The sequence below is a fragment of the Actinocrinis sp. genome, assembly GCF_035938995.1.
GTDB lineage: Bacteria > Actinomycetota > Actinomycetes > Streptomycetales > Catenulisporaceae > DASZGI01.
On the sequence record NZ_DASZGI010000128.1, the window covers coordinates 1 to 57,351 of the forward strand.

At 65.3% G+C, this 57,351-nt stretch carries 52 protein-coding genes and 1 pseudogene (1 of these 53 only partly in view); 25 read left to right on the forward strand and 28 right to left on the reverse strand.

Annotated features, from left to right (window positions below; translation table 11 throughout):
• The 4 genes and pseudogenes from VGZ32_RS08445 to VGZ32_RS08460 all read left to right on the forward strand — a co-directional run.
• Positions 1-904, forward strand: a pseudogene (locus VGZ32_RS08445) (hypothetical protein); the annotation flags it as partial.
• Positions 905-1,034: 130 nt separating this feature from the next.
• A complete protein-coding gene (locus VGZ32_RS08450) occupies positions 1,035-1,820 on the forward strand; it encodes an electron transfer flavoprotein subunit beta/FixA family protein (RefSeq protein WP_326885317.1) in 786 nt (261 codons plus the stop codon).
• A 100-nt stretch (positions 1,821-1,920) separates the two neighbouring features.
• Complete coding sequence (locus VGZ32_RS08455; RefSeq protein ID WP_326885319.1) at positions 1,921-3,252, forward strand: electron transfer flavoprotein subunit alpha/FixB family protein; 1,332 nt, start codon at positions 1,921-1,923, stop codon at positions 3,250-3,252.
• A gap of 24 nt (positions 3,253-3,276) precedes the next feature.
• On the forward strand, positions 3,277-5,412 hold the full coding sequence (locus VGZ32_RS08460) for a (Fe-S)-binding protein (protein WP_326885320.1): 2,136 nt from the start codon (positions 3,277-3,279) through the stop codon (positions 5,410-5,412).
• On the opposite strand, the gene VGZ32_RS08465 is transcribed toward VGZ32_RS08460, so the two are convergent.
• Positions 5,318-6,169 carry an IucA/IucC family C-terminal-domain containing protein gene (locus VGZ32_RS08465; RefSeq protein WP_326885321.1) on the reverse strand — a complete coding sequence of 284 codons (852 nt, stop codon included), beginning with the start codon at positions 6,167-6,169 and terminating at the stop codon, positions 5,318-5,320. The genes VGZ32_RS08460 and VGZ32_RS08465 overlap by 95 nt on opposite strands.
• Positions 6,170-6,833: 664 nt before the next feature.
• On the opposite strand from VGZ32_RS08465, the gene VGZ32_RS08470 reads away from it, so the two are divergent.
• From VGZ32_RS08470 to VGZ32_RS08480, 3 genes are all read left to right on the forward strand, one after another.
• Complete coding sequence (locus VGZ32_RS08470; RefSeq protein ID WP_414642516.1) at positions 6,834-7,688, forward strand: VIT1/CCC1 transporter family protein; 855 nt, start codon at positions 6,834-6,836, stop codon at positions 7,686-7,688.
• A 172-nt stretch (positions 7,689-7,860) separates the two neighbouring features.
• A complete protein-coding gene (locus tag VGZ32_RS08475; RefSeq protein WP_326885323.1) occupies positions 7,861-9,747 on the forward strand; it encodes an IucA/IucC family protein in 1,887 nt (628 codons plus the stop codon).
• A gap of 3 nt (positions 9,748-9,750) precedes the next feature.
• Positions 9,751-11,538, forward strand: a complete 1,788-nt coding sequence (locus tag VGZ32_RS08480; RefSeq protein ID WP_326885324.1) for an IucA/IucC family siderophore biosynthesis protein — start codon at positions 9,751-9,753, stop codon at positions 11,536-11,538.
• A gap of 48 nt (positions 11,539-11,586) precedes the next feature.
• Here the strand turns inward: VGZ32_RS08480 and VGZ32_RS08485 are convergent, their stop codons facing one another.
• Together VGZ32_RS08485 and VGZ32_RS08490 are read right to left on the reverse strand one after the other, a co-directional pair.
• On the reverse strand, positions 11,587-12,114 hold the full coding sequence (locus VGZ32_RS08485; protein ID WP_326885325.1) for a flavin reductase family protein: 528 nt from the start codon (positions 12,112-12,114) through the stop codon (positions 11,587-11,589).
• A gap of 133 nt (positions 12,115-12,247) precedes the next feature.
• On the reverse strand, positions 12,248-12,376 hold the full coding sequence (locus tag VGZ32_RS08490; RefSeq protein WP_326885326.1) for a hypothetical protein: 129 nt from the start codon (positions 12,374-12,376) through the stop codon (positions 12,248-12,250).
• A 25-nt stretch (positions 12,377-12,401) separates the two neighbouring features.
• Here VGZ32_RS08490 and VGZ32_RS08495 point away from each other — a divergent pair, with 25 nt between their 5' ends.
• Together VGZ32_RS08495 and VGZ32_RS08500 are read left to right on the forward strand one after the other, a co-directional pair.
• On the forward strand, positions 12,402-13,820 hold the full coding sequence (locus VGZ32_RS08495) for a recombinase family protein (protein WP_326885327.1): 1,419 nt from the start codon (positions 12,402-12,404) through the stop codon (positions 13,818-13,820).
• Positions 13,821-14,205: 385 nt separating this feature from the next.
• Entirely contained in the window at positions 14,206-14,526 is a 321-nt protein-coding gene (locus VGZ32_RS08500) for a hypothetical protein (protein ID WP_326885328.1), read from the forward strand.
• Positions 14,527-14,757: 231 nt separating this feature from the next.
• On the opposite strand, the gene VGZ32_RS08505 is transcribed toward VGZ32_RS08500, so the two are convergent.
• Positions 14,758-15,537, reverse strand: coding sequence for a hypothetical protein (locus VGZ32_RS08505; protein ID WP_326885329.1), 780 nt, complete (start codon positions 15,535-15,537; stop codon positions 14,758-14,760).
• A 200-nt stretch (positions 15,538-15,737) separates the two neighbouring features.
• Between VGZ32_RS08505 and VGZ32_RS08510 the strand changes: the two genes are divergently transcribed.
• The 5 genes from VGZ32_RS08510 (at position 15,738) to VGZ32_RS08530 (ending at position 22,874) form a co-directional block, all read left to right on the forward strand.
• Entirely contained in the window at positions 15,738-17,456 is a 1,719-nt protein-coding gene (locus VGZ32_RS08510) for a hypothetical protein (RefSeq protein ID WP_326885330.1), read from the forward strand.
• Between the two features lie 1,042 nt (positions 17,457-18,498).
• Positions 18,499-20,229 (forward strand): type IV secretory system conjugative DNA transfer family protein, encoded by a 1,731-nt coding sequence (locus VGZ32_RS08515; protein ID WP_326885331.1) that lies wholly within the window; start codon positions 18,499-18,501, stop codon positions 20,227-20,229.
• 118 nt (positions 20,230-20,347) lie between these two features.
• Complete coding sequence (locus tag VGZ32_RS08520; RefSeq protein ID WP_326885332.1) at positions 20,348-21,166, forward strand: replication-relaxation family protein; 819 nt, start codon at positions 20,348-20,350, stop codon at positions 21,164-21,166.
• Between the two features lie 80 nt (positions 21,167-21,246).
• Complete coding sequence (locus tag VGZ32_RS08525) at positions 21,247-21,474, forward strand: helix-turn-helix domain-containing protein (RefSeq protein ID WP_326885333.1); 228 nt, start codon at positions 21,247-21,249, stop codon at positions 21,472-21,474.
• Complete coding sequence (locus tag VGZ32_RS08530; protein WP_326885334.1) at positions 21,474-22,874, forward strand: site-specific integrase; 1,401 nt, start codon at positions 21,474-21,476, stop codon at positions 22,872-22,874. Before VGZ32_RS08525 ends, VGZ32_RS08530 begins: the two co-directional genes overlap by 1 nt.
• Before the next feature lie 119 nt (positions 22,875-22,993).
• Here the strand turns inward: VGZ32_RS08530 and VGZ32_RS08535 are convergent, their stop codons facing one another.
• The 4 genes from VGZ32_RS08535 to VGZ32_RS08550 all read right to left on the reverse strand — a co-directional run bounded on the left by VGZ32_RS08535 (position 22,994) and on the right by VGZ32_RS08550 (position 26,666).
• Entirely contained in the window at positions 22,994-23,998 is a 1,005-nt protein-coding gene (locus tag VGZ32_RS08535) for a Shedu anti-phage system protein SduA domain-containing protein (RefSeq protein ID WP_326885335.1), read from the reverse strand.
• A gap of 84 nt (positions 23,999-24,082) precedes the next feature.
• Positions 24,083-25,189 carry a hypothetical protein gene (locus VGZ32_RS08540; RefSeq protein ID WP_326885336.1) on the reverse strand — a complete coding sequence of 369 codons (1,107 nt, stop codon included), beginning with the start codon at positions 25,187-25,189 and terminating at the stop codon, positions 24,083-24,085.
• 179 nt (positions 25,190-25,368) lie between these two features.
• Entirely contained in the window at positions 25,369-25,707 is a 339-nt protein-coding gene (locus tag VGZ32_RS08545; RefSeq protein WP_326885337.1) for a hypothetical protein, read from the reverse strand.
• A gap of 62 nt (positions 25,708-25,769) precedes the next feature.
• Positions 25,770-26,666: a Shedu anti-phage system protein SduA domain-containing protein gene (locus VGZ32_RS08550; protein ID WP_326885338.1), complete on the reverse strand. Its 897-nt coding sequence runs from the start codon at positions 26,664-26,666 to the stop codon at positions 25,770-25,772.
• Between the two features lie 198 nt (positions 26,667-26,864).
• Here VGZ32_RS08550 and VGZ32_RS08555 point away from each other — a divergent pair, with 198 nt between their 5' ends.
• Positions 26,865-27,734, forward strand: a complete 870-nt coding sequence (locus VGZ32_RS08555) for a hypothetical protein (protein ID WP_326885339.1) — start codon at positions 26,865-26,867, stop codon at positions 27,732-27,734.
• 23 nt (positions 27,735-27,757) lie between these two features.
• On the opposite strand, the gene VGZ32_RS08560 is transcribed toward VGZ32_RS08555, so the two are convergent.
• Positions 27,758-28,435, reverse strand: coding sequence for a replication-relaxation family protein (locus VGZ32_RS08560; protein ID WP_326885340.1), 678 nt, complete (start codon positions 28,433-28,435; stop codon positions 27,758-27,760).
• Between the two features lie 238 nt (positions 28,436-28,673).
• Between VGZ32_RS08560 and VGZ32_RS08565 the strand changes: the two genes are divergently transcribed.
• The gene (locus VGZ32_RS08565; RefSeq protein WP_326885341.1) at positions 28,674-29,477 is read left to right on the forward strand and encodes a hypothetical protein; all 804 of its coding nucleotides are present in this window, start codon (positions 28,674-28,676) and stop codon (positions 29,475-29,477) included.
• Positions 29,478-29,526: 49 nt separating this feature from the next.
• On the opposite strand, the gene VGZ32_RS08570 is transcribed toward VGZ32_RS08565, so the two are convergent.
• From VGZ32_RS08570 to VGZ32_RS08590, 5 genes are all read right to left on the reverse strand, one after another.
• Positions 29,527-31,653 (reverse strand): hypothetical protein, encoded by a 2,127-nt coding sequence (locus tag VGZ32_RS08570; protein ID WP_326885342.1) that lies wholly within the window; start codon positions 31,651-31,653, stop codon positions 29,527-29,529.
• Between the two features lie 116 nt (positions 31,654-31,769).
• Complete coding sequence (locus tag VGZ32_RS08575; RefSeq protein WP_326885343.1) at positions 31,770-31,910, reverse strand: hypothetical protein; 141 nt, start codon at positions 31,908-31,910, stop codon at positions 31,770-31,772.
• A 239-nt stretch (positions 31,911-32,149) separates the two neighbouring features.
• Positions 32,150-32,347: a hypothetical protein gene (locus VGZ32_RS08580; protein WP_326885344.1), complete on the reverse strand. Its 198-nt coding sequence runs from the start codon at positions 32,345-32,347 to the stop codon at positions 32,150-32,152.
• 152 nt (positions 32,348-32,499) lie between these two features.
• Positions 32,500-32,694, reverse strand: coding sequence for a hypothetical protein (locus tag VGZ32_RS08585; protein WP_326885345.1), 195 nt, complete (start codon positions 32,692-32,694; stop codon positions 32,500-32,502).
• Positions 32,695-32,947: 253 nt separating this feature from the next.
• Positions 32,948-33,289 (reverse strand): hypothetical protein, encoded by a 342-nt coding sequence (locus VGZ32_RS08590; protein WP_326885346.1) that lies wholly within the window; start codon positions 33,287-33,289, stop codon positions 32,948-32,950.
• Positions 33,290-33,468: 179 nt separating this feature from the next.
• Here VGZ32_RS08590 and VGZ32_RS08595 point away from each other — a divergent pair, with 179 nt between their 5' ends.
• The 3 genes from VGZ32_RS08595 (at position 33,469) to VGZ32_RS08605 (ending at position 36,135) form a co-directional block, all read left to right on the forward strand.
• Complete coding sequence (locus tag VGZ32_RS08595) at positions 33,469-35,031, forward strand: hypothetical protein (RefSeq protein WP_326885347.1); 1,563 nt, start codon at positions 33,469-33,471, stop codon at positions 35,029-35,031.
• A 222-nt stretch (positions 35,032-35,253) separates the two neighbouring features.
• Positions 35,254-35,634 (forward strand): hypothetical protein, encoded by a 381-nt coding sequence (locus VGZ32_RS08600; protein ID WP_326885348.1) that lies wholly within the window; start codon positions 35,254-35,256, stop codon positions 35,632-35,634.
• Between the two features lie 168 nt (positions 35,635-35,802).
• Positions 35,803-36,135: an Lsr2 family protein gene (locus tag VGZ32_RS08605; protein WP_326885349.1), complete on the forward strand. Its 333-nt coding sequence runs from the start codon at positions 35,803-35,805 to the stop codon at positions 36,133-36,135.
• Positions 36,136-36,195: 60 nt separating this feature from the next.
• Here the strand turns inward: VGZ32_RS08605 and VGZ32_RS08610 are convergent, their stop codons facing one another.
• The 5 genes from VGZ32_RS08610 to VGZ32_RS08630 form a co-directional block, all read right to left on the reverse strand.
• Entirely contained in the window at positions 36,196-36,780 is a 585-nt protein-coding gene (locus VGZ32_RS08610) for an ATP-binding protein (RefSeq protein WP_326885350.1), read from the reverse strand.
• 208 nt (positions 36,781-36,988) lie between these two features.
• Entirely contained in the window at positions 36,989-37,159 is a 171-nt protein-coding gene (locus VGZ32_RS08615) for a hypothetical protein (RefSeq protein WP_326885351.1), read from the reverse strand.
• A 6-nt stretch (positions 37,160-37,165) separates the two neighbouring features.
• Entirely contained in the window at positions 37,166-37,807 is a 642-nt protein-coding gene (gene tmk / locus VGZ32_RS08620) for a dTMP kinase (RefSeq protein WP_326885352.1), read from the reverse strand.
• Positions 37,785-38,366: a 3'-5' exonuclease gene (locus VGZ32_RS08625; protein ID WP_326885353.1), complete on the reverse strand. Its 582-nt coding sequence runs from the start codon at positions 38,364-38,366 to the stop codon at positions 37,785-37,787. Before VGZ32_RS08625 ends, tmk begins: the two co-directional genes overlap by 23 nt.
• On the reverse strand, positions 38,359-39,327 hold the full coding sequence (locus VGZ32_RS08630; RefSeq protein ID WP_326885355.1) for a hypothetical protein: 969 nt from the start codon (positions 39,325-39,327) through the stop codon (positions 38,359-38,361). Before VGZ32_RS08630 ends, VGZ32_RS08625 begins: the two co-directional genes overlap by 8 nt.
• A 371-nt stretch (positions 39,328-39,698) precedes the next feature.
• On the opposite strand from VGZ32_RS08630, the gene VGZ32_RS08635 reads away from it, so the two are divergent.
• The gene (locus VGZ32_RS08635; protein ID WP_326885356.1) at positions 39,699-40,106 is read left to right on the forward strand and encodes a hypothetical protein; all 408 of its coding nucleotides are present in this window, start codon (positions 39,699-39,701) and stop codon (positions 40,104-40,106) included.
• A gap of 12 nt (positions 40,107-40,118) precedes the next feature.
• Here VGZ32_RS08635 and VGZ32_RS08640 read toward each other — a convergent pair whose 3' ends face one another.
• The 4 genes from VGZ32_RS08640 to mug form a co-directional block, all read right to left on the reverse strand.
• Positions 40,119-40,994, reverse strand: coding sequence for a helix-turn-helix transcriptional regulator (locus VGZ32_RS08640; RefSeq protein WP_326885357.1), 876 nt, complete (start codon positions 40,992-40,994; stop codon positions 40,119-40,121).
• Positions 40,975-41,427: a DUF6879 family protein gene (locus VGZ32_RS08645; RefSeq protein ID WP_326885358.1), complete on the reverse strand. Its 453-nt coding sequence runs from the start codon at positions 41,425-41,427 to the stop codon at positions 40,975-40,977. The genes VGZ32_RS08640 and VGZ32_RS08645 overlap by 20 nt, the downstream gene beginning before the upstream one ends.
• Positions 41,428-41,495: 68 nt before the next feature.
• Positions 41,496-41,726: a hypothetical protein gene (locus VGZ32_RS08650; RefSeq protein ID WP_326885359.1), complete on the reverse strand. Its 231-nt coding sequence runs from the start codon at positions 41,724-41,726 to the stop codon at positions 41,496-41,498.
• A 167-nt stretch (positions 41,727-41,893) separates the two neighbouring features.
• Entirely contained in the window at positions 41,894-42,511 is a 618-nt protein-coding gene (gene mug / locus VGZ32_RS08655) for a G/U mismatch-specific DNA glycosylase (RefSeq protein WP_326885360.1), read from the reverse strand.
• A 128-nt stretch (positions 42,512-42,639) separates the two neighbouring features.
• Between mug and VGZ32_RS08660 the strand changes: the two genes are divergently transcribed.
• From VGZ32_RS08660 to VGZ32_RS08670, 3 genes are all read left to right on the forward strand, one after another.
• Positions 42,640-43,932 carry an aminotransferase class I/II-fold pyridoxal phosphate-dependent enzyme gene (locus VGZ32_RS08660; RefSeq protein WP_326885361.1) on the forward strand — a complete coding sequence of 431 codons (1,293 nt, stop codon included), beginning with the start codon at positions 42,640-42,642 and terminating at the stop codon, positions 43,930-43,932.
• Between the two features lie 264 nt (positions 43,933-44,196).
• On the forward strand, positions 44,197-45,666 hold the full coding sequence (locus VGZ32_RS08665; protein WP_326885362.1) for an FAD-binding oxidoreductase: 1,470 nt from the start codon (positions 44,197-44,199) through the stop codon (positions 45,664-45,666).
• 18 nt (positions 45,667-45,684) lie between these two features.
• Complete coding sequence (locus VGZ32_RS08670) at positions 45,685-46,473, forward strand: DUF2071 domain-containing protein (RefSeq protein WP_349263536.1); 789 nt, start codon at positions 45,685-45,687, stop codon at positions 46,471-46,473.
• 42 nt (positions 46,474-46,515) lie between these two features.
• Here the strand turns inward: VGZ32_RS08670 and VGZ32_RS08675 are convergent, their stop codons facing one another.
• A complete protein-coding gene (locus VGZ32_RS08675; protein WP_349263537.1) occupies positions 46,516-48,369 on the reverse strand; it encodes a glycoside hydrolase family 15 protein in 1,854 nt (617 codons plus the stop codon).
• A 390-nt stretch (positions 48,370-48,759) separates the two neighbouring features.
• On the reverse strand, positions 48,760-49,488 hold the full coding sequence (locus VGZ32_RS08680) for an HAD family hydrolase (RefSeq protein WP_326885366.1): 729 nt from the start codon (positions 49,486-49,488) through the stop codon (positions 48,760-48,762).
• A gap of 87 nt (positions 49,489-49,575) precedes the next feature.
• Here VGZ32_RS08680 and VGZ32_RS08685 point away from each other — a divergent pair, with 87 nt between their 5' ends.
• A complete protein-coding gene (locus tag VGZ32_RS08685; protein WP_326885367.1) occupies positions 49,576-50,316 on the forward strand; it encodes a rhomboid-like protein in 741 nt (246 codons plus the stop codon).
• On the opposite strand, the gene VGZ32_RS08690 is transcribed toward VGZ32_RS08685, so the two are convergent.
• From VGZ32_RS08690 to VGZ32_RS08700, 3 genes are all read right to left on the reverse strand, one after another.
• The gene (locus VGZ32_RS08690) at positions 50,220-51,494 is read right to left on the reverse strand and encodes an MFS transporter (RefSeq protein ID WP_326885368.1); all 1,275 of its coding nucleotides are present in this window, start codon (positions 51,492-51,494) and stop codon (positions 50,220-50,222) included. The genes VGZ32_RS08685 and VGZ32_RS08690 overlap by 97 nt on opposite strands.
• Before the next feature lie 547 nt (positions 51,495-52,041).
• Complete coding sequence (locus tag VGZ32_RS08695; protein WP_326885369.1) at positions 52,042-54,903, reverse strand: RICIN domain-containing protein; 2,862 nt, start codon at positions 54,901-54,903, stop codon at positions 52,042-52,044.
• 279 nt (positions 54,904-55,182) lie between these two features.
• Positions 55,183-56,313, reverse strand: coding sequence for a helix-turn-helix domain-containing protein (locus VGZ32_RS08700; RefSeq protein ID WP_326885370.1), 1,131 nt, complete (start codon positions 56,311-56,313; stop codon positions 55,183-55,185).
• A 171-nt stretch (positions 56,314-56,484) separates the two neighbouring features.
• Between VGZ32_RS08700 and VGZ32_RS08705 the strand changes: the two genes are divergently transcribed.
• Positions 56,485-57,351 carry the 5' portion of a proline dehydrogenase family protein gene (locus tag VGZ32_RS08705; protein WP_326885371.1) on the forward strand. 96 nt of this gene lie beyond the right edge of the window, so 867 of the gene's 963 nt are visible here — the first part of the coding sequence; it begins with the start codon at positions 56,485-56,487; the stop codon falls past the right edge of the window.

Genomic DNA, 57,351 nt, shown 5'->3' on the forward strand with positions numbered 1-57,351 from the left:
GAGCTTGCATGAGCGGTCAGGCATTTCGGTCACGCTACGCGCGGCTTTACGGTCCGATAAGAGCGGATGGTGGCGCTACGGCCATACGGCACAGCATGCTGGGGGCGTGGTGAAGCCGCTTAGACGCGACGGTGCCGACGACGACGAGTCGCCGGCACCGCTGTATTTCGATTTCGAGGACGACGACGAGCCGCTCGAGCACGCCGACGATGGCGGCGGCGGGCGTGATGGCGATGGCGGCGATTGGCGCGGCGGCGGTTCCGGCGGCCGCGCGCCGAGTGTCGGCGGCGCCGTGGGACTAGCGGCGGGCGACACACTCGCGCACGCTCCGGCGGGAGCCGAGAGCGCCGTGGGCGTGGTGGATCACGGGCCCGGACTCGTGCGGTGGTGGTCGCGCGTCGTGCTCCCGCGCCGGCGCTTGGCGCTCGGGTCGGTGGTGCTGGTAGTGGCCACCACGCTGGCCGTGAGCGGCACCGTGGCGCAGGCCGAGCAGCGCGCCCGGGACCGGATAGCGATGAGCGCGCTGGCCGGAGCCTACGTGCCGAGCGCGGACGGCGAGGGCCTCGACCTCGTCGTGACCCTGCGCGACGACGGACCGGCCGTCGCGACCGTGATCTGGGTGGGCGTGGACCAACCCGGCCTTGCGCTCGGCTACCCGCCGCTGCCGCTCCCCGTCGACGTCGGCCACAGCTTGAGCATCAAGCTGGGCGGCCGCTACACCTGCAACGATGCGGCCGCCACGGACGCCCGGACGTTGACGGCGATGGTCCGCAGCCCTCGCGGCGCGGTCACCGCAATCACGTTGCCGATGCCTTCGGGGGCGGTGTTGCCGACCGGTTGGCGTGACGCACGCACGGCGTTCTGCGCTGGCATGGCCCTCTTCGGGCAGCGGCCGGTGTCATAGGGCGCGCGAATGCAATAGGCGTGACGCAATGAAAAGGGTGCGTCATGCCGACAATCTTCCTCTTTGCGCAGGGCATCCGCGCCAATACACTCACCCGCGGCATGAGATCCGCAACGAGGCGGAGGTGCGGATGAAGATTGTGGTGTTGGTCAAGCACGTGCCCGACACGGCTGCCGACCGCCACTTCGCCGCGGACCTGACCCTCGACCGGGCGGCAGCACCCGGTCGGCTCAACGAACCCGACGAATACGCCCTCGATCAGGCGCTGCGGATCGCGAAACTCCGGCCCGGCGTGCTGATCACCGCGCTGACGATGGGGCCGCGCGACGCCCAGGCGGCCCTGCGCCGGGCGCTGGCCCTCGGTGCCCACCGGGGCGTGCACGTCGTCGATGACGCGCTTCACGGCTCCGACGCCCTGGCCACGTCCCGGGTGCTCGCCGCCGCCGTCGACCGGCTCGGGTTCGACCTGGTCCTGTGCGGTACCGCCTCGACCGACGCGGCGACGTCCATGGTGCCTCCGATGCTTGCCGAGCGTTTGGGTCTGCCGGCGCTGTGCTTCGCCGACACGCTGCGGATCGAGGGCGGCGAGGCGATCGGACGCCGGGAGAGCGAAACCGCGGTGGAGGAGGTCGCGGTGCCGCTCCCAGCGGTGGTGTCGGTGACGGACCAGTCCGGGCGCCCCCGGCACCCGTCGGTGCGGGCGCTGGCGCAGGCGCGGCAGGCGCCGCTGCGTATCTGGACGCTGGCCGACCTGGGCATCGCGGCGGACGAAGTGGGACTGGCGGCAGCGGCGACCATGGTGCGGATGGTGATCCCGCACACCAGGCGGGCGGCGGGCGGAGTCATCCGGGACGACGAGCAGGGTGGGGCCGCCGTCGGCCTGGCGGACTTCCTGACCGAGCGTCATTTCATCTGATCGGCCGGTTCGTCTGATGCCCCGTGATCCTTTCAGGCATAGTGATCGTTCAGTGGCCGGTGTTGGTGCGGAGAACAGCAGGCAGAGGAGGGAGGTTGGCGTGGGACCGGTGCTGGCTCTCGTCGCGCGCGACGACGACGGCGAGATCCTGCGATCCAGCCTCGCTGTGGTGGCGATGGCCCGGCGGCTGGGCACGCCGGTGGCCGTGCTGTGCGGCGGCGACCCGGACCTCGTGATCACGGGCATCCTGGGCTACTACGGTGTGACGCGAGTGATCATCGCCGAGGACGACGAGGACTCTGGCGACGGCGCGAACGCGCGAGGCGGCGGTGCTGGCGACGCAGATGCGCGAGGCGGCGGTGCTCGCGATATGGATGTGTGGGGCGACGGTGTTCGCGAAGCGCGGGGCAGCGATGCCGGCGACGCGGATGCACGAGGTGTCCGTGGGCGCGACATGGTGAGTCTGGCGACCGCCGCGCTGGTCGAAATCGCCAGCCGCGAGCATCCGACCGCGATCCTCACCTCGTGCGGGCCCGACGCCCGGCAGGTCGCGGCGCGCGTGGCGGTGCGCCTGGACTCGGGCGTGATCACCGACGCGGTCGATCTCATGCCCGGCCCCGGCGGCCCGGTCGCGATCCAGGAAGCGTTCACCGGCTCCTGCCTCGTCGGGTCGGCGGTGCGCCGCGGCGTTCCAGTGATCACCGTGCGCGCCGACGCGGCTGTGCCGGAACCAGCAGCCGTAGGCGAACCTGTGGTGGTGGAGTCAGTTTCCGTGCGGCGGATGCGGCCCGGTGGCGTGCGCGTCCTGTCACGCGCGCCGAAGACCGCCGCCCGCCGCCCCGATCTCACGACCGCCGCCGTGGTCGTGGCCGGGGGCCGGGGGGTGGGCTCGGCCGCCGGATTCGACCTGCTCGGCCAAGTCGCCGACGCCCTCGGCGGCGCGGTCGGCGGCTCCCGCGCGGCGGCCGACCTCGGCTGGTGTCCGCCGCAGGCGCTGGTCGACCAGACCGGCGCCAGCGTGTGCCCGCGCCTGTACGTCGCCTGCGGCATCTCCGGCTCCGTGCGGCACCGCGCCGGGATGCAGGATTCGCGCACAATCGTCGCGATCGACAAGGACCCGGCCGCGCCCATCTTCCGCATCGCCGACTTCGGGGTGGTCGGCGATCTGCGGCGGGTGCTGCCCGCGCTGCTCGCCGAGATCGCGCGCCGTCGCGGCACGGCGATCGGGGCCGCGCCCGCGCTCCGGCACGGCGGCGCTCCGGAGACCCTGACCTCCACCCGAACCTCAACCCGGGTCCCCGATCCAGACCGCGCGGCTCGCCCTCAGGCCGCGCACGCCGAAGCCCGGGACCTGGCCCGGGTCCCCGATCCAGACCGCGCGGCTCGCCCTCAGGCCGCGCACCCCGAAACCCTCGACCACGCGGAGGCGTAAGTGCTGGTGCGGATCATCGTCGGTATGGCCATCACGGCCGCGGCGTTCACCTTGGCGGGACGCCGGGTCCTGATGCTCTACCGGCTCGCCCGCGCCGGGCAGCCCGCCGAGCCCGGCCGCCTGGACGGCGTCGGCGCCCGCGTGCGAGCGCTGATCGTCGAGGTCTTCGGCCAGCGCAAGCTGCTCAAGTGGACCGGCGCCGGCGCCGCCCACTTCGCCGTGTTCTGGGGCTTCGTCATCCTCGGCGTCACCATCGTCGAGGGCTACGGCGCCCTGTTCGACCGCGACTTCCACATCCCGCTGATCGGCACCGACACCTGGCTGGGCGCGATCGAGGACACTTTCATCCTGGCGGTGCTGCTCGGCCTGATCGCCTTCGCCGCGATCCGGCTGCGCCAATCGCCCGAACGCGAGGGGCGCCGCTCCCGCTTCTTCGGCTCGCACCTCGGCGCCGCCTGGTTCACCCTGCTGATGATCTTCAACGTGATGTGGACGCTGCTGCTCTACCGCGGCGCCCAGATCAACACCGGCAACTTCCCGTTCCCGCACGGCGCGTACGCCTCGCAGACCGTCGGGCACTGGCTCCACCCGGCCGGGCGCACCGCGAACGACGTGCTCGAGACCGTCGGCATCCTCGGCTCGCTCGGCGTCGTGCTCGCCTTCCTGGTCTTCGTGGTGCACTCCAAGCACCTGCACATCTTCCTGGCCCCGCTCAACATCGCCGCGTCCCGCCGCCCCCGCGCGCTCGGACCACTGCTGCCGGTCTACTCCGGCGGCAAGGCGGTCGACTTCGAGGACCCGGGCGAGGACGACAAGATCGGCCGCGGCGCGATCGAGGACTTCACCTGGAAGGGTCTGCTCGACTTCGGCACCTGCACCGAGTGCGGACGCTGCCAGTCCCAATGCCCGGCCTGGAACACCGGCAAGCCGCTCAGCCCCAAGCTGCTGATCATGGCCTTGCGCGACCACGCCCTGGAGAAGGCGCCGTACCTGCTCGCCTCCTCCGACGAGGAGCGCGCCGCGCTGCCGGAGAGCGTGCGCGCCGAGGCCGAGCGCCCGCTGGTCGGCGGCGCGGACGTGAACGGCGTGATCGACCCGGACGTGCTGTGGTCCTGCGTGACCTGCGGCGCCTGCGTCGAGCAGTGCCCAGTCGACATCGAGCACGTGGACCACGTCGTCGACATGCGCCGCTATCAGGTGCTGATCGAGTCCGAATTCCCGCGCGAGGCGCAGACGATGCTGCGCAACCTCGAGCGGGCCGGAGACCCGTGGGGACGCGGCGCGCGGGCCCGGATGGAATGGGCCGCCGGGCTGCCGTTCGAGGTGCGGGTCTTCGGCGAGGACGGCGCCGAGCGCCTCCCCGACGACGTCGAGTACCTGTTCTGGGTCGGCTGCGCGGGCGCGCTGGACGACAACGCCAAGCGGACCTCGCGCGCCGTCGCCGAGCTGCTGCACGAGGCAGGGGTCGGATTCATGGTCCTCGGCTCCGGGGAGACCTGCACCGGCGACCCGGCCCGCCGGCTCGGCCAGGAGCTGCTGTTCCAGGAGCTGGCGACGCAGAACGTGGAGACGCTGAACTCCGCCGGGGCCAAGAAGATCGTGGTCACCTGCGCGCACTGCTTCAACGCGATCGGCAACGAGTACCCGCAGCTCGGCGGTAACTACGAGGTCGTCCACCACACCCAGCTGCTGGCCCGGCTGGTGGCCGAGGGCAAGCTCGTACCGGCGGGCGAGGTCGACGCCGCCGTCACCTACCACGACCCCTGCTACCTCGGTCGGCACAACCGGGTGTTCAGCCCGCCGCGCGAGATCCTCGGCAGCGTGCCCGGCGTGCGGCTGACCGAGATGCCGCGCAACCGGGAGCGGTCGTTCTGCTGCGGCGCAGGCGGGGCGCGCATGTGGATGGAGGAGACGATCGGCACGCGGATCAACGAGACCCGCACCGACGAGGCGCTGAGCACGCAGCCCGACCTGGTCACCGCGGCCTGCCCCTACTGCATCGTGATGCTCACCGACGGACTGAACAACCGCAAGCAGAACGGCGCGGCGGCGGATGCGGTGCAGGTCATCGACGTGTCGGATGTCCTGTTGCGCTCGGTGCGCGCGAAGAACGGGCGGAGCAGTCAGACCGAGAGCGAGTCAGCGCCCGCAGAGAGCTGAAGAGCCCTGATCCGGACGCGCGGGTCCGGGTGACGGTCACGCAGTCGTTGCACGCGGTGAGGCTGGGGCTGGCGAACGCCAGGCAGCAGGTGGTGCGCCAGACCGCCTCTTCGCCGTCGACACCGGCCAGGCCGTGCACCGGCAGCGCGTCCGTGAACAGCGCCGCGTCCTGCATCGCGGTGGCTGAGACGTCTGCGAAGGCATAGGCGAACGCTGCTGCGGCCTGGCCCCAAAGCGAGCGTTCGCCGACCTTCCGGACCTCCTTGGTGCGCTCAAGGAGCGGCTGGAGGTGCTGCTCGACCAGCGTGTCGCGGAAGAACGCGAGCAGGGCCGCCTCGTCCGCCGCCGGGATCGCCTCGGGCAAGCGGCTCGCCGGATTCGCCGGCAGAACGGCTGAAGCCGACCGGCGCAGGCCCACGGCGAGATACGGCGCCTTCGGCAGCACCCTGACCAGGAGGTTGTCCGGCGACAGAAGCGGAATCTCCCGCGCCAGCGCCCAGCCCGTGGCTAGCGGCTTAGCCAGTTGATATGTGTACGTCTTCCACGCGAGCACGGCTGCCGCGTGCGACGGCGCGTCCCAAAGCCGCTCAGGCAGTTCGAACAGAGCCTCGAGCCGCTCGCCGCTCACCAGCGCGGTGGCGGGGATCCAGCCGTCTGGATCCGCCACGACGAAGGGATCGGCCGCGAAGCGCGGCTGCGTCGGCCGCGGCGGCGCCAGATCCGGTGGGGCGGCAGGGAGCGCGGATGCCGTGAGCACAGCGTCAACTCCGTTGAATCAGGTTTTTCGAAGTCGGCCGGGGCTTTATGGCGGCTGTAGATCGCGTGGCGGAGAGAAAGGCGTCCCTCCACGCGATTTGTCGCCGCCGCCCCGGCCGACATTCGGAGGGCGGACATGTGAGGGTGCTGCGAGAAAGGTCCGTCGACCCGGTGGCTGCGCGCTTGCCCGGTACACGCGCACCGCTTTAGTTCGGTTCAGCGGACAGACGCGGTGCGGCCGCGGTGAACCGATTCGGCGTCGGGCGCGTGCAGGCGGGAAACCGGACAGCCGAAGTGACTCAAGACCCTGGGGAGAATCTGTGGCCACACCGACGTTCGCGTCCGACGGTTCCTACCCCCCGCCCGGATACGACGGTTCTTATCCTCCGCCCGGATACGACGAGCTCATGCGCTCCAGCGGCGGATGGCCGACGATGCCTCCCACGCCGGAAGAACTCATGCGGTCCGGCGCCGGCTGGCCGGGAATGCCGCCGACCGCGCCTCCAATGCAGCAACCCGCACCCCAGATGCCGTATATGCAGGGTATGCCTCCCGGAATGCTACTGCCACCTGCCGCACCCCAGATGCAGCCCTCTATGACCGGCTACCCACCGGGCGCCGTCCCCGGGGCGCAGATGCCACAGATGCCGATGCCGACCCCGGCGATGGCCCCAGGTACTGCCGCCTTCGCCCCGCAGCCGGTCTCCGCCGCCTGGCCCGAGGCGGCCGCACCTCCAGCACCGGCCAACTTCATCAGCCCCGCCACCCAGGCACTGCTCCAGCGGCTGCCCGCCCCGCCGCCCGAGCCGCGCTACTTCGGCCGCAACCGGGCCCCCGCCGACGACCACCGCGACGTGACCGGCGGCTGGCTGCGGGCGGCGGTGTTCGGCGCGATGGACGGCGTGGTCACCAACGCCTCCCTGATCGCCGGGGCCACCGGCGCGCACGCCGCCAACCACACCATCATCCTGACCGGCCTGGCGGGCCTGGTCGCCGGCGCCTTCTCGATGGCCACCGGCGAGTACATCTCCGTCACCTCGCAGAACGAGGTCACCGCCGCCGAGGTCGAGTCCGAGCGCGAGGAACTGGAGCGCAACCCGGGGCGCGAACTGGCCGAGCTGGCCGAGGTATTCATGGGCAAGGGCGTCGAGCCCACGCTTGCCCTCGAAGTCGCCCGCCAGCTGTCCGAAGACCCCGAACAGGCGCTCAACGTGCACGCCCGCGAGGAACTCGGCATCGACCCCGACGACCTGCCGTCCCCGTGGACCGCCGCCACGGCCTCGTTCGCCGCCTTCACCGTCGGCGCGCTCACACCGCTGCTGCCCTACCTGCTCGGGCTCAAGTCCTTCAGCACCGCGCTGATCCTGGCCGGGCTGTTCGCCTTCGGCGGCGGCGGGATCGTGGCGAAGGCGGCCAACCGCCCGGCCCTGGCCGGCGGGATGCGCCAGCTCGCGCTCGGCGCACTGGCCACCGGCATGACCTTCCTCGTCGGACAACTGGTGGGGGCGCAGGTGGGATAGCGGCGGCACGGACCACGTGACGCGGTCCCCGGCGGTCGCACCGGGGTCCGGACCCGCGCCGAGGCGGCTTCCCGTCCTCGCTTCAGCTGGCATTTCCTCGATCACGCGACCACCCCGAGCACCGTAGGCGCCGCGCCGGACGCCGCCACGGCCGGGGGAGAAGGAGCAAAGGGTGTTGCTGGAATCGCCTCGGCCGGCCGCCGGGCACGCATCGTTCGGATCCGGCGCGTGGACGCGCGTGGCCGACCGCCCCGAGCGCTCGGCGGACCCGGTGGCAGACCCCGACCCGGTGCGCGCGGCGAACGCCGCCGCCGTGGCCAACCTGTTGCGCTGCTGGGTACGCGAGACGGCCGTGCCGGAACCCGCGGACGGGATGCTGCGGCTCGACTTCGACGCCGGCGGGGTACGGGTCGAGGCGCCGGTGTACTACTGGTCCGAGGTGGGCTGGCACCGCTTCGGCCAGGCCCGGGTGGTACGCCGGACGCAAGACGGCAGGCGCGCGGACCGCACCGGAGTGGTCGCCGACGCGGCCCTGCTCGCGCTGCTGCTCAAGCGCGAGGCCGCCGCGCTGCCGGGCCGAACCGATCAGGCCCCTGAGACAGACCTGGTCGCGCGGGTCACCGACTCGGTGGCGCACATCGCCCGGTTCGTCGCCGCCCGCCGGGCCGCCCGCTTCGATCCGGCCGGCACGACACCCTTCCTCGGCGCCGAGCAGTCACTGGTCCTCGGCGATCCGCTGCACCCGGCACCGAAGGGCCGCGGACCGCTGACCGAGGCCGAGACCGCGGCGTACTCCCCGGAACTGCGCGGCGCGTTCCCCCTGCACTGGTTCGCCGCCGACCCCTCGATCGTGTCGGCCGACAGCGCGCTGCACCGATCCGCACAGGCCGCGGTCGCCGCCCTGCCCGGGCCCGGCTTGATCGTCCCGGCCGGGATGGCCGCGATCCCGGCCCACCCCTGGCAGGCGCGCGACCTGGTCACCCGGCCCGCCATCGCCGCGCTCCTCGACGAGGGGCTGCTGCGCGATCTGGGACCGGCCGGACCGCTCTGGTACCCGACCTCCTCGCTGCGCACCGTCTACCGGACCGGCGCCCCGGTCATGCTCAAACTCTCCCTCGGCCTGAATATCACCGGCTCGGGACGGGAGCACGATCGCAAAGCACTGCTGCGCGGCATCGAAGCACACCGCCTGCTCGACGCCGGCCTCGGCGCAGAACTGGGCGCCGCGCACCCGAGCTTCCACATCGTGCGCGACCCGGCCTGGCTCGCCGTCGACCTGCCCGGCGCCGAAGCACCCGACAGCGGCCTGGACGCGGCCCTGCGTACCAACGCGTTCGGACCGTCGGACCTGGTGCGCTGCGTCGCGGGCCTGGCCGCCGAGCAGCCGGGGGCCGGCGTGTCCCTGCTCGCCCTGCTGGCCACCGGCCTGGCGATCCGCGGGCACCGCCGGGTCGACGACGTCTCACGCGAGTGGTTCGGCCGCTACCTGGAGACCGTCGCGGCCCCGATCCTCTGGCTGTACGCCCAGCACGGCGTCGCGCTCGCGGCCCACCAGCAGAACACCTTGGTCGAGCTGAACGCCGGCGGCTGGCCGACCGGCGGATACTACCGGGACAGCCAAAGCATCTGCTTCGCCGAGCCCTGTGTCGCCGGGCTGTCCCGGTGGGTGCCCGAAGTCGGCACGGAAAGCGGCGCCGTCGTGCCCTACACAGTGGCCGACGAGCGGCTCGGCTACCACTTCGTGGTGAACAACATCCTGGGCTTGATCGGGGCGTTCGGCGTACAGGGGCTGGCCGATGAAGGGCTGCTGCTGGACGACCTTCGCTGCTTCCTGATCCGATTCGCCACCAACCGGACCGAGGCCGGCCGAAGGGTCCCGAACCTGGTGGTCGCCCTCCTCGACGGCGAGACGCTGCGCTGCGGGGCGAATCTGCTCACCCGGGCGATCGGCCCGGACGAACCGCCCACGGCCGCCGCCGCATATCTGGACATCCCGAATCCGCTCGCACACCGCACCACGATCTGCCCGCCCATCGAGCCCCAGACGCAGGGGAGGTAGCCCATGCCGCTGCACACGCCCGTTGAACTGACCGCCGACACCTGGCGGCGCGCCGGCCGCGCCCTGCTCGCCAAGGCCATCGCCGAACTCTGTCATGAGGAACTGCTCGAACCGGTGGAGCAGGGCGACGGCGAGTATCGGATCGACCTGGACGGCGGCGTCGCCTACCGGTTCACCGGTCGGCGCGGCGCGTACGAGTCCTGGTTCGTAGATCCCGGATCGGTCCGCCGAGACGCGCCCGGCTCGGAACCCGGCGCGGAGGCCGACGATCCGGCGCAGTTCTTCATCGATGCCCGCCAGGCGCTGGGGCTGGCCGGAGACACCGCCGGCCACCTCATCAGGGAACTGAACGCGACGCTCGCCGCCGACGCCAAGCTGCTGTCCGTCGGCGGCCTCGCCGCCGCGGAGCTCGCCGAACTGCCCTATGAACGGCTCGAGGGGTACCAGACCGGCCACCCCGCGATCGTGCTCAACAAGGGGCGCATGGGTTTCTCCTCCTCAGACGCGCAGCTCTACGCGCCCGAAGCCCGCCGGCCGATGGCGCTGCCCTGGATCGCCGTGCACCGCGACCTGGCCGAGTTCCGCGCGGTGCCCGGCCTCGACGCCGACCAGCTGTACGCCGCGGAGCTCGACGAAGACACCGTCGCCGCGTTCCAAGCCGTGCTGCGGCACCGCCGCCTCGACCTGTCGGCGTACTACTGGCTGCCCATCCATCCGTGGCAGTGGGATGAGACGGTCCTGCCCCTGTTCGCCCCGTACGTCGCCGACCGCCGCATCGTGCCGCTCGGCACCGGCCCCGACGCCTACCTTCCCCAGCAGTCCATCCGCACCTTCACCAACGTCAGCGAGCCCGAGCGGTACCACGTCAAACTGCCGCTCTCCGTACTCAATACGCTGACGTGGCGCGGGCTGCCGACCGAGCGCACCCTCGCCGCGCCCGCCGTCACCGCGTGGATGAAGGGCATCACGCGCGCCGATCCCTACCTCGTCGACGAATGCCGGGTGGCGCTGCTCGGCGAGGTGGCGTCGGTCGGCGTCGCACATCCGGGCCTTGACGCGCTGCCGGGCATTCCCTACCAATACCGCGAAATGCTCGGCGCGGTCTGGCGCGAACCGCTCGCCGGAGCGCTGGAGCCGGGGGAGCGGGGCCGCCCGCTCGCCGCGCTGCTGCACGTCGATCCAGCCGGGCGCACGCTGCTCGCGGAACTGGTCGCCCGGTCGGGGCTCGAGCCGCGCGCATGGCTGGGCCACCTGTTCTCTGCGACGCTGCCGCCCCTGCTGCACTACCTCTACAACTACGGCACCGTGTTCTGCCCGCACGGCGAGAACGCCATCGTCGTGTTCGACGAGCAGGACGTACCGGCGCGCCTGGCGATCAAGGACTTCGTCGACGACCTGGCCATCAGCTCCAAAGCACTGCCGGAACTCGCCGACGTCCCGCCGGAGCTCGCCGAGATCCTGCCGCGCGAAGCCCCCGACTACCTGTGCGAGTACCTGCACGCCACTCTGTTCGCAGGCCACTTCCGCTATCTGGCCGACCTGGCCGAGCGCGAGCTGGGGGTGCCGGACCGGGAGTTCTGGCCGATGGTGCGGGCCGAGATCCTCGCGTACCAGGACGCCTTCCCCGGCCTCGCCGAGCGGTTCGCGATCTTCGATCTGCTCACCGCGCGGGTCGAGCGGCTCTGCCTCAACCGCAACCGGCTGCAGCTCGACGGCTACCGGGACCGGCCCGACCGCCCGCTCCCCGCCGTCTACGGCACCGTGTCGAACCCGCTGTCCGAATCGGACTGACCAAGCCCGCCTGATCCCGAACCCGCCACCTCTCCGGCCGGTTCGGGATCAGGCGTGGGTCAACGCCAGCGGCGCGCCCGGCATCAGCCGGCCGCGCAGGAACACCAGCGGCTCGGTCTCGCGCGGCCTCGCGAGCTCGCCGACGTGCCCGACCACGATCGTGTGGTCCCCGGCCGGGTATTCCGCGGCGACGGTGCAGTCGATCCACGCCAGCACGCCGTCGAGGACCGGCGAGCCGGACGCCGAAAGCCGCCAGCCGACACCCCGGAACCGGTCCACGTCGCGGGCGGCGAAGCGGCGGCACAGCCACTGCTGGTCCGCCGCCAGGATGTTGACGCAGAACCGCCCGGCCGCGAGGATCCGCGGCCGGGTCTGCGAGGCGCGCGAGACGGCGAACGAGACCATCGGCGGGTCGAGCGAGAGCGAGGTGAACGACTGGCAGGCGAAGCCGACCGGCGTCGTCTCGTGGACCGCTGTCACCACGGCGACCCCGCTGGGGAAGTTGGACAGCACCGCCCGGACGCGTGCAGGCGCCGCGGCGGTACCGCCTTCGGGAAGGGCTGTGCCGACGGTCATGACGGCTCCTCGAAGGTGGCGGGGACCATAACTCGATACCTGCCTCTCGACGAGGGGACCGCGGCGGCTGGATGCGGGACGGGCAAGGTGAGGCTTACCCCGGCCCGTTTCACGGCGCGCGGCCCGCTCCGGTTCACCTCTCGTCGGCCGCCTCCACGGGGACGGCGTCTGCGGCCAGTCGCAACTTGGCGAACTCCTCGGCCAGGGTCGCCGCCGTCCAGTGGGCGTTGAGGCCGCTCGAAGCTTTGGAAGCTGTACCCAAAGTAGTATAATAAGGGTACAGATATATGAAAGCGGACATATCATCCATACGTATTGCCCCGTACGCCCGTATCTCAGATACGGATGAGGAGCGTGCTCCCGGCCTTGATCGGCAGCTTCGTATTGTCCTGCCGCTCATCTCGAATCATGGCGTAGCCACGCATGAGTACATCGACAACGACAAGTCAGCCTATAAGCCAGAGGTCATCCGTGACGAGGGGTTTGAACCCTGGCTACAAGACTTCGTCGACAACCAGAACGACGGCATCGCTGGTTGGGACCTGGATCGCATCTTTCGCCAGCCGAGCGACCTTGAACGAGTCATCAAGGCGTACTGCCACGCCTACATCAAAGAGGGCCGTATAAAGCCAGTCCTCTTACTTCCCTCTATGAGCATCGACCTTACTGACGAGGATGGTCAGATGGTCGCTCGCATGTTGGTGAACATCGCCAACCATTCGAGCGCCAAAACGGTGAAGCGCGTCACCAACTTCTACCGGGACGAAGCACTGAAGGGGAACGTCTTCAGCAGCTACCCGGCGTTCTACCGCAACCCTGACGGCTCGATCAACGAGGACAAGGCCGTCATCACGCACAAGGCGATCTCGGATGTGTTCGCTGGCATCCGTCCTACCGCCATCGCTGAGGAGTGGCGACAGAAGGGCATCACGACTGCCCGTGGTGGTCGGGTCACTGGTGAGACCGTGCGCCGCATCCTCATCGCTCCCGGCATCGCTGGCTTGGCTGTGTACAAGAGGGAACTTGTGCTCGACAAGGACGGGCACCCGGTCATGCGCGCCGATGGTGGTCTCATCGATGTCGCAACATGGCGCGCACTGTGCGAGACGCTGAAGTCACGTCGTAGGGGCGCCCGGCCGACTAGAGGGTTGCTAAGCCGCACTCTGCGGTGCGGTAAGTGTGGCTCCTATATGGTGCACCAGCGCCGGAGTGACACATTCTTCATGTACAACTGCCGGTCCAAGGACTCAGGTGGTTGTGCTGTGGTCGCCATCTCTGGGCCGAGGCTCGACGCGCAGATTACTGAGCTAGTTCTCGCCTACCTCGACCAGCCAATAGAAGCGCCAAAAGAGCAAGCCGTGCCCGGTGCCGCACGGCTGAAGGAGATTGAACGCCTCGTAACTGAGCTCATGGGTGCATACCGTGCTGGTGAGATGTCAGGCTCGATCGTGTTTCCGTCCATCAAGGAGCTTGAGGACGAACAAAAAAAGCTGCGCTCAGAGGTAGCGCAGCAGGTACGAAAGACGAAGCAAGTCACGTCGGTGGCCGAGGAATGGCCTGAGCTACCGCTCGACCGGAAGCAAGCGATCCTAGAAGAGCTCTTCGAGGCGATCGTTGTTGCGCCAGCGAAGAACGTCCGCGCTAAGGGCGTCCAGACCACCTACGACGAGAACCGTGTGACGGTTGTGTGGCGGTCACCCAAGTAGAAGCTGACGGATCTTAGCCTGGCGACTCTTCGTAAGCTTCGGCGCACGTGCGATCTGAAGCTTAACCCAGCTCTGCACCGCTGTTGGTGTGGAGCTGGGTTCTTTTCGGATAGTTGGAGTTGACTTTATTACCATACTTAAAACTTAAAACTCGGTTATCTATGTTCAATTATAAGGCAACTCGGGAAAATAATCGATGGCCTCACGTTTCATAATGCACCGCGCGAAGCGCAACGCAACGATTGTCACTCTACCCTGTTCTCCCTGTTCGTTTCGGTGTTGTAGATCTGTCAAACTCTATAGAAATGTCCTGGCGGAAGGCGCATAAATGGATGTAGGCCAGGCGAAAATGCTTCGGCTTGCACATGAAACCAGAGGAGCAGAAATGGCTATCGTTAGCCGCAAGGTCTCAGACCTCAGCGGGAAGGACGCCCCAGACAACGAATTCGCCTCCGTCGTCGTGCGCCAGCACCCGGACATCGACCAGCCCAAAGCGCTGGACGTGCTCGTTCCCGAGTTGGAGTCGTTCAAGGACATCGGGGATCTCGTGATCCTCGAAGTCCGGACGCCGGACGGTCACACCAGGGACATCTACGTCAAGGTTGCCGACTTCAACAAGGCCGCGCCCAACATGGGCGAGATCTTGAGGAACGCACGTGGTACCAGGGGACGTGTCCCCGGTACCCGTGTCGGCAACGGCGGATAAGCCCGGAGTCTCCGCTTCCTACCAACGCTCCCGGTAGTTGAGGCGGAAACCCCCGTCCTGGCGACCCTTGCGGGTTGCTGGGGCGGGGGGATTTTTCATTTCTCGCATCAAGCTTTGAAGCACTCGTTCAAGGGCACGCGGCCGGCATCGAGTAGATCGGCTGCTTCATCCGTAACGAAGACTCCCCGCATAGAGCAGGGAGTCTTTCTCAGCTTCGGAACTTGAATGAACCTAGTAGGTCAGTGATTTGATGATCAGGAGGGCATCGTTATACGAGGCGTCGCCTTGGAACGCGCTCACAGGTTTCGAGATCGGGGTGCCGCTGGTACTGCTATAGAACATGCTAATGACATCATAGAGCGGAGTACCTGATTTATCCGTAACATTTTTACTCACCGGCGATGCGGCGGAACTAGTCGGAGTCGTGCCGACGGATCCAGCCGTAGTGACATTCGGGCCAGAAGCACCGCCCGAGCCAAACCCAAGGTAGTAGTTGCCACCCAGCGTCGTTATAGGCGTGGTTGAAAGAATCGTTCCGAAGTACGCTCCACCATTCGCGCCACTATCTCCTGTGTATATCGCTAGCGTGAGGCCGGTGGGGCTCACCAACTTCGCATAGTCGATCCCAGGGGTTGCAGGTATGTTGGACGTCCCGCCTGCCGTACTGGAATTCGTCACCGTCCAAGTGGACGGGTACTTGAAGTTAGCCTTCTCGTACTTCAACGTCGCACTCTGCCAGCCATCATAAGGACTAGGTGCTGGGGTCGGTGTAGGTGTTGGCGTCGGTGTCGTCCTTGTCGCCTGCTTCTTTTGCAAGTCGGCTATCTGACTGTTCTTAGTAGTGATGTCATCTGAGAGCTTGTGGTTCTGCTGATAGGCATACACCGAGTAGGCAACGCCTGCAATGGCGAGCACCGCCAAGATGATGATGGTTGTTATAGTGAGGGTTTTGCGGCGGTTGTTCGCGCCGTCTCCCTTCATTGGGTTGTGGGTTAATGGTGTTTCATTCATGTCTGTTCCACAGCATAGCATAAATCTGCTCAATTTCCATCCCCGAAATGGAAGAGACTGCTTTGATGCACCTTATGCTTTGGATTTGTCGCTCTTTAATTTAAAATGAGCGACCAGACACGTCTCTTTGGTAATACGAAGCGTTTATGGCAATTCCGCCACGTGTTGCCCTACAACATCCAGGGAAGAGGGTGTGAATCATGAAAGCCGAACGGTCAAAGCGAACGATGCTGATACGCCTTCGTTCCATCCTGATCGTCGTGAGCCTCGTGTTCACGGGGATCGTAGGAATGGCGGGAGAAGCATCGGCGGATGTTACGCCGCTCGTGTACGGAACAGCGTGGCTTGGTGGCAGCGGCGTCAACGTCTGCCCATCGAGCACCGACACAACCTGTGGCGGTCAGGCACATGTGGGTGGCTACTCCGGCAACTGGTGGCAGTGTGTCGAGTTGGCTCAGCGCCTTTATAAGGCTGAGACCTGGTTCACTGGCATCTTCCCGGGCGTGAGCGAAGCGCACAACATCTACGACACACTCGCTGCACCCGGCAACACCAACGGTTTCACCCGTCAGAAGAACGGCAGCGTCACATCTGTGGCGCCTGGCGACATGCTGGTGTTCTCTGGTGGCATCGGCGGTACGGGACACGTCGGCATCGTCGATACGATTACCGACAACGGCAATGGGACGAAGACGCTGAGCGTCGTCAACCAGAACGCCTACGAGGTGTCGTCCAACGTAACGTGGACGTTGTCCACCGGAATGGTGAGCAAGTACTCGTACATGGATGGTCACAGTGCTGACACCACCTTCTCCGTCATGGGGATGGTGCACAACACGAATGACACCCTGACGAGCAGCACTGGTTCCACCACCCCCACGTACAACCTCCAAGCTCCCAGTGCCATCACCGACCCCGCCACCGGAAGGAACATCTTCTACGTCGGGGCCGACGGGTACATGTACCAGTGGAGCGTCATCGGTGGCGCCTGGAGCAACGTGAAGCTCCAAGGCTCGGGGAACCCCGAGCAGGTTCAGACGGGCACCAGCCCGAGCGCGGTCCTGGACGGGGCTACGGGCCGCAACGTCTTCTATGTCGGAACGGATAACACGATTTGGCAATGGAGCGTGCAGGGTGGGGCCTGGGTCAACAGCCGCTTGGGCAGCAGCGCCGTCCTAGCCAACACCAGCCCCAGTGCGGTGGTGGATGCGTCGAGTGGGAGGAACATCTTCTACGTCGGCGCCGACCAGTACATCCACCAGCTCTCCGTGCAGAACGGGGCGTGGGTGAACATCAAGCTCACGGTTAACGGCAACGCCATCGCGGCAGCGCCGCAGACAAGTCCCAGCGCCGTGGTTGATCCTACGGCGGGACGTGAAGTGTTCTACGTCGGTGCCGACAACCAGGTCTACCAGTGGTCGGTGCAGAACAACGCCTGGGCCGACATCAAGTTGACCGGCACCGGCGGCAACAGAGCTGCGGCCACGGGCAGTAGCCCGAGCGCCGTGGTCGATCCCTCCACGGGAAGCAATGTCTTCTACGTGGGAGATGACAACCACATCTGGCAGTGGTCGGTGCAGAACGGAGCCTGGAATGACTTCCAGATCTCCGGCACCAACGGTAACCAGACGGTTCTTGCGGGCAGTAGCCCGAGCGCCGTCGCCGATCCAACCACCGGCCGCAACGTGTTCTACGTAGGGCCGGATCACCAGATGTGGCAGTGGTCGGTACAGAACGGCCAGTGGAACAACAACACGCTCACGCGTGCTGGTGGCGCGGTCGCCGTCGAGGCGGGCACCAGTCCGAGTGCCATCACCGATCCGTCGAGTGGGAGGAACATCTTCTACTTCGACGGCCAGAAGATGATCTGGCAGTGGAGCGTGCAGAGCAATGCATGGAACGACTTCAAGCTTCAGTGAAGCGTGGGGACTTCCGTGCAAGTGACACACCACAACATGAAGGAAGCGGCACAAGCTGGCCGGGCGATACGTCGCCTTCCAGCGACGCGACGCCCGGCTAGCTAGCCGTAAGACTTCCTGCTCAAGAAACAGACTCGCTCCCCCAAAGGAGCTTGAGGCTACGAAACAAACCTGCTCGGTGGAGCAGGATTTTTTAATGCCCGGTGAAGTATCTTAGCCTCTCAGTAGTTGAACAGTTCAAGTATGATATGGCACTATAAGTAGGGGGTTATGGTCGATGAGTTGCGCCATCCCGCACGTTTCGTTGGTACTCCACCTCTGTGAGATGCCTTCGTATCGGTGTTGTGGTTAGCGCCAAACTCATTGATCCCCCTGTACTCGTTCCTCATAGTGGAAGTAAGAGCAGACGCCAAAGGCGACCGCTCGACTTCCACTAAGTTGAGTGCACAAATAATGTAAGTCCCAGCGGTACCCATCGCGAGGTTTATTTTGTGTTGCCCAACCTTCGGAAGCTAACGCTTAGACCGAAAGGAGGGGAACGATGACAAAACTACCTCACCATTCAAGGGGAAAGGAGGCAGCCGCCACCGATGACCTAACCTGGTTTGAAATTCACTTTCCGCACGAGCTGAGCTCGGCCGAGGTAACCAAGGTTCTCCAACCGCTTGCCTATCGGCCTCGTATCGGCTGGCGACAGCGAACGCCTGTCGTGGTTTTTGAACTCCGCGCCACGTCCACATCTGTGCGCTGGTTGATCGGGATGGACCAGCTCATCAGCGGCGAGCTGTCTGGACAACTCCAAGCGCAGCTTCCCGGCTTGGTGCTTACTCCTCTGCCTCGAACCTTCCGCCGTACGTCAGTGGCGCGAGCGGCAAGCGTCCGACCAACGAGCCTCGCTCAACCTGTGCGCGTAGACGTGGCGGCCAGCGTCACGGCCGGACTGCTGGAGGTCATGAACGCTCTCGGGCGCGGAGAGTCGGCGGTCTCGCAGTGGGTCATTGGCCCATCGCAGCAGCGCCGATCCCGACCAACTGAGTTCAGCGTGACGCGAGCACTCGGCTTGGTCGCCGTAGCTCAAGAGACAGCCGACGACCGGCAGGCTTGGCGACAGAAGGCGTCCGAACCGCTATTTGCCATCCGGGGCCGGATCGGTGCGCGTGCTGGTTCGCCGGAATACGCCAGCGCCATCGTGCGGATGCTCGGCGAAGCACTTCAGCTTGTCGGAAGCAGTCACGCTGGACTGGATGTCAGTCAACCCTCGGCCCGAGGTGTACGTCAGCTTGATCTCGCAGCGAGAGCTGGCGTGCGGTGGTCCGGCATCCTCAATGCAGCCGAACTGACTGCCGTTCTCGGCTGGCCAGTAGAAGGCACTTCTCATCTCCGCACCGCACACGGCCGACAGTACCCCGCACCTCCATCCCTTCTGACTCCGGTAGAAGGCGTGGTTCATCCGCCCGAACGTGTCCTCGGGGCCGGCCTGCACCCAAGTCAGACCGATCAACTGGTCACGATGTCGACAGAGGCTGCCCTGCATCATCTGCACGTCGTCGGGCCGACTGGGAGCGGCAAGTCAACGCTTCTGGCTCAGCTCATCAAAACGGACGTCGAGGCAGGTCGAAGCGTTCTCGTTCTAGAACCCCGTGGCGACCTCGTAGAAGAGGTGCTGGCCGGCGTGCCCGCGGAGCGCCGTGAAGATGTGGTCATCATCGAGCCCGGTGCAACCGACAAGGTCGTTGGCTTCAACCCGCTGGCCGGTCGTTTGGAGGACGCCGAGCGTCAAGCCGACCACCTCCTGCACCTCTTCAACGAGTTGTACGGCAACAGCATCGGCCCGCGTAGTAGCGACGTACTTCTGCACGCGCTCATCGCCTTGGCACGCAGCGACCAAGGGACGCTCGCCGACCTCCCCGTCCTCTTGACGAACGCTGCTTTCCGTAGACGCCAGCTTGCAGCAGTCAGTGACCCGCTCGTCCTCGCGCCCTTCTTTGCCTGGTACGACGGCCTCTCAGAGGCCGAACGCCACCAAGTCATCAGCCCGGTTCTCAACAAGACCCGGGCTTTTTTGAGCCGCACGGCTATCCGAAGACTGCTCGGCCAACCGCGTCCGCGCTTCTCGCTGGACGAGCTGTTCCAACGGCCGCGGATTGTGCTGGTGAACCTGAACGCGGGCGTCATCGGCGAGGCGACGGCCGAACTCGTCGGCGCCCTGCTCATGACACAGCTCTGGCAGACCATGCAGCGCCGGGCGATGATCCCGGCGCATCAGCGGCGACCGGTCATGGTGGTGATCGACGAGGTTCAGAACTACCTGCGGCTGCCCGTAGACCTCGGCGAAATGTTCGCCCAGGCGCGCGGGCTTGGGGTCTCACTGACGGTGGCACATCAGCACCTCGCCCAGCTCACAGCAAAGATGCGAACCGGACTCCTCGCCAACGCACGGTCTCGTCTGGTGTTCCGGCCAAGCGTCGAGGACGGGTCCGCCTTGGCCGCCGCACTTGGAGGTGGGCTTTCGGCTCAGGACCTAGCGCTCCTCGGCGCGCACGAGGCGTACGCCGAGATTCTCGTCAACCAGAAGCCCAGTGACCCGTTTCTAATTCGGACGCGTCGGCTGGATGGCCCGGTTCTCAGTGATCCGACCGACCTTCGACGTTGGAGTGCGGCAGCGTACGGCGTCGATAGCGCCGCTCTCGATGATGCGCTTCGTCAGCGGTGGAGTGGCAGTGACCACACGCCAGACGGACCGATCGGTCACGCGCCACGGAGGCAAGCGTGATCGCCTCGGCTTACCGTTCGCGTCGGCGTTCGCTTCACGTTGGACGCGGTGGCCGAGCTGCCTCTGTTGCCGGACAACGCGCGCCAGCGAATATCTCACCTGCAAGAGGACTTGCCCGATGAAGACACCATCATCAGCCGTCCGCGTGGACCAGGTGCGTCGTCGTCTCAACGACCGTGACATGGCAGTTCTCACCGTGCTGCATCGGGTTCGTCTTGCTAGTCTTCGCCAACTACAGCGGCTGCTCGTCGTCGATGGGTCGCCAGCTGCACGGACTCGCCGAGCACAACTCTTGCTGACGCGACTCACGAAGCGCGGTGTCGTGACCCGGTTCTCGCGGATCATCGGTGGACTTCGTGCAGGATCGTCCGGCTACATCTACGGACTGTCGGCGTTAGGGCAAGCTGTCCTCGATACTGGCGGCCCGCTCGGTGGTCGGCGTCGCCGAGTCTGGGAAGCAAAGCCGTACTTTCAAGACCACATGCTGGCCGTGAGCGAACTGTACGTGCGTCTTGTCGAGCAGCATCGGCTTGGTCAGGGCGACCTCCTGGACTACGACGCTGAACCGGCCGCCTGGCGTCACTTCACTGGCTCCGGTGGCGAACTGGTGGTGGTCAAGCCTGACGCTTACGTGCGTCTTGGTGCGGGGGCTATCGAGCACAGCAGCTTCATCGAGGTCGATCTGACCACCGAGACACTGCCGACCATCCAGCGCAAATCACAGCGGTACATCGACTACTGGCGCTCCGGCATGGAGCAGCAGTGGCGCGGCGTTTTCCCGAAAGTCGTGTGGTTAGTACAGAACGAGCAGCGGGCGGAACGGATCACGAGCGTTACTCGCAAGCTCGCCTCCGACGCGCAGGCACTCTTTGACGTCGGGCTTCTCGACGCGGCAACGCAGCTCCTAGGTGGTGGGGTTCAGGGAGCTGCCGCATGATGACAAAACCACACTGCCGATCGCCGCCCTAGCGGCTTAACAAAGCTAGCCAAGTGCGTTACAACTAAAGGAGGTGATATATGAATAATGATGAACAACGACAACCAACCCTTCAGGAGGCACCCGATAGAACGGCACTTCTGACGGTCCGTGAGGCGTACCTACGACTCCGGATCAGCAAGTGGAAGCTGTACGACCTGATCCGCACACGTCGCTTGTCGTCGATCCAGATTGGACGGCGGCGGTTCGTGCCGGTGGACGCCCTACGAGCCTATGTACAGCAACGGTCGCAGGAGTCCTTAGTCTGATGGCCCGCCGCAATTCCAACGGCGAAGGCACGATCTACCGGCGCAAGGATGGTCGGTATGAGGGTGCCGTCTACGTCCTCACGACGAGCGGAACACGAAAGCGGGTGCGCCTCTACGGCGCTACCCGCGCCGAGGTGCACGTCAAGCTCACCGAGGCCAAGGCAAAGAACGACCAAGGAATACCAGCGACGGATAAGAGCTGGCTCGTCGGGGACTATCTGGACTACTGGCTAGAATCCGTCATCAAGCCGAACCGGCGGCCAACGACCTACGAGGCGTACGAAGGCAACATACGGCTCTATCTTAAGCCGGGGCTGGGCACCCTAAAGCTCACTCAGGTGACGGTGCCTGTGCTGCAACGTTTCTTGAACCAACAACTCAGCAACGGTCGCTCTGTCCGTAAAGTGGAGATGCTCAAAGAGACGCTCAGTCCGGCGCTCGGCCAGGCAATGTACGAGGAACTGCTCACCCGCAATGTTGCACGACTTGTGAAGCTACCGAGCTACGAGAGCGACGACGTAGAGCCATGGACACCAGCAGAGGTCACGCGGTTCTTTGACGCCGCCAAAGATCATAGGTGGTACCCCGCTTTCTTGCTCGTCGCACTCTACGGGCTACGTCGCGGTGAAGTACTCGGGCTACGCTGGAGTGATATCGACGTGAAAGCGGCTGTCATACGCGTCCGCCAACAGGTAGTCCGTGCAAACGGCACTATCCACATAGGTCCGCTCAAAACTCGTGCCGGGCGACGAGATTTACCGTTACTCTCGGCCGTCGCCGACGAGTTGGTGGAACACCGAGTCCGCCAGGTGAGCACGTCGGACGCTGACCTCGTCTTCACTACCTCTACGGGCCACTCCATCGAGCCGAACAAGCTGACGCAAACCTTCTACGCTATCTGTGCTCAGTACAGCCTCCGAAGGATCAAGCTTCACCACTTGCGTCACACTGCCGCGACGATCCTCAAGGACCTTGGTGTCCCGGCCCGTGATGCGCAGCTCATTCTTGGCCATAGCAACATCGCCATCACGCAGCAGATCTATCAGCACGACACGATGGACTCACGGCGCAGTGCCATGGAGCGTATGGAGACAGCCGTTCTCCCCTCCACCACCATGCTAAGAGCGTCGAAGGCTGGGCTTGACGGCAACGGTAGCCGTCAAAATAGCCGTCAAACACGAAAAAACCCAGTATCTCTACTGGGGTCATTCGATGGTGCGGGTACAGGGACTCTAAGTCGAAACAGGCCAACTTTGGGTGGTGCGCTGGAGCGCGTTACAGAGGTAAACGCCATCTTGCGTGAGAGCCGAAGACAGTGGATGTTGGGGGTCGTTGCCGTCAACTTAGCCGTCAGAAATCAAGAGTTAGTTGCGCCGAACCTCCACAGACTTGCAGCGTAAGACGAAACTATTCATTCGCAGCCGGCCACCGTCATTAGAACGCGGTATTCTAGCTTGCCCGTTCTAGCCCTTGGAGGGCTGACGCACAGTTCGGCCTGGTGCGCTCAGAACCACGTCTTTTAACCACGCAAGTTGGTGAGCAGTTGCTCTGCCTGTGCCAAAAGCTGGTCGTACGTCATCACGCTAATTCCGTGCAAGCGTGCGTTCAGGCCATGCAACGCCCGGAGTCTGGCATCACTCCACCCATCGGAGCGTCCAATGACAATCATAGCGCGCGGGTGATATGCGACGATCTCGCTGTGGTCCCGCAATCCATTTGCAGCAGCTTCGTGAAGTACGTCGAGGTACCGATGGCATTGGCCGATAGCCATGGACGCCTCCCGAGACCAGAAATAGCATTTGTGCGTAGAATCATACTTGATCGGTTCCATGTCGGGGCGCTTAAGTTCGAAGATGTCACGAAGTCCGTTAGCCGTCTGCTTCATCAGGCCGTCGACCGAGTCGCCAATAGCGATAGTCCGAACTTCGTCTTGCATGGCATAGGCATTCCCGAACGCCCACGCATGGCGCTCGCACCATTCTTGATACTCTTGCTCGCTTACAACTCCATCGTCGAGGTATGAGCGAAGCTCGTCGATGGCTACCGATAGTTCGGTGAGGCGCACACTAGATTGCAGCCCCAAAAGAATCTCTGCGCCGTCCTCAGTATCCGCTAGCGCCCGCAAAACCTCCTCATTGGCCACAAGTGGCGCAATGGCTTGCCCCACTGCTGTCGGGTCGCGACCTGCTAGCGGGGTGCCACTACCATCAAGCCGCAGTATGAGGAAATCCCCATCCTCTTTCCCTTCAGCAACTGCGAGCCCCTCTTCAAGCACGCGCTTAAGCTCCTGGGCTTCGTCGTGCGTGAGCGTAAATTCGACTGGAAACCCGGTCAAGAAGATATTTTGTGACTTCTTCCAATAGATGAGCTTTGGGGCAATCTGATCGCCTTCAGATCGCTTAATATACTGAAGAAGTACCTCGAAATGTAGCTTGGCTGTGTCCTTGATCACAATAGGGTTTGTGAACGATACCTGCTCCTGGTTTTGTGACTGCCGACGCGAGACTTGACGTTCCTGGGACATACTTAGCTCCTATACTTCATTATACGATGACCACGTGCCGAACGCTTGATAGTCCGATGACATTTTTGACAACCGACTAGCTTCTTAAGGCATATATCGGTTTTCGAGCGCCGTAAAGAATTTGCGCAGCATGTCTGAAGCTCCGTCTTTCATGAGTTCATCACCCCCAAATCGAAAAACTTCATAGCCGCGTAACCGCAACGCACGGTCCTCAGCCATCATCTCCCCGTAGAGCTGGGGCGAAGGCTTCCCATCACTAGAATAATGCTGCTTCCCATCCACTTCTATGACAATGCGTACCCCACCAGGAAATATGAGCAAGAAATCCATTCGTTCCCGCTTAAGGCGCTCGGGCTTCTTGAGCATCTTACGTTCCCTGTGCGTTAGCGGATCGTATTGCAAGTAGACTTGAGGAAATAGCGCAGGCTTTTTGAAGCCTTCGTCACCACCGTACCGCTCGCAGTAGGTACGGAATAGTTCCTGTTCTGGTGGGCTTCCGAGAGATGCCGACAGCCTCTTGAATAGGTTCTGCCCAGCCTCATAATCGCTCATTGAATCAAGCCGTCGCTCAGCCTTCCACCACGCAGCCAACTCATCCCACATCACGCCAGCGCTGGTTAAGGGCCTGTTGTAGACAAGGCAAGTATCCGCGTGCTTGACCACTTCAATCGTATTGTTGATCGCATCTCGTAAAATAATCTCTGGTTTGTATCCGGTTGAAGCGAAGATTATGTTCTTCAATTCACCATCAACGCCACGAAAGCCAGGTGGACCAGAGACGGCATCCTCTAACTCTTCAAGCTTGGTCAAAACTGGAGTGAAAAGGCTGTTCACGTATCCGCGCCGTACCGCCCATGATCCACCGTGCGTCATGCCTTGTTCACTCCAGTAGCCGTGCCATCCGTCAAAGTCATTAAATGGCGGATCAAACGACACGTCTAGTCTTCGGAGGACAGCTCTTAGTGTGCGTATTGCAAGAGCGCTCTCTTCGTCGTTGAGCTTCTGGCTCTGATCTGTTCCATAAGCGGTTAACTCTGACTTGACCAGCCGCGCAAGAGCATATCCTGCTTCGAGATCTGTATGATCCTTGAGCGTTCCGGCACGAAGCTGGTTCGCAAGCTTTGAATTGAACTCATCACGCATATTCCAGTTGGCGTCTGGCACCTCGTAGAAGAAGTTACTCGGTCTCATAGTCGAATATTACAGTGACTCCCTGTAGTCGGTCAATGGCTCAATGAAATGCCTTTTTTCAAAAAGGTGAAATCACAGGCAGCGCCGTTGAATTCTTGCTCCTACAACCTCCGCAGCGTACCGGTAAAGATTGCCGGTCCAACTGTGAAGTGATGATGACAGCCTCACCACAACGTGGACTACTCGCTCCCGTAACCTCGGACGATCCGCTCCTGCTCGCGCGACAGGACATGAGCGCTCAGCATGATGATTCCCTCCGCATGAGCGCGCCGTATGCGATGCCACCCGTCGATGGGCCATAGCTCATCGGTACGAGGCAGAGGAACAATGATGAGCGGCTTTGCGAGGTCAACAGATGGCCAGTGCTCGTCATTGATCGTGGCCGAAGAAAGCTCAGCAATCCAACCGGTCACATCGACTGGCGTCGGTTCGCAGTCGACAGTCAACTTCTCGGCTGCGGTGACGTTCCAGCTGAACTCGTCGCCGTACCAGAAGACTTGGATAGGATCGGGTAACATGCGGCCTTCTCAACTCTCGCGAATCAGTGACGACTTGAAGACACCATCGAGCACCTTCACATCTACTCCCGCACTCCCAACTCGCCTGAAAAATGGCCTGACAGCGCAACGTTGCGCCAGAATTTCCACCGCTCAAGCAGGTACGATTTTCGCTCCGGACCTACAAGATCTATCTTAGCTAGCGCTTCAGATGGGTTACTTATGGATTCAGCCATTTCCATCATGTACGCGCCAGTACAAAAGGTTGGCGGCACTGCCGAGAGCGTCCAGCCGTCCACGTGGCGTGTGATCGTGGCATAGTCTCGCGCCTCTGACTCTGGCATCAGCTGGTCGTAGGTGAAGAAGTGCTCTCGATCGCGGGCCATGTGGTCGCGCTTTCGCCGTATGTAGTCCGCATCGTCATGCTTGGAAGTTGCCGCCCGGAATTCTGCGTCCCGACCATAGACGAGGACAAACTGTGGCTCGATCGGACGATGCGAGTATCTGGGAGCATACGTCTTCGCAAAGATCAGCTGATTCTCGGGAGAAGAGAACCACACCTTCCACTCGGTCAGCTGATCTATCGCTTGAGTCAGCGGGGCCGTTGGCGTCCTTGATCCCGGGTTGAACCAAGGCTTCAGCGGGCTCTCAATCTCGATACATATAGGGCGTATCGCTGCCGTATCACGCCGAACCCACATGAAGTCGGGCACACGCTTAGGTCCGAGCCCCTGGAGGGGAGGCTGCCGAATCACTGCCTCAAACGAAGGGCCATGGTGCCCTCCCGGACCTACGCTGTCCGTCGCTCCTGGAAGAAGACATGGATGGCGTTCGAGAAACAACTGCATCTCACGTTCACTACTACATGACTCCAGGAACCTCTGCCACTCAGGCACCAGCCAAGTAGAGTACTCATCCCACGACGGCGACCGTGGGCGATCCTCGCAGAGATCAGACTGTACTGAAGCGAACGTGGTCACCTCAGCAGTATGGCCGTCAGTGAACAACGGCGCCCTGGTTCGGGTGAGTACTCAAGCGCGGCAGTCAAGCCCGCGCGCAGTCCGACGCTACGAGTCGGTACAGCAGACTGTTGCTAGATCGAAGGAATCAACCGCGCGCCGGCCGCGGCTGCTTGGTCTACCCGACCTAGCTGCACGGCACGCGCAAGGTGTGCGGTAATGGTTACCGTGGATCACAACTCAATGCGCAAGCTCGTTGAGGGGCAGCTCCTTCGCCTGGAGGGGAAGGCCTTCCAGGACTGTATGGATCGACTAGGGCTCGCGCTGTACCCCGGCGACTACCAGCCCGTGCGTGCTGCTGGTCCCAAAGGCGACACCAAGAACGACGGCTATTGCCCGAAGGCTCGGGTCTTCTTCGCAGCGCACGCAACGCGCGGCGAGCGGATCGACAAGACCAAGCTGAAGATCAGCGGTGACTTGGAGGGCTGCCTCCAGCAGCATCGGGACGTAAGAGTATGGCGCTTCCTGACTAACGACACTGTGCAAGGCGAGGTCGACCAGTTCATCGACAACGAGCTTCGTCCCCGGTACCGAGATGTCACTATCGAGGTGTGGGGACTCAAGACGCTCGCCGACGAAATCTGCAAGCTCGGTCGGCATCAAGTCGAGAAGATCATCGATGTCCTCATCTCGGAGGACGAGCCAGAATTTGAAGTCGTGCCGCTCAACCACATGAAGACAGGACGCGACCTCTGGCCAATCCTCTCTGGTTGCGTCGGGTGGTTTGAACATGCAGAGCCGGACGACTGCACTGACGAAGAGCAAGACCTCATCGACAGCACCATCCAGAGCCTCCGTGATTGGAGCGACATTTCATCCGACATCGAAGACTCTCGTTCTTCGGTGCGCGACGCACAGCGCAGCATCACCGCCATGCTGGAGGAGCTAGCAGAAATGAGACTTGCTCTCTTCGCTGGGATGAAAGACAACCATCCATTTGGGGGCGGCCCATCGCCGCTACTGGGGAGGTTCGCGATATTTAAGGTTGCGCGGTTCGCTAAGGAGCAGCGCGAATCCTCCCGCGATTAACAATCTAATGGAGCCAGTACCTCTCAAAGTTTCATGAGCTCACGGACAAGCTCCGGAAGTAGGAACGCCCGCACCATCTCCTGTCGTTCCTCAGGAAGTCCCCGCACGATGCGCTGGAACTCTGCCACTCTGACGACATGGTTCACGACAAAGACCACGTACGGGAAGTATTCCTCGTTCCAGTGCTGAGCCGCCGTCCAGTATCCTGATAGCTTCTCGACGATTCGTACCGGTCGCTCAGTAGCGAGGTCGATCTCCAGGAAGTAGCTGCTGCTTCGTCCCTGCGCCGGGTAGTCCAAGTGCACGAAGAGGTCAGCCCGAACTGGGGGAACCGAGCGTTCCACCTCCCAGCGTTTCACTGTGAGAAGGCCGCGGTTCTCGGCTCGACGCAGTTCAAGGTAGGTATCCGCGATCATGAGGGCGTGCGTGTTGACGTTTGGTGATGGCCGACTTTCCGTACCGAGCAGAAGTCGACCGTACCTACCGAGCTGGTAGACATAGGCGCCGGCCCCGCCTTTGTCTCCGCTGGCTCTCCGTCCCACCCGCGCGAGGTAGCCGAGCCGGACCAAGCGTCCGAGCACGCGGTCGGGAACAGCGTGCGACCTATCGGCAAGCAGCAGCTCGGTGATGTGGGTTGACGCAAGCTGGGTGAACTGGTCGACCAGGCGCAAGATGTCGAGGTCGCGAGTGCTCAGCTCCATCAATCACTCCTCCTCCGGGATAGTCACACCAAGATAGGTGGCCTTCTCGCTGGTCAGATGAGGTGTCAAGGTAGGGCTACGCCTACGGTTCCCCTATGACTGGCCTAGGTGGTTCTCCTCCTTGGTCACGCACGTCACGAGATGAAAGCCGTTGCCAGAGGTGCGTGGGTGCGAGAGTGTGAGATGCGGTTTCAGGCCAGTCAGCGCGATAGCAGGGAGGTTCACCGTGAGAGGACCGGTGGGCAACCAGGTCATCGCCGCTTCGCACCTCAGCTTGTCCTGGGCCGTCGACGAATTGGTGCGCACGCTCCCTGCCGCACAGCTCAGGAAGCTCAAGGTTTCAGCGGGAGAGCATCTGGCTGCCATCCTGACCACTGCGTTCCTTGGCGCTGCACCAACGACGATCGACACTGATGGAGGCACGGACCTCCAGTTCGATTTCACGGACGACACCACTCGATGGCTCCAACCAAGCAACGTGCGTGCTGCCGACTTCGAGGTGAAGTCCCTTCCTGGAGACTTCCGTCGATTCGATGCGGCCATCAACCAGGCCGAGGCAGCGGGAAGAGAACCAGACCGCGTCTTTAAGACAAAAGTCACATCGGCTAACCACGTCCTTCTGCACCCAGGACGCGGGGTGATCGCCAACGCTATGGCCCAGCTTGCTCGAAAGTCGTCGCCTGGCCACTCCAAGAATGTTTTCCTCATCGTGCATCCTTTCGAGCATTTCACAGTGGAGTGCGTGGACAATGTCTTCATCTCGCATTTGCTCGACCCGCTCAGCGACATCGATGGTGTCGACACCGTATGGATCTTGTGGGCGCCAGATACCATCGTCGTGTACTCGTCGGAGTATCAGCGATGGGCAGATCTCGTATTCGGATACACGGAGGAGGAGCTATCCTCCAGTCCTGACAACGAGTTAGCTTTGCTCCAGCAGGTCGAGATGGATTTCCTGGACCGAACCGGCAACTCCGACGGTTCTCCGTACTTGTTTAGCTTGAGGGCCGATTCACAGCCACCCCGGCTTAGTGACACCTAACAGATTGAGTCCACACCCTGACCACGTTCGAGGGATTGCATCACGCCTCTCATCGGGGTCCGCCGAACTTCGGCCGCGTCGCCTTCCCAGACGTAGGCGCAGCAACACCACGCCTGGTCCTGATTTCCTGCTCTACCTCCGCAACTGGCCGTCCGTACCGTTCGCGAGAGCGGCGGCGTGCTTCCCCGGCGGAGCCCGTTGCCCTGACCGGTGGCAGCGTGACCCCGGTAACGGGCGCACTCACGCCGTCACCGGTAGCGAGTCTCGCAATCACCTCAAACTGACGCAGATTCATGAAGTCGTCTTCGGTCACGGTGCTGCCGAACCCGCGAGCGAAGTACTTGGCCTCGTCGGCAGATGTCTGAAAGACCACCGTCGACCGTGCGTTGTTCTGGGTGGCGTCTTGCAGCTCTCGGCTGAGTTGCCCGATGAACTGATGGGCAACGGTCATAGCGAGGCCCAGGCTGCGGCTCTTTGCAAGCATGTCGCCGGGCGAGATTGGTAGGTTCAAGAAGTCCTGGAACTCATCGAGATAAAGCATCGTCGGGTTGGTCGGATCAGCAATCCCACCCTGCACCGCGCTCCAGATGGCGTTGAGCAGCAGACTGCCGAGGAGTCCAGCCGTATCCTTCCCTTCGGTCGCGCGGCCCAGGTTGATGAGCAGAATCTTCCGGCCCTTGATGATGTCCGTAAGGTTCACCGTGCTCGTGCTCTGCCCGATGATGTTCCGAAGCGACCGCCGAGACGCGAGCTGCCAGATCCGGTCCATGATCGGCCTGAAGTAGAGATCGCGCTGTGCCTTCGGTAGATCGGTGATCTCCTGCCACCACGCAGCCAACTCCTCAATGTGCGAAACGCCGCGAATGAGGCGAGCCGAGAACTCGGCTTGATCCGGCCTCGGTACGGCGAGCGGTTGGAGGTCGGCGAAGGTCATCGCCCCTACCGCCTCGATGCTCATCATGAGCGTGAGGATGAGGTGGTAAAAGCCCTGACGTACGCGAACACCCCTGGCATCCTGCGGGTACAGGTGGTCGAAGAGACGTTGAATGTCAGCAGCCACCACATAAGGACTGCCCTGGAGGATGTTGAAGCCAACCGGGTGCTCCGTGTCGCCAACGTCCAGGAGGACGACGTCTTGGACGCGATGTTCCGGTACGCGTGCCAGCGCCTCGTAGAACAGGTCACCCTTACTTTCGATCAGGATGACCCCACGACCTGCGTTCATGTCCTGGGCCATCAGGTTGGTAAGAAGCGCCGTCTTCCCGCTCCCCGTTGGCCCGACAATCTGGAGGTGCTTCGCCGACTCGATGGGAGACAGGGCCAGCAGCCGTTCATCACCAGGAAAGTTCGAGCGAGCGAGTACGCGGCCGGTGCGTGGAATTAGACCACTTGCAGCAAGCTGCCGAGTCCTGCCCCGTGGAAGCCCGGCAACATGCGGATTCCCAATCGGCCAGGCGATGAGCGCCGCGAGTTCGCTCGCGCTCATTCGCGCCGGAAACAGGAGTGGCACCGTCGCCGAGGTGACCCGCTCGACGACGCGCCGCGATGAGATGGGCCGCGATGAGATGGGCCGTCTCCTGAGTTGGTTGTTGGGCGTTGCCACACCAGCGATGCTTGAACGGACACGAGAAAGCAGCCGGTTCGCCTGAACCTCGTCCCTCGCCCGCGCCGCCACTCGCAACACACTGAGGAAGTTCGGTTCAGCCAGCTTAGAGCGGATGTCAGCGACAGCATCAGCGTTCCTCGTGTCCTCCAGGAACCGCGCGACCATGAAGGAGTCGCGACCCGTCCGGTCCTGCCGTGGTCGCGGTGGTTGCTCACGAAGCGCGGGCGACACCACCCACTGAAGAACGAGTGCTTCACTGGTACCAAGCCCTTGCAGCGTGGCGAGGATGCCCGCCGACAGTGCCTCAGCGTTCGAGGCGGACAGCGTCCGGCGTGAGTTGGTCTGTCCCAGCTCCACCGCGACCGTCCAGTAATCGGGCTGTTCTTGGCCCCCTGCCGGCGTGACCGTAGAACCGGGCACGAGCGTGCGCAGCTGCGGCACGACGAAGTCGACTGACTCACGCGGCACGAGCAGCCGGTGCGAGATGCCCCGGTTCGAGGCTCGGACTTCGAAGACAAGCGCGCGGACACCAAACAGCCGCCGCGGTCCCGTTTGGACCGTGCCACTCACCGCTCGGAGCCATGTCACTACCTGGTCGCCGGTCAGGGACGTGGGGAATGTGAGGGAGTACGACACGTACCTAGTGCTCTTCGACTGGCTCTTCGACTGCATCGCGATGACTCCCCTTACCACTTCATCATGCGGTAGTAGATGGCGCCGAGCACCACGACAACCACCAGGCCACTAACGAGGTACGGGACGAGTGGTTCAATCGCGAGCCACAACATCCGAATAGTGAACGCAGCCAGCAGCAGCGTGACGAGCACACTCCGAGCCTTCTTCACGAGAGACCTCCTGGGGGTTGAAGCGACCGACCTAAGATGAAGGCCGGCGGGCAGTTTGAAGGGGGCGCATCTAGGACGCGCCCCCTTCCGCTAGGTGCTATTGGACTACCGAGTGTTTGTGCGGTCAGACCGCTTCGGCCCTATACCTCGGCCGACATCACTCAAGAACTGCCAGACACGGCCAACCACGAAGCCACCGAGGCTGCCGATCACGACATGCATCACTGCCGCCACCGCCATTCGTCAATCACTTCATCGATGAGCTCGCTGTCGTACTCGTAGCGGTTCATCGCCGCCTCGATCTGGCGCTTGCGCTTGTTGCGCTCGATCGAAGGGCCGTGCTTTTTGGCGATGTACGCGCCGATGGCAAACGGCGTTCCGAAGAACAGGACGATCCAGAAGAGTCCTAGCAGAGCCATGACGTCACTTCCTTAGGTGGTGTTGTCGCCGACCTACCGTGGAGGCCGACGGAAGTGAGGAGGGGGCGGTCGGAAGAACGCCCCCTCCGGGGTAGATGGGGTGACTTCGGCCCGAGGGCTGCCTTCCCCATGACGCGCTGTTCCTTGAGCGGTCAGCTGGCCACGTAGCAGGCCCGGCGCCACTGAGCGCCGCCCCTGCCGTAGCGGACAACCTTCATGGTCTGGCTGCGCTGCACGCGCGAAATAAACCAAGGCCGCAAGATGCGCGCCCAGTAGATCCGGGCCTTCAGGGATCGCCAGCCGACATCATTGGCTAGTCCGTCCACATACCTCTTCTCTCGCTTCACGACTGCCGCTCCCTACGGCTGTGCTGCCGAGAGGCGGGGGTGCGGTTCTCACGGGCTACCGCCCGCAGCTGCCGCATGGCGGCGTTCTTCTTGCGACGCCGCAGGACGTACAGCTCCGTCGGGCTCAGCCCCCGGCCGGTGTTCTCGGAACCCGACCGCCTCTCAGACCGCAGAACGACAACAAATGCCGCTACGGCCAAAAGGACAATTAGCCCCAAGAAAAGGTGTTCCGCCACCATCAGCAGGCCGTTCACTACAGCCCCCGCCCGCGCCCGAAGTCGCGGATGTCGCGGGTCGTGGTGCGGGCGTACTCCTGGACGATGGGGATCAACAGAGAAGCGATGTACTGGTCATTGCCCGCCAGCTCCCGCGCGAGGCCCGCCACGTCGGTCACGTCCTGCATGGCGTCCTCGGTCAGGCGCTTGCGGAAGATGGCCTTGACTTCTTCCTGCTTACCGGCGCTCACGAGCCCGAACAGCTCGATGTCCGCCCGCTCCACCGCTGCCCGCTGACGACGGGTCGGGCGGGCAACTTCACCGCGCCGTCCCCGGCCGCCCTGGTCGCCACCGCCAAAAAGCATCAGGTCGTTGCTCATGGGCTTCGCCTCCTTCTTCTACGCGGGTGCGTGCGACCCGCGTGTTTGAAGGCTCTGACCGAGAGCAGCGGACAGTACAGGACAGATGAGTCGACAGTTCAACTGTCCACTGGGCCGCTTGCTGTCCGGTGGTTTCTGGGATACTGACCAGCACCAACACACTGGTCTGGAGGGTTGTCATGGACGACGTTGATGAGCTGGTGACGGCGTTCAAGACCCTGCGTAACGGCGAAGGACTCACCGCCGTCAAGCTGGACGAGTACGACGATGAGCGACTCCGGCGACTTCTCGGCAACCCGGAAGATGGCGCAGCCGCGCTCCACCTGATCGACGAGCTCATTGGGAAGATGCTCGATCGTTCCCAAGCGTGGGCGATGCGTGACATCGGCACCAAGGTGAAAAAGCACCTAGTCCCACGAGCGGTGCGCGTGGCCTTGGCCGTCGGCGACGATGACGAGGGCAGCCCTCTAAGCAGTCACGGCATTCTGACGGAGCGTCGAGCGTGGGCATGTCGAAAGGAGGGCGACCGCGCTGCGTACTTCATGGTGGCGGACTCCAGAACCCACAGCCGCTACGAGGATGATGGGTTCCTCGTCCTCGCTCGTCTGGTCATCGCCCATGCTGACAACCCCGCCTTCAATGAGGCGGCTGTCTACGAGCGAGCAAGCGCGGGCCAGGCCGCACACTTCACCCCGCTCGACGCTCCCAACGTGCAGGTTGCTCTTTCAGGTCCCGCGCCGCTCCTCAAGGCGCAGGTTGACCACGATCCCACCGCGGTTACGGAAGAACCCCTCGACCAACCCGTCCCGCCGGCGGTGGTGAAAGTCGTCAGCTTCTTTCGTGACCTCCGCAGTGCCGTGAGTCGCTATAAATCACCACCTCCGCCCGCCGAGAAGCTGACCTACCTTCAGGCGCTCCGCGTCCTCGTGACAGAAAAGAGCCAGAAGAAACCCATCCCAGCCACCGAGCGGCAGTACCGACTGCGAGTAGCAGTGGTCGCAGGGGTAGCTGTTCTTGTGGCGGTCGCTCTCACCATAGGTCTGACCGGATCAACTCCTCAATGGCTGCGCGGTAGTAGAGGAGCGTCTTCGGCTCCGGTGCCGTCAACACCACCGAAGGCAACCATCACGGGCACCCCCGCCGAGAAGATAGACAACACCAGGGGGTGGGGGCCAGCGCGGAAGACCTTCATTATGAACAGCCCCGCGTCGTACCCGGTGTTCAACAGCATCACGAACAACCCGAGCCAAGGGGATGAGCGCAACTTCTTCCAGTGCCACGACCTGACGGGCGGCGGGAACTGGGGTAGCGAACTCATCGCCGAGGACCAGCACACCTACCAGTGCTATCTCTTCTTCGCCAACGACGTTGCCCCGAACCTAGATTCCATCGCTTCACCGAACAGCGGCGGAAACGTGGCCGCCAAGCTTCAAAACGCCCGTGCGCGTGTGCAGCTCCCCGCTCCTGGTACGTACAACCCTGGCTTTGTGGCTGTCCTCTCGGCAGACAACGCCATCATAGTCTGGACGAGTTGCAATTTCATCGCGCCTCGCCCGGTGACCCTGACCTACGTCCCGGGCTCCGCCCGGATGTACACGGTTGCCACCCCGAAGGATGGAGCGCCACTCAAGGATGAGAACAGTCTCATCCAAACCGGCGCGCTCCTCGGTGATAACCAAGATGGCTACCTCGGCCAGCACACGGGATACATTCTCTTCAATGTGACCGTGAAACTGGGTTAGATGCCCGCCTTTTAACAGAGGTGAACAGCGGTTAGATATTGCCTATTTAGGCAATATGTGTTTAAATAATGACAATTACCTTAAACGGTAATGCACCCGTGCCTTACAGGTCTTCGGATGCGGCACTCTGCCCACTGGTTTAGCCGGTGGTGTGCCCCATCAGAATCGACCGAACAGAGGCACACCTACATGTTGGAAGAAACCACATCAGACGAGATGTTGGTGACCGCGGGTTTCGTAACCACGGCACCCGTCTACTACTCCGGCCACCCCGCGTGCTGCAAGGTGGACGACCTGAGGGACGCGCTGTTCACGACCACACGCGAGGCGATCGTGAAGCTGCCCATCAGGCTGGGCACGGACACCTTGTGTTCGCTCACTGTCACGATGGCCTGCCCGATCTGGACACCGCTCGGTGAATACGACGACCCTGACGTGGAAACCCTCCCGGACTGGTACGTCGAAGGCGACAACCCGACTCCCACCGAACAGTTCGGCAAGAAGGTGCGCGTCTACTTCATCGGCCACCCCAGCGGCACCTTCGACCAGGTGTACATCCAGACCATCTCCGACGAAGAGCCGTCGCTCATCGCCCGACGCTGAACCCTTCCGACATCAACACCCCGCACCACAACGAAGAACACCCCGTGTCCGTTGTGGATGAGGGGTGTTCTTCGTTTGAGGAGAGTAGTTGAGCTCTACGGGTCCGGAGACTGCCCTTAAAACCCGTCCTCTATCATGGCCATACCCCCACGTGAGGAAGTCTCATCCATGGCCCAGAAGGTAGAAGTCACTCTTATCGACGATCTCGACGGTAGCAACGCCGATGAGACCATCTCGTTCGGGCTCGGCGGTACACGCTATGAAATCGACCTGAGCGGAAAGAACGCGACCGCACTGCGCGAAACCCTCGCGCCGTACGTCGCCGTTGCGCGCAAGGTCAGCGGGTCTCAGAAGGCTGGCCGAGGTGGTGCGCGTCCGGTGGCACCAGTCGGCCCGAAGACAGCAGACGTTCGTGAGTGGGCCAAGGCAGAAGGCATCCAGATCTCTGAGCGCGGTCGCATCGCTGCCGGTGTCATCGTGAAGTTCCAGGAAGCACACTAGACGGACCCCCACGCCCGACAAAGAGCACCCCACTCCACATCAGGCGCCGGGTGCTCTTTGTCAGAGCGCCTTCAAGCCATCCCGTACCCGCCTCAGAAGGTCGGGTTCAACGGCGTACTCATTCACCTGTGCTGGTGATGGCTTCCACGTGCGCTGTCGCTTTGGCAACGGCCCTGGCTTCAGTGGGATCTCCAGCTCACACCACACCCACTTGCCGCCGCCCTCAGCGCGGTAAAAGCCCCAGCGCCGACTCAAAGCCTTCACGATCAACAGGCCCCGACCGCCTTCGGCGTCGAGATCTTCTTCGTCTCGCGCGATCGGCAACGTGGAGTTCTGATCCCAGACTTCGATGACCAGGCCATCTCCAAGGATGACCAACCGCACCTGAATCAACGCTAGGTCTGCGAGCATCGGCCAGCTCGGCGACGGCTCCGTAATGCCGGTCATCGTCACGGCGTTGGTCACCAGCTCGGAGACGAGTAGTTCAGCGTCGTCCGCCAGGTGGTCGAGATGCCACGACTTCAAAGTGGAGCGGACAAACAGCCTGGAGCAACTGGCCGCTGTCGCCACTGCCGCGAGGTGAATCTCGCTCTTCACACTCGGCCGTGGGCTAGCCATGGCCGGCTGCACCTTGATGAGTGTCATCAACGGCTCGGACGCTACGCACATGGTCGCCACCACCTTCGGTCGTCCCGACCTGTGGCTGAGTGGGGGCCACGTCATCGGCCGGATGCCTGGATAGCGGCAAGGGCTTCACGGTGTACTCCATGGACTTGATGACCAGACCGGCAACGGGCTCATACCTCGGGCAGGCGTCCGGGCGTTGCCGGTCTGGTCGGCTCTTTGACAGCGCCTAGAAGGCGAGATTGTGCTCAGCGAGGACAGCTCGCTTACACGGGAAAGCGCAGCCGCACACAGCACACAGGCCGTGGTTGTCGGTGTGCTCGTTCAAGATCTTGGTGGCGAGTCGGATGAGCGCGTCGAACTCGTCGCGCAGTTCCGTGCTGGTGATCGTCTCGGCCATACCCGCTCACTCCTTGCCAGGAGCGAAGAAGGTCATCAGGCGGTCGCGGATGAAGGCTGCCGACTGCTCTGGTGGTCGCTTATTGCAGTCCACCCGGAGCACGTCGAAACCGGCCTGAATCAGCCGTTCGGTGGCCTGCCGGTAGAAGTGCACTTCAGCGTGAGAGCTCCCCGGCGAGAGCTGGAACCGGTTATGTGGCCCGCGTTCCGTCAGTCGCTCCGAGATGACCTCGGGGTCAGCCTCCAGGATCACGGCCAAGTCGGGCCGATCAGCTTCGGCGTTGAGCTGCCAAAGGAACGTCGGGTCGATGCCGTCGAAGCGTTGCATGACGAGACCCGACGGGATATAGCGGTCACTTACCACGGTGCGGCCTTGTTCCATCTGCGGCCGGACTTCCACCTCAAGGTGGTAGTACCGATCTGCGGCGTACAAGCAGGCCAGCGCGTGACCGGTGGTCGTCTCTGTCAGCTCGCGGCACAGCCGACCGATAGGCCCTGACGACGGTTCAGCCGTGATGTGTACGTCCTCACCAGCGGCCACGAGCAGTTGCGCCAGGTGGTGAACGATGGTCGACTTCCCTGCACCGCTCGGCCCGTCGACCGTGACGAACAACCCACGTGGATGGTCAGAAAAGGGCCGCAGGCTCATCGTCGCCCCCTCCTGCCGGTTGGCCGCGCAGTTCTTCCAGGGTTACCGCACGATTGGCCAGCTCCACGAACAAGCGAGCCGCCACCAGCGCGTCATAGGTGGCGCGGTGAGGCGAGAGCCCTTCGGGCAGTCCCTCGGCCAGCTTGAACATCTCGACCAACGCGCCGAGCTTGTAGCTCTGCTGGCCAGGCACCAAGCGACGGGCGAGCTTGAGGGTGTCGAACACCTCGGGGCACTCCCAGTCCCCGAGCTTGCGGCTGAGAACGCCAACGTCCACGTGGGCGTTGTGAGCGACGAGTGCCGAGGCGTTCAAGGCGTGGAGCACCTGACCCCTGATATCCGCGAACACCGGAGCGCCCATGACGTCCTTGTCCGTCAGGCCGTGAATGCGAGTGGCGTAGAACTTGATGGACCTCTCCGGCTTCACCAGCCAGCTCATCGGCTCCCCGACTACGCCGCCGACGATCGGCACGGCGGCGAACTCCACCAAGTCGGGCGGCTGCTGACCGTTGCCCTCGATGTCCACGACCACGTAGGTGAGGTTCGTCCAGTCAGCCATCTTGCTTCGTGTCCTTCCATCCGATGTCGGCTCGACCATGCCGCCGCTCGACGTGCGGATGACGCACGTCGTGAACCTGGAAGCCGAGCGCGTGTTGCAGGTAGTAGCGCGGCTGCTCAGTCTCCAGGCCGGATACGACAGCCGCGCGCTCCGTGATGTCCACGACCACCAGGCCACGCGCCTCGGGCAAGATGCTGGCGACTTCCCGAAGCCGCTCAGCGACGGGGACATGATGAGCGCTGGCGCACAGCTCAAGCTGACTCAGCGGGCAGATGTCGCACAGTTCTCGGATGCCGTAGTGGCCGTTGTAGTCCGGCAGACCATGGGCGTAGCTCACCGCACAGGAAGTCTTCCGGAACAAGGTCGAGCCGGCGAAGGCCGCAAGAACGCGCCGTTCTAGCGTCTCCGGCACGATCTTCCGACGCGCGGTGTCCTCGTACGGCTCGGGCAACCCGTTGGCCTTGTAGTACTCGGCGATCTGGTCGCGGTAGAACAAGCCGGTAAAGACCGTCGCGTCGGCGTGCTTGCTCAGCGCGTACGCAGCATCGAGGTGTTCGTCGGAGTCGTTGAGACCTGGCACCAGCGGACGCCAGTAGAGGATCGTGCGGTACTTCCGGCGCTCCGGCGTGCTCATGAGCTTCAAGGACTCCGCCGCCACGTGTGAGGGGTAGGGCTCGATGTCCTTGTTGTCGATGCCGGAGTACGTGAACAGCAACGTCACCTTGACGTACTTGAGCGCGTTGAGCCGGTGGATGTCCTCGGACTTCATCTGGTGCCGTGTGATGACCAAGACGTGGTTGGTCAACTTGCGGTCGTCGAGGTCTTCGAGCACGGCGAAGGTGTGCGGCCGGACGATCGGCAAGAACGGATCGGTTGCCCGGTTGAACACCTGAATCGGCGTCACGTGCGGCTGGAAGTAGCGGTGATTGACGAGTTCTTCGACGGCGACGGCGTCCGTCATGAGGGCGCGCGGTATCCGCTGATCCCACAAGCCGTAGGTGTGGCGGATGCAGTACGCGCAGTCCAGGGGGCACCCCTGGATGTGGTTCAGGCTGAGTCCGCTCTTGCGGTACTCCACGACTTCGCGGGCACGTTCGGGCAGTCGTTTGATCTGTTCCCTGCTCAGCAGGGCAACGCTGGTAGCCACCTGGCTAGCTCCCTTGATCCCTTGAGGGGCGGTGATTCACCGTCCGTTCGGGAGACTAGGGGCGAAAATCAGAGGCGAACAGAAAATTTCTCAGTATTTCTAGCAATCACTCGCACGTGGCAAGAGACGGGAAAGCACGAGACACCCACTGGGTGTGCCGGTCCGGCGTCACTACTGTCCCGCATGTGGACATCATTCAGCAGGTCAAGGCGCTTGGATTGCCGCTTGGTCAGTATGTCGTGTTCGGGAGCGGCCCGTTGGCGGCTCGTGGTATTCGAGCAACAGCCGATGTCGATCTGTTCACGACCACCGCGCTTTATACCCAGCTCAAGGTGAATGGCTGGGAGGAGAAAGAAAAGCCCGTCGACGCGAGAGGATTTTACCTCACTCGCGGCATCTATGAAGCCAACGACACCTGGCACCACGGCTCGTATAACCCGAGGCCAGAGGCCATCATCGCGGCGGCGGACATCATAAATGGTGTGCCGTTTGCTCCACTGGTAGAAGTGCTGAAGTGGAAGCAGGCATTCGGCCGACCCAAGGATGTCGCCGACGTGCGGTTAATCGAGCAGTACATGAGCGCCCACCAGTAACGACACGCCCGATCACTGCTCCAGTTCGTCCGGGGCAAGATCGCCAATGACGTGAGTGATGATCGCTCGCGCCGCACCGCCGTAGCTGGCGATGCCTGCCAGCCGCTCGAAGATGCCCTCGTACAGCGTGATCTCTTGTGGCTGACGGAGGTTCAGCTCAGCCGAGTAGGTCTCGACCCGCACCAGGTCATCGTCGTACAACCAGAAGCCGTGTCGCGGATCGATCAGGTACTGCGTCTCCGCCCCGATGATGCCGAGCTTCACGTTCCGCAGTGACCCGAGTGAGATCAGCCGATCAAGCTGCCCGAGCATGATGTCGACGGCGCACAGCCGGTACCGGAGCGTCGCCTCGGTCAACACGAAGTGGAACCGCTTGTCCGGGCGGTACAACATCTCTTGACGCTGCATCCGGAGGCGGACAGCTTCATTGACGTCGTTCGGGACGCGGTGAACCATGACGGCTTGCGCGAACCGGGCGCGGGCATACTCTGGCGTCTGGAGCAGGCCGGGGATGTTGGCCGGTTCAAAAGCGCGGTAGAGCTTGGTCCGTTGGTCTTGCTCACTCAGCTCGACCTGATGCGGCTTGAGGCCAGCCTTCAAGACTCGTTGCCACTCGGCATGTTGGATTTCGAGGGTGTGCAGTGAGGCAAGGAGCGCTTCCGTCTCGGCCTCGCTGCCAGTGGTGCGCGTCCAATCGCGAACGTCGTCGTCGGTCGGCGTCTGACGACCATTTTCAAGCTTCGACACCTTGGATGGTGGCCATGACAACGACTCCGCGAGCTGCTTGCCAGTTTGACCGGCTTGTTCGCGCAGCTCGCGGAGTCGCTTGCCCAGGGCGTTACGCGCTTCATCAACGCCCGATGAACCACTAGTCGTGCTTGGCGCCAAAATCGTCCCGTCGGTCGGCGTGATGCCAGGCAGCGTCCCGCCAGTAGTTGTGACTCACAACCAGCGCAGGATCATCAATGACCTCACCACCAAGGAAGCGGTCGTCGTCACCGAAGTGCATCCGAACCAGCGTGCGTGAGTCGAACAACCAATAGTCGTGGTTGGGAAGGCCAACCGCCTCAGCTTGTCCTCGTTCCATGTACCGGATGTCTTCACCAGCGTCGGTGGTGAACCGAGCTGCCCACAGTCCAAACCGGCTGTAGTCAGACAGCGGCACACTCACCACCCGTACGCGGGCGAATCGACGTCCGGCGCTGGTGGCCTCGCGGATTGAGGTCACCCAGTTCTCGGCAAACTCCAGGTTGTCCGGCGTGCCCGCGAGGAACTTTTGAAGCGACTCGACTTCGCGCGGCGCGTTGTACCGTTCCCGCACCTCCAAGCGGTACGCCGTGTGCTCGAAGGTGCGGAACAGCCGCCCGAAGTCGTCGCCGATCAGGAGGTTCAGTTTCCTTCCTCCATGTAGCGGCGGGCGTACATCTTGAGTACATCCTCCGGGATCTCGATCAGGGTCTCGTGATCCGGAACCGGGCCGACGTCCGCGAGCACCTGGGGGTCAGTCACCTTCCACCCCTGCGCGATGTAGGTCACACGGTCGGTGCGGTCGGTGGCGAACAGCGTGGGGGACTCGCCCTCAACTGAGTTGGGGTCCTTGCCGAGAAACGTGGCGCGCATGGTGCCTCCTTGCTCGAACTTGGCGAAACCTTCTTCGCCAGAGTTGCCGATCAGAGGCTACCCGTCAATGGCGCATCGGCTCACGTTAGGAAGCAGCGGCAAGAGCAACGGTCAGAGCAACAATGTCAAGGCGATGATATGACTGAGCGGTGGTTGAGCCGGGGCCTTCATTGAGGGTGCGAAGACGTGGGAGTTCGACTAGCATCCCCTTCAGGGAAGCCCGTACGCGCTACATCGGGCAGCCCCGTGACCAGCCGAAACGCGCGAAACGCCTCTGTCAGCCTGGGTGTAGTCCACAGAGCATTGAGCCCTGAAGGGTTCGGCAGCACCCAGAGACGGCTGTCGGCAAGCGTCTCCGGCTGCGGCCCGATCACCGCACGCGGCCGGTCGAACGCCGCGCGGTACGCGGTGATCCCCACGATCGCCACCCAGCGCGGCCGGTATCGGGCGGCCTTCGCGGTGAGAATCCGCCCGCCCTCCCGCAGCTCCCGCGTCGTCAGCTCGTCGGCCCGCGCGGTCGCCCGGGCCGCGACGTTCGTGATCCCGAGTCCGAGGTCGGGCAACAGCGCCTGCTCGTCGGGGCCGAGCAGGCGCGGGGTGAATCCGGACGCGTACAGCGCGGGCCAGAACCTGTTGCCGGGCCTGGCGAAATGCTGTCGCACGACCGCGGACCACAGGCCCGGATTGATCCCGCAGAACAGGACCCGCAGACCCGGGGCGATCACGTCGGGAATCGTGGAACCGTGGGCCGCGGACATCTCGGCGGCGGTCGGGCGCGCAGTCACCCGCACATTATGTGGTCCACTGCGCGATAACGCGGCGCGAGCCCCCGCCGCAGGTGGATAGGATTCCGGCATCCGAGCCCGGCCCGCAGTCGAGCGGGCCCACCGACACCAGGCAAGAGGCGGCAGGCGTGGATCTCACCCGACTTGGCCCCGAGCAGCTCGCCGTGGAGGCGGAGCGGCTGCTCAAGGAGTACGAGGACCTGAGCGCGCAGAAGCTCGCGCTCGACCTGACCCGGGGCAAGCCCTCGCCGGAGCAACTCGACCTGTCCAACGGCCTGGAGTCGCTGCCCGGCGAAGGCGACATCCGCGCCGCCGACGGCACCGACGTGCGCAACTACGGCGGCGGCCTCGCTGGCCTGCCGGAGCTGCGCGAGATCTACTCCGGCTTCCTGCGCGTCCCCGCCAAGCAGCTGATGGCGCACGACAACTCCAGCCTCGCGCTGATGCACGACGCCGTGATCCACGCGATGATGTTCCCGCTGCCCGGCGGCCAGGCGCGGTGGGCCGACACCCCGGGCGGTGCGGCGTTCCTGTGCCCGGTGCCCGGCTACGACCGCCACTTCTCCATCTGCCAGAAGTTCGGCATCGAGATGATCCCGGTGCCGATGACGCCGGACGGCCCGGACCTCGACGTCGCCGAGCGGCTCGCGGCCGAGGACCCGCGCATCAAGGGCATGTGGTGCGTGCCGAAGTACAGCAACCCCACCGGCGCGATCTACAGCGAGGAGACCGTCCGGCGGCTGGCCGCGCTGCCCGCCGCCGCGCCCGACTTCCGGCTGTTCTGGGACGACGCCTACGCGGTGCATCACCTGACGGACGAGGCCGTGCCGAGCGCGCCGATCCTCGAGGTCTGCGAAGCCGCCGGCCACCCGGACCGGGTCTTCGTCTTCGGCTCCACCTCGAAGGTGACGGTCGCCGGCGCGGGCGTCGCGTTCCTCGGCTCCTCGCCCGCGAACCTCGCCTGGCTGCAGGGCCACCTGGCGAAGCGGACGATCGGCCCCGACAAGATCAACCAGCTGCGGCACGTGCGGTTCCTGCGCGACGCCGCCGGGGTCGAGGCGCTGATGGCCGCGCACCGGCGGATCCTGGAGCCGAAGTTCGCGGCGGTCGACACCGTGCTCGAAGAGGGACTCGGCGGCAGCGGCGTGGCCACCTGGACCAAGCCGCGCGGCGGGTACTTCGTCAGCCTCGACGTGCTCGACGGCTGTGCGGCGGAGGTGGTGCGCCTGGCCGCGGCGGCCGGCATCGCGCTCACCCCGGCCGGGGCGACCTTCCCCGGCGGCCACGACCCGCGCGACCGCAACATCCGGCTGGCCCCCACCTTCCCCGGCCTGGACTCCCTGGAGAAGGCGATGCGGGGCGTCGTGACCTGTGTGCTGCTCGCGGCGGTCTCGAAGCTGCGCGAAGAACCAGTCATCTGACCTACTGCTGACCCAGCTCCTGGCCTGACAGAACCCGGGCTCGCCCGTGTTTCAACCATCTACCGCCTTCCGCAGTCTTAAGAGAATGGAAGACGTCTGGACGTCGAGCGGAGCAGGTGGTCGGTCGTGGAGCGCAGGCAGTTCCTCAGGCTCGTCGGGGCCGGAGCAGGGGCTGGAATCGGTGGCCTGATGACGGGCTGCGCATCTCACGGCGGCACTGGTGGCTCGACGTCCGCGACGTCGTCTCCCTCCGCTGCCTCCAGGTTGTCCGTCGGCAGGCCCACGCCGACCGCTACGGCCACGGCGACCGCCGCGGACTGGGACGCGCTCGCGCGCGGGCTCGCCGGACACCTGGTCCGTCCGGGTGACAGTGTCTACGCGACCGCGCGGCTCGCGTTCAATCCGCGCTTCGACGGGATCCAGCCGACGGCGGTCGCGCAGTGCGAGAACGCCGGCGACGTGCGTGCGTGCATCGGGTTCGCCTCACGGTTCGGGGTGCCCGTCGTTCCGCGCAGCGGCGGCCACAGCTATACCGGGGCGTCCTCCAGCGCCGGTCTGGTGATCGACGTGGCTCCGATGAACACTGTGACCGCGGACGCCTCTTCCGGAACGGCGACCGTCGGCGCGGGCGCGAAACTCATCGACGTCTACTCCGGCCTCGCCGCCTCCGGCGTGTCGATTCCCGGCGGGTCCTGTCCCACCGTCGGCATCGCCGGGCTCGCCCTCGGCGGCGGCGTCGGGGTCACCGGCCGCAAGTACGGCCTGACCAGCGACAACCTGGTCTCGGTCAGCATGGTGACCGCGGACGGGCGGGAGCTGGTCTGCGACGCGAAGGCGCAGCCCGAGCTGTTCTGGGCCTGCCGGGGCGGGGGAGGCGGCAACTTCGGCGTCGCGACGTCCTTCACCTTCCGCACCCACCCGATCGGGGATATCACCCTTTTCTTCCTGCGCTGGCCCTGGTCCGCGGCCGCGGACGTCGTGCGGGCCTGGCAGCTGTGGGCGCCCGGCGCGCACGACGAGCTCTGGTCCATCTGCCACCTGCTCGCTTCGCCCACCCAATCGGGCCCGCAGGTCACCATCAGCGGCACGTACTTCGGCGACGCGAGCGACGCTGAGGGCATGCTCGAACTCCTCTATGCCGCGGTCGGATCATCGCCGGTCTCGCACACCGTGGAGGAGACCACCTACGCCCACGCCATGGGTGTCGAAGCCGGATGCGCGACGCTCACCGCCGCGCAGTGCCATCTGCCCTGGCAGCTGTCGGGCGGCCAGCTGGCCCGCGAGGCCGAACTGGCCAAGTCCGACTACTTCGGCAAGCCGCTGCCGGCTGCCGCGATCTCCGCGCTGATCAACGCGGTCGAGCAGCGGCGCGCGCTCGGCGGCGGGGGCGACGGAGGCATCGCGCTCGACGCGCTCGGCGGCGCCCTGAACCGTCCGGCTCCCGACGCGACCGCATTCGTCCACCGCGACTCGCTCTTCCTCGCCCAGTACACGACCACGTGGGCGACCGGCACCTCGTCGGCGGTGACCGGGACTCACACGAGCTGGCTGCGCGGCTTCTACGCGGCGCTGCACCCCTACGCGAACGGGCAAGCGTACCAGAACTATCTCGACGCCGATCTCACGAACTGGTCCGACGCGTACTACGGCGCGAACTACGCTCGCCTGGCGCAGGTGAAGGCGCAGTACGATCCGACGTCCCTGTTCCGTCAGCCGCAGGGAATCGCCGGCTGAATGATGGTCGCCTGAATGATGACAGCGCCCGAACCCGTCACCCCTGAACCCGTCACACTGCTGACGCCCAGGCCGGTGCACCGGCCCATCCTCGTGCAGCAGTGGCGCCGGCTCACCTTCCTGCACTGGGCGGTCGATCCGGCCGCCGTCGCCCCGCTGCTGCCCGCCGGAACCCGCCCGGACACGCTCGACGGCGTCACCTACGTCGGACTGGTGCCCTTTCAGATGCACAAGGTCGGGCTCGGCCCAGGACCGGGGCTGCCTTATCTCGGTACCTTCTGCGAGACCAACGTGCGTCTGTACTCGGTCGATGGCCAAGGACGTCGCGGCGTGGTCTTCCTCTCGCTCGACGCCGCCCGCCTCATCCCCGTCCTCGTCGCGCGCGGCGGCTTCAGCCTGCCGTACCTGTGGTCGCACATGCGTCTGCGCCGCGGCGGCGACGTGATCACCTACACCAGTCGCCGCCGCTGGCCCGGGCCGCGCGGAACCATGTCCCGCGTCGTGGTGCGGATCGGGCCGCGCATCCCCGAAAGTGACCGGTCATCTGTTATGTCCGGCCCGAGTGACCTCGAGCACTTCGTCAGCGCCCGCTGGGGCCTTCACCTTGCCTGGCACGGCCGCACGCTCTATCTGCCCAACGAGCACCCCACCTGGCCCCTGCACCGCGCCGAACTCGTCGACCTCAGCGGGGACGTCATGGCCGCGACCGGACTGCAGGCGCCGACGGGGCCACCGATCAGCGTGCTGTACTCACCGGGCGTCCAGGTTAAGTTCGGCCCGCCGCTTAACGTCGCGCGCGACGACTGAGGGACGACGCCGTCCGCCATCGAGCAGTGACGCAACTGTCCGCTACCAGGGGCGGCCGTGCGGCCGGGTGCCGCGCTGCGTGCGACGCTCAAGCTCACCGCCGAGCGTCGTGGCGGCGAAAATCAGCGCCAGATGGGTGAACGCCTGCGGGAAGTTGCCCAGCTGCTCGCCGGTCGGCCCGATCTCCTCGCCGAACAGGCCCACGTGGTTGGCATAAGTCAGCATCTTGTCGAAGGCGTACCGGGCTTTGTCCAGCTGTCCGGCGCGGGCGAGCGCGTCGACATACAGGAAGCTGCACAGATTGAAGGTGCCCTCGCTCCCGCGCAACCCGTCCGGCGAGGCCGAAGGATCGTAGCGGTGCACCAGCGAGTCGGTCACCAGATCGTGCTCGATCGCCTCGAGGGTCGAGAGCCACGCCGGATCCTTCGGCGAGACGAACCCGACGATCGGCATCATCAGCAGCGACGCGTCGAGCACGTCCCCGCCGTAGTGCTGCACGAACGCGCCGCGCTGCTCCGACCACCCGCGCTGCATCACCTGCGTCAGGATCGCATCGCGCGCGGCCGTCCAGCCCGCGATGTCCGCCGGACGGGCGTACTCGCGGGCCAGCCGCAGACCGCGGTCGAACGCCACCCAGCACATCAGCCTGCTGAAGGTGAAGTCCTTGCGCCCGCCGCGGGTCTCCCAGATCCCCTCGTCCGGCCGGTCCCAGGTGCGGGCCAGCCAGTCCAGGATCCCGGACAGGGTCCGCCAGCCGCGGTACCCCGACACCTCGGCCATCTCGCGCGACTGGGTCAGCGCCCACACCGCCTCGCCGTAGATGTCGAGCTGGAGCTGCCCGGCCGCGCCGTTGCCGATGCGCACCGGCCCGGACTTCTCGTACCCCTCCAGGTGCGGCAGCTCCTCCTCCTTGAGCAGCGGGTCGCCGTCCACGCGGTACATGATCTGCAGCGGTTCGGCGCCGACCTCGCGCGCGTCGGCGAGACGCTGGGACACCCAGCGGTAGAACGCGTCCGCCTCCTCCACGAAGCCGAGCTCCACCAGCGCGCGGGCGCTGAGCGCGCCGTCCCGGATCCAGGTGTAGCGGTAGTCCCAGTTGCGCTCGCCGCCGATCTGCTCCGGCAGGCCGAACGTCGCCGACGCGATCGGCGCCCCGGTCGGCGCGTATGTCAGCAGCTTGAGCGTGATGGCGGAGCGGTGCACCATCGTCTGCCAGCGTCCGCGAAAGGCCGAGCCGCGCAGCCACGAGTGCCAGAACTTGGTGGTGCTCTCGTGCTCCTCCTCCAGCACCGGCACGCTGATGGGCGGGCACGGCTCCGGACGCGTCGAGGTGGTCAGCACCAGCGCAGCGGTCTCCCCGACGCCCAGGGTGACCGTCCCGACCACGTCGTCGCCCTCCCGGCGGAACGGGAACGTGGTCTGCACCTGGAGGCACAGGTCGGGGCCGAGGAACAGGGCCGAACGGTCGCCGTCCAGGGTCAGCGCGTGGCGGGCCCGCCCGTAGTCGAACCGCGGCCGGCATTCGAGCACGAACTTGACGGTGCCGCGCACCACCCGCAGGATCCGCACGATCCGGTGCTTGTCCGTCGGCTGCTCCGGCCGGCCCAGCGGCATGAAGTCGACCACCTCGCCGACCCCGTGGTGGGACAGGAACCGGGTGATCAGGATCGCCGTCTCGGACAGGTACAGCTGCCTGGTGTTGCACTCGAACTCGGCGTCGTCGGCGGCCAGGCGCAGATAGCCGCCGTGTTCGTGGTCGAGCAGCGAGGCGAAGACGGAGGGCGAGTCGAACCGCGGCGCGCAGAAGAAGTCCAGCACCCCGTCGGACGAGACCAGGGCGCAGGTCTGCAGGTCGCCGATCATGCCGTGTTCGGCGATGGGGGGATAGCGGCGCATCGAGATCGGCCCTTCGTCTGGCGGGCAGTCACCCTGGCGGTGCATGAAACAGATCGGAAACTGGGTGGGGACAGCGCACCAGGAGGGGGTAAAGCGTCGCTGGAGAAGGGCCGCGCCGATTGGGGCTCGAGGGACCGGCGATGCGGGCAAAATGAGGGCGGCTCCACGCCACGGGGGGAGCGTGAAGCCGCCAGGACGCGGCTGATCAGGCCGCGTCGGGAAGCACTGCCCGCCACGGGGGGAGCGGGCCTGCCTCAATATTGAAGATTCTAACGTGTGTCGACGAATCAGCAAAGTCCGTCGAAGTACTCTCAGCATGGATTAAGCGAGGTAACATCCGTGTCACATGCGCGCCGCCCGAAACGGCTCGCGGCGAGCGCCGGTGCGACCTCAACCCAGCAGCCGCAAGACCGCATTGAGCCCGCGCTTGCAGACCTTCGGCTCGGACGGCAGAAGCAGAGTGCGCAGGCCACACGCCACCGCCCCGCCGTCGCGCGGAGCATTGTCACCGACCATGAGCGTGCGCCTCGGGTCCGCGCCCAGATCGGCGCAGGTCTTCAGGAACATCCGCGGGTCCGGCTTCTCGTAACCCACCTGATACGACAGCGTGTACGCCCCGACCGCGTCCGCGAGCCCCGCCGCCGCGACGTTCTCGCGCACGTCCCACGCGATGTCGCTGACGATCCCCACCGGTATCCCGCGCGCGGCCAGCTCTCGCAGCACCGGGACGGTGTCGTCGTACGGGAACCAGCTCTCCGGGTCCACGATCGCCGCGTAGACGTGGTCGAAGATGTCGGCGAGCTGCGGCACCTCGGCGAACCACAGCCGGGAGGCCTCGCGGTGCCGCTCGAGCGAGGTGTCCCGGTGCTCCTGCGCGGCGCGCACGTGCGGCAGCTGCCCGGCGTCCCGCACCGCCTGCGCGACCGCCTCGGCGTCCAGGTCGGCCGGGTCGCGTCCGGCGTCCAGCCACACCCGCTGGAGGAGGACGTCCGTCGGGACCATCCGGAACAGGGTGTTGGCGAAGTCGAAGAGCACGGCCTCGATCGGCGGGGGCGGCGCGGACAGCTCCTCGTCGGTCGTGTCGTAGGCGGTGGGGAGGCTGTAGAGGTGGGTGTGCATGACCCACAGTCTCGCCTACGAAGCGATCGGCGGATGAAACGGTCTGCCTACAGCACCTGAAGAACGCCGGCGGCAAGAATGGGACCCATGCCCGTTCCGGCGGAGCCCCGATCGCAGCCCCGGCCCCGACGCGGGGAGCTGCTACGTGCGGGCGTGCCCGCCGCCGGCCGCTGGATCTGGTCGTACGTGCGCCGGGCGCCGGGGTCGTTCATCTGGCTGGCGATCCTCATCGTCACCACGGTGTTCCTGGCCCACCTGACCCCGCAGATCCGGTACAGGTGGATCCTGCACCGCTCGACCAACCTGCACGAGCTGTCGCACGACCCCATCCGCGTCCTGATCTCCAGCGCGCTCTGGCTCGACGGCGGGCACTGGTGGCCGTACTTCATCCTGTACAACGTCGTCCACGTGCCCGCCGAGCGCTGGCTCGGGACGCTGCGCTGGCTCGCGGTCGCGGCGATCTCCCACGTCGGCGCCACCTACATCAGCCAGAGCGTGGTCTACTTCGAGATCCGGCACGGCGCCGCGCCCCCGTCGGACGCGTTCATCCCGGACATCGGCGTCAGCTACGCGCTCGCGGGCGTCGAGGGCGTGCTGGCGTACCTGATCGCGGTGCCCTGGCGGTACCTATACGTCGCCGGACTGATCGCGTACTACGGCCTCGGGCTCGTGGAGTACCGAACCTTCACCGACGTCGGCCACTTCACCGCGCTGCTGCTCGGCCTGGCCTGCTACCCGCTGACCGCTTCACGCCCCGGCCGCTGGGATCCCATGGAGACGGTGCGCTGGCTGAAGAAGGCCGCGGTGCGCCGCTCGCTGAATCCGTAGGCGAAGGCCGCGATCGAAGCGGCGGCGGCCAGCGGCACCGCGATCCCGGCCCGGTGCGGCACGCCCGCCCCCCACAGACCGGTGACCAGCGCGGAGCCGAACAGGAAGCCGACGTAGTTGAAGATGTTCAGCCGGGCCACCGCGATCCCGGTGTCGGCCGGGTCCAGACGTCCCGCGGCGGAGAAGCACAGCGGCGCCATCACCGAGATGCCGAGCCCGACGACCGCGAAGCCGAGGAGCGCGACGAGCGGCGCCGGAGCTGCCATCACCACGACGAAGCCGAGCGCGGCGATCGCGGAACCGGCGCGGCCGAGCGGGACCCCGCCGAAACGGTCGGTCAGCCGGTCGCCGACGAACCGCCCGGCCATGAACGGCACCGCGTAGGCGAAGTAGACGATGGTGATCTGCCAGCCGTGGCCGTGCAGCCCGTCCTGGATATAGAGCCCGCCCGCGCTTGAGACGGTCGAGTCCGCGAAGTAGGCCAACGCCATCACCGCGCACACCGCGAGCATCGGCCGCCACGGGATGTTGACCGCCGCGACGCCCAAGCCAGAGCTCGTGTCAGACCCGCCAGCGGCAGTGGCCCGCTCGACCGCGATCGTCTCGTCCTTGACCCCGCGCAGCAGGTAGCGGCCCACCGGCAGCAGCGCGGCGGCCAGCGGAATCGCCGAGGCAGTGTAGAACACCAGCAGCGAGGTGTGCGTGTCAGTGGCGAGCGTCGCGGCGAGCGACCCGATCGCGGCGCCGACGGCCCACACGCCGTGGAAAGCGAGGATGATCGACCGGCCGTAGCGGCGCTGGAGGGCGACCGCCTGCATGTTGGTGGTGGCGTCGACCGCGCCGATCATCGCCCCGATCAGCAGCATGAACGGCAGCGCGCCGGCGAGCGAGCGAGCCGCGCCGATCCCGATGAGCGCGACCAGCACCAGCAGCTGCGAGATGCGCAGGATGATCCGCGACCCGAACCGCCCGACCAGCGCGCCCGCAGCAAGCGACCCGACGGCGGCGAAGACCAGCGCGGCGGCCATGACCATCGACACGTCGGAGTCGTTGATGTGCAGGCGGTCCTTAAGCGCGGGGATCTCGCTGGTCAGCGCGATCAGGGAGAAGCCCTGAGCTCCGAACGCGACGAACAGCGCCCCGCGCGCCCGCCGGAGTTCCGCATCGATGCCGCTCACCCGCACACACCTTCCGCACAGTCCCGACGCCGTGCCGGATGCTGTTGGGGCAGCGTAGGAGCGGATCCCGCCGGTTGGAAAGGGGTCACGGCAAAAATGTGACCGTCGGTTCATATTCGCCGCGACGTCCGAGGTGGCGCGGCCCACACCTAACAGATGACCGGTCATTTTCGCGTAGCCAGACCCGGAGTCGGCGCCAGGACGAGGGGACCGGAGAGCGGACGGGTGCGTTCGGCTCGTGCACGCACGAGATCTCCTTAGCCGCCCTCGTCGAAAACGACCGGTCATCTGTTAGGACACCCAGAGTCCGGCGACATAACAGATGACCGGTCACTTTGACGTGGTTCGGGGGCGGACGTCTCTTGCTTCGCGGGCCGAGGTCTCGTTCGTCGTCGGCTCTGGCGGCCTGACAGATGACCCGTCATCTGTCAGGCCGACCGATCGGGATCGGGCGACCTGCGCGGTCGCTCGACGGACGTTCCGCCCGGCAGCCCGCCGCCGGGCGGAACGTCCTACTCAGTGCCCTTCTGTTATCGCGCTTCCGGAATCAGTAGTCGAGTGTCAGGTACCACTGCTGGTTCGCCCCGCTATTCGCCGGCCACTCGATCACCGCGGTACCCTCGCTGGTCGAGGCCCCGCTGACGTCGGCGAGCATGCCCGTGCTGACGTTCTTCAGGCTGTAGGCGCCGTTGCCGACCGGCGCGAGCGACCACTGCTGGTATGCCGCGCCCGACTGGTTGTTCTGATCCAACTGCGTGCCCTGGATCGTCGAGCCGATCGGGACCTCGAGCACCATCCCGCTGTTCACGTTCTGCAGCTCCCAGGCCGTACCGGCGGGGCTCGGGCGCCACTGCTGGTTGAGTCCGCCGTTCGGCACCCACTGGATCAGCTGGCCGCCGGCCGCGGTGGACGCTCCCGAGATGTCGGCGAGCAGGCCGCTATTGCGGTTGACCAGCGTGTACGTGGCGTTCGGCTCGGGAACGGAGACCAGCTGCCACTGCTGGTTCGTTCCACCGGTCGCCGGCCACTGGATGACTGCGGCTCCCGAGCTGGTCGACGCGCCGCTCACGTCGGCGAGCAGGCCACTCTTCTGGTTGGTCAGGGAGTAGTAGCCTGCGCCGTTCGACACGACCGCCCACGCCTGGTTCGTCGACGACGCGTCAGAAGCCTGGTCGAGCTGCACGCCCTGAGCGGTCGATCCGCCCGGCACGTCCAGGACCAGGCCGCTGCCAACGTTCACCAGCTTGTCGTAGCCGTCGCGTTCGCCGAGCAGTTGCCACTGCTGCGCGCCCGCCGTCGCTTGGGGCTGCTGCACGATCAGAGCGCCGGGATTGGCCGAGGCGCCGCTGACCGCGAGCGCCTGCCCGCTGTTGCGGTTCACCAGCTGATAGGTGGCGGCGACCGGTGCGGCGCCGCCGACCCGCGTGACGGAGAGGTTGTCGAACTCGTCCGTCTGCCAGCCGTTGATCCCGAGCCCGACCTGCCCGGTGCTGTACGAGCCGTCCGAGGCCGATCCGACCGTCCGCCCGTCGATCGCGGCTGTCAGCGTCGAGCCGGCCACAGTCAGCGCGAGGTGGTGCCAGCTGCCGAGGCCTGGAGCTGGGACCGTTCCGCCGACGAGCGTCGTCAGGGTTCCGTTATACGTGTTCTTCACGATGGACCAGCTCCCGGACGAGGAGAGCTGCAGATAGTAGGCCTCAATCCCGGCCACCGAGAACGGGCGCTGCGTGTTGACCCGCGCCATCAGCTGCACCGCCCCGGACTGCTCCATCATCGCGTCCGCGGCGACGGTGTAGTTGGTCCAGCTCAGGTCGCCGAGGGTGGTGTACGGGTTCGCGGGCGTGTCCCAGTTGATCGGCGCCTGGGCCGCCATCTGCCGCACGCAGGTCCCCGCGCGGCCGGAGCACGGCTCGGCCTGGAACGATCCGTCCTGGTCCGACAGGTAGGCGGGGGACTGGCCGATCGTGGTCGAGTCGAAGTTGTCCGAGTAGGGCAGGGCGAGTGACGCCTTCGCCAGCGATTGTGCGCTGCCCTTGCCCTGGCCGGTCGTCGTGGTGACCGTGTAGACGTAGCCTGGCTGGAGGGTGAGCGTGTACGTGCCCGATGACGGGGTCACGTTGGTCGTGTGCACGAGGTAGGCGGAGGGGTCGGTGGAGGCGAGGTTGGTCGCCCAGACGTGCACGGTTCCGGTGGACAGGCCGCCGGACACGGTGAACGTCGCGGTCTGCGACGCGGTCGCGGTGGTCGTCTCGAGGATCGTGCTGTAGTCGCGGCCGTTCGGGGACTTGAGCGTCACGTATGCGCCGTTGGACTCGCTGCCGCCGAGGTAGCCGCTGCCGGAGTCGAGGAACTGCCATCCGGGCGCGGTGAACTGGGTGACCTGCGCGGTCGCCCACACCTCGGCGCCGAGTTGGTACGAGCCCGACCATGGCGAGTTCGCGACGAGCAGGCCGGTGGTGTCGTAGCCGAGGTTCGGGTAGATCCCGGCGGCCAGGGGCCAGTTGATGTACGCGGTCATCTTCGCGTCGGTGTAGCCGCGGACGATCGACCGGATCAGCGCGGGCGCGCCGGAGTCCTCGTCCTGGGAGCCGTTCTCGCTCGCCCACAGCTGCTTGCCGGTCGCCAGCGCGTTGCTCGTCGTCCCGCAGGTGGTCGCGCTTCCGCCGTCCCCGCCGCACGGGTAGTGCGCGCCGATGACGTCGACCGAGGCGGCGAACGACGGGTTCGAGACCATGTCGTCGGCGATCGACCAGTCGCTGTCCGCACCGACGATCTTCACCGAGGAGTAGCCGTCGGCATCGAGTGTCGAGCGCAGATCCTCGTACCAGCTGATGTTGTACCCGCGCTCGTTCCAGCCGCCGAGGTAGTCGATCGTCAGACCGTGGGACGCGGCGCAGCCGAGCCACGACACCAGATAGTCGATCGTCGGGGTGACGAAGAAGTTGCCGCCGAGCCAGCCGGGCGCGCCCCAGGCCAGACCGTACAGCTTGATGTTCGGGTCGCGGGCCTTGGCCTGTTCCATCAGCCACCACTCGTAGCCGGTGGTGCAGTCGACGGCGCCGCTGGTGTGCTCGATGCTCGACTCCGAGCCGTCGGTGGAGTTGGTGTCGCCGCCGATCTCGACCTTCAGGATCTGCAGATCGGCGCCGTATCCGGGCTTGAACAGGTAATCAAGGATCTGCGAGCGCTCGGGCTCGGGGTAGTCGATCAGCAGGCGGGAGTTCCCGCCGCCCCCGCTGATCGCGCCGATGCCGTCGAAGATGCGCCCGCTCGCGCCGCCGTCGACGGTGATCGCGGTCGTGGTCGCGTGTGCAATGGTGGGCGCGGCGACGAGCGCCGTGCCGGTCAGCGCGAGGCTGGATAAGGCGGTGACCAGGGCGGCACGCCATCGGGCTGTCCGGATCCGCATGTAGAGTCCTCATCTCGGTGTGGGAAACCGACAAAAAACGTCACATTCACGTAACATTTTCAATCGATAACGAACGCTAAAAGGAGGACTCTGTCAAGCCTCGTCGACGAACCGACGCAGTGCCGGGTGCAGCGGTCAGTCGGCGAGCGAGGGCAGGAGTGTGAGGGGCGAGGTGCAGTTGGGGCCGGGCGCGGTGTGGGTGCGGGGGTCGGTCGGCGAGCGGGGCAGGGGTATGAGGGCGAGGTGTAGATGGGGCCCAGCCCGGTGCTAGGTGGGCGGTCAGTCGCCGAGCGAGGGCAAGAGTGTCAGGGTGAGATGAAGCTGGAGCCGGTCGCGTCCGGAGTCGAGACTCAGGCCACTGAGCCGCTCGATCCGCTCCAGCCGGTGATAGAGCGTCTGCCGGTGAATGCCGAGCGCCGCGGCGGTGCGCTGCGCACTGCCCGCCTCGTCGAGGTACACCGCCGCCGTGCGCACGAGGTCCGCGCCGCCCTCGGCCAGCAGCCGCGCGACTCCGGGCGCTGACAGTGCCTCGCGCAGCGCCGCGTCCGTGCCGACGCCGAGCAGGCGGTGCACCCCGAGATCCGGCCATTCCAGGATGAGGTGCTCGGTGCGGCGGAAGGCGGCGACGCGTGCGGCGATGCGTGCCTGGAGCCAGCTCTCGCGCGCCTGCGCCAGCGCACCGACAGGCCCTCCGATCCCGGCGACCGCGTGCGCGGACGAGGCGAGCGCGCCGAAGGCCGTGCGGGTGACGGACCGCGCCGCGGACAGATCGTGCGCCGCGTCGAGCGGAACGATGAACGTGGTGGCGTGCTCGCCCGAGCCGGCCAGAACGGTGCGCGGCAGGCGCCACGCGTTGAGCGGGACGGCGGCCGCCTCGACGCAGACCGCGGCGACCGGGGTCCGCGGGGACAGTGACCAGGACTCGGCGATCTCCTGGGCGGCGCGCGCCTGGGTCTCCGGGTAGGTCGACAGCAGATCGCCTATCTTCCAGCCCAGGTCGTCGCGCTGGCGGGAGCGGCGTGCCATCTCCACGCCGACGCGGCCCGCGGTCGCCGCCAGCTCGGGCAGCAGGCCGTCGCCGATCGGCGATCCGTCCTCGAGTAGCCACAGATATCCATAGGTGACGGACTGCCAGCGCACGGGTATGCAGATGCGACCCAGCAAGCTCCGGTCGGGATCGGGCGGGACCCGCACGGGCCCGGGCGCCCGGGCGATGCCGAAGGACTCGAAGTAGCTGCGCACCTGCGGCGTCGAGCGGCGGGTCAGGATCGAGTCCTGGCGCACCGCGTCGCCGGCGCGGCTGTGCGAACAGAAGGCGACCAGGTTGAACTCGCGGTCCTCGAGCGTCACCGGGCAGCCGGATACCCGGGCGGCCTCGTCCACGATGTCCTGGAGCTGGTCCGGTCCCATCCTGGGCTCCTGTCGGAGTGGCAGTCCTCAACGCTCAGACAAGTGTATGAGAATCAGCGACAAGTATCAGACAAAGATATCTCGCGCGGCGCCGGGTCCGCTCGTACCGTGAACAGTGGGCCCGGGTCGCCGCGCCGTTTCCCCGACCTTCGACCTTCCCGGAGGCAAGCAGTGCCCGTCCTCTCGACCGTCCTGCTCAAGGCCGCGCGCAGCCCGCGGGTCCGCCGCGCGGTTGTCGCGTTCCCAGCCACCCGGAAGGTAGTCGACCGGTTCGTGGCCGGGGAGACCCTGGCCGACGCCGTGCGCGCGGTGCGGACGCTGCGGGCCGACGGCCTGCGCGCCACGCTCGACCACCTGGGCGAGGACACCCACGACACCGCCCAGGCCACGGCGATCCGGGACAGCTACATCGAGCTGCTCGGCGTGCTGCACCGCGCGGGCCTCGCCGACTACGCCGAGGTCTCGGTCAAGCTGTCCGCCCTCGGCCAAGCGCTGCGCGAACCGGGCGACACCGGCACTGGGACCTCCGAATACGGCGAGAAGATCGCCCTCGAGAACGCCCGCGCCGTATGCGAGGCCGCCGCAGCCGCCGGCACCACGGTGACCCTCGACATGGAGGACCACACCACCGTCGACTCCACCCTGCGCATCCTGCACGAGCTGCGACGCGACTTCCCGTGGGTGGGGGCGGTCCTCCAGTCGATGCTGCTGCGCACCGAACAGGACTGCCACGAGCTGGCGTACCCGGGCTCGCGCGTGCGCCTGGTCAAGGGCGCATACGCGGAACCGGAATCCGTCGCCCACACCCGCAAGGCCGACGTCGACGCCGCCTACGAGCGCTGCGTGCGCACCCTGATGTTCCGCGACGGCTACCCGATGGTCGCCAGCCACGATCCGCGCATGATCGCCGCCGCCGCGCGCGCCGCGGAGGCCGCCGGTCGGCAACCGGGTGAGTACGAGTATCAGATGCTCTTCGGCATCCGCACCGGCGCCCAGCGTGACCTCGCCCGCGCGGGTCACCGGGTGCGCGTCTACGTG

Excerpts from the sequence above, each read along its gene's own strand:
- VGZ32_RS08470 (WP_414642516.1), top strand. The coding sequence starts at position 6,834 with ATGGCCCCAGGTACTGCCGCCTTCGCCCCGCAGCCGGTCTCCGCCGCC.
- VGZ32_RS08485 (WP_326885325.1), bottom strand. The coding sequence starts at position 12,114 with ATGACCGTCGGCACAGCCCTTCCCGAAGGCGGTACCGCCGCGGCGCCT.
- VGZ32_RS08530 (WP_326885334.1), top strand. The coding sequence starts at position 21,474 with ATGGCCCGCCGCAATTCCAACGGCGAAGGCACGATCTACCGGCGCAAG.
- VGZ32_RS08505 (WP_326885329.1), bottom strand. The coding sequence starts at position 15,537 with ATGAATGAAACACCATTAACCCACAACCCAATGAAGGGAGACGGCGCG.
- VGZ32_RS08630 (WP_326885355.1), bottom strand. The coding sequence starts at position 39,327 with ATGACGGACGCCGTCGCCGTCGAAGAACTCGTCAATCACCGCTACTTC.
- VGZ32_RS08615 (WP_326885351.1), bottom strand. The coding sequence starts at position 37,159 with ATGGCCGAGACGATCACCAGCACGGAACTGCGCGACGAGTTCGACGCG.
- VGZ32_RS08700 (WP_326885370.1), bottom strand. The coding sequence starts at position 56,313 with ATGGGACCGGACCAGCTCCAGGACATCGTGGACGAGGCCGCCCGGGTA.
- VGZ32_RS08695 (WP_326885369.1), bottom strand. The coding sequence starts at position 54,903 with ATGCGGATCCGGACAGCCCGATGGCGTGCCGCCCTGGTCACCGCCTTA.
- VGZ32_RS08450 (WP_326885317.1), top strand. The coding sequence starts at position 1,035 with ATGAAGATTGTGGTGTTGGTCAAGCACGTGCCCGACACGGCTGCCGAC.
- VGZ32_RS08520 (WP_326885332.1), top strand. The coding sequence starts at position 20,348 with ATGAAGACACCATCATCAGCCGTCCGCGTGGACCAGGTGCGTCGTCGT.
- VGZ32_RS08650 (WP_326885359.1), bottom strand. The coding sequence starts at position 41,726 with ATGCGCGCCACGTTTCTCGGCAAGGACCCCAACTCAGTTGAGGGCGAG.
- tmk (WP_326885352.1), bottom strand. The coding sequence starts at position 37,807 with ATGAGCCTGCGGCCCTTTTCTGACCATCCACGTGGGTTGTTCGTCACG.
- VGZ32_RS08595 (WP_326885347.1), top strand. The coding sequence starts at position 33,469 with ATGGACGACGTTGATGAGCTGGTGACGGCGTTCAAGACCCTGCGTAAC.
- VGZ32_RS08685 (WP_326885367.1), top strand. The coding sequence starts at position 49,576 with ATGCCCGTTCCGGCGGAGCCCCGATCGCAGCCCCGGCCCCGACGCGGG.
- VGZ32_RS08460 (WP_326885320.1), top strand. The coding sequence starts at position 3,277 with ATGGCCATCACGGCCGCGGCGTTCACCTTGGCGGGACGCCGGGTCCTG.
- VGZ32_RS08510 (WP_326885330.1), top strand. The coding sequence starts at position 15,738 with ATGAAAGCCGAACGGTCAAAGCGAACGATGCTGATACGCCTTCGTTCC.
- VGZ32_RS08610 (WP_326885350.1), bottom strand. The coding sequence starts at position 36,780 with ATGACACTCATCAAGGTGCAGCCGGCCATGGCTAGCCCACGGCCGAGT.
- VGZ32_RS08545 (WP_326885337.1), bottom strand. The coding sequence starts at position 25,707 with ATGTTACCCGATCCTATCCAAGTCTTCTGGTACGGCGACGAGTTCAGC.
- VGZ32_RS08540 (WP_326885336.1), bottom strand. The coding sequence starts at position 25,189 with ATGAGACCGAGTAACTTCTTCTACGAGGTGCCAGACGCCAACTGGAAT.
- VGZ32_RS08495 (WP_326885327.1), top strand. The coding sequence starts at position 12,402 with ATGAAAGCGGACATATCATCCATACGTATTGCCCCGTACGCCCGTATC.
- VGZ32_RS08500 (WP_326885328.1), top strand. The coding sequence starts at position 14,206 with ATGGCTATCGTTAGCCGCAAGGTCTCAGACCTCAGCGGGAAGGACGCC.
- VGZ32_RS08605 (WP_326885349.1), top strand. The coding sequence starts at position 35,803 with ATGGCCCAGAAGGTAGAAGTCACTCTTATCGACGATCTCGACGGTAGC.
- VGZ32_RS08560 (WP_326885340.1), bottom strand. The coding sequence starts at position 28,435 with ATGGAGCTGAGCACTCGCGACCTCGACATCTTGCGCCTGGTCGACCAG.
- VGZ32_RS08625 (WP_326885353.1), bottom strand. The coding sequence starts at position 38,366 with ATGGCTGACTGGACGAACCTCACCTACGTGGTCGTGGACATCGAGGGC.
- VGZ32_RS08580 (WP_326885344.1), bottom strand. The coding sequence starts at position 32,347 with ATGGCTCTGCTAGGACTCTTCTGGATCGTCCTGTTCTTCGGAACGCCG.
- VGZ32_RS08535 (WP_326885335.1), bottom strand. The coding sequence starts at position 23,998 with ATGTCCCAGGAACGTCAAGTCTCGCGTCGGCAGTCACAAAACCAGGAG.
- VGZ32_RS08525 (WP_326885333.1), top strand. The coding sequence starts at position 21,247 with ATGAATAATGATGAACAACGACAACCAACCCTTCAGGAGGCACCCGAT.
- VGZ32_RS08680 (WP_326885366.1), bottom strand. The coding sequence starts at position 49,488 with ATGCACACCCACCTCTACAGCCTCCCCACCGCCTACGACACGACCGAC.
- VGZ32_RS08590 (WP_326885346.1), bottom strand. The coding sequence starts at position 33,289 with ATGAGCAACGACCTGATGCTTTTTGGCGGTGGCGACCAGGGCGGCCGG.
- VGZ32_RS08670 (WP_349263536.1), top strand. The coding sequence starts at position 45,685 with ATGACAGCGCCCGAACCCGTCACCCCTGAACCCGTCACACTGCTGACG.
- VGZ32_RS08675 (WP_349263537.1), bottom strand. The coding sequence starts at position 48,369 with ATGCGCCGCTATCCCCCCATCGCCGAACACGGCATGATCGGCGACCTG.
- VGZ32_RS08480 (WP_326885324.1), top strand. The coding sequence starts at position 9,751 with ATGCCGCTGCACACGCCCGTTGAACTGACCGCCGACACCTGGCGGCGC.
- VGZ32_RS08555 (WP_326885339.1), top strand. The coding sequence starts at position 26,865 with ATGGTTACCGTGGATCACAACTCAATGCGCAAGCTCGTTGAGGGGCAG.